48 protein-coding genes are annotated in these 57,313 nt (G+C 64.0%); 21 read left to right on the top strand and 27 right to left on the bottom strand.

Annotation, left to right across the window (positions count from 1 at the left end; translation table 11 throughout):
• Positions 1-359 precede the first annotated feature (359 nt).
• The 3 genes from ABE493_RS12750 to ABE493_RS12740 form a co-directional block, all read right to left on the bottom strand.
• Positions 360-788, bottom strand: coding sequence for a VOC family protein (locus ABE493_RS12750; protein ID WP_346499291.1), 429 nt, complete (start codon positions 786-788; stop codon positions 360-362).
• Positions 789-874: 86 nt separating this feature from the next.
• A complete protein-coding gene (locus tag ABE493_RS12745; protein ID WP_346499290.1) occupies positions 875-2,764 on the bottom strand; it encodes an ATP-binding cassette domain-containing protein in 1,890 nt (629 codons plus the stop codon).
• Positions 2,765-2,798: 34 nt separating this feature from the next.
• Positions 2,799-3,704, bottom strand: coding sequence for a LysR family transcriptional regulator (locus ABE493_RS12740; RefSeq protein WP_346499289.1), 906 nt, complete (start codon positions 3,702-3,704; stop codon positions 2,799-2,801).
• 127 nt (positions 3,705-3,831) lie between these two features.
• Here ABE493_RS12740 and ABE493_RS12735 point away from each other — a divergent pair, with 127 nt between their 5' ends.
• Entirely contained in the window at positions 3,832-4,857 is a 1,026-nt protein-coding gene (locus tag ABE493_RS12735; RefSeq protein ID WP_346499288.1) for a YeiH family protein, read from the top strand.
• Between the two features lie 304 nt (positions 4,858-5,161).
• Here the strand turns inward: ABE493_RS12735 and lysS are convergent, their stop codons facing one another.
• Positions 5,162-6,682 carry a lysine--tRNA ligase gene (gene lysS, locus ABE493_RS12730; protein ID WP_346499287.1) on the bottom strand — a complete coding sequence of 507 codons (1,521 nt, stop codon included), beginning with the start codon at positions 6,680-6,682 and terminating at the stop codon, positions 5,162-5,164.
• A 98-nt stretch (positions 6,683-6,780) separates the two neighbouring features.
• A protein-coding gene (gene prfB / locus ABE493_RS12725; protein ID WP_346499286.1) for a peptide chain release factor 2 occupies positions 6,781-7,906 on the bottom strand; the annotation gives its coding sequence in 2 pieces (ribosomal slippage) (positions 6,781-7,830 and positions 7,832-7,906; 1,125 coding nt in all).
• Between the two features lie 172 nt (positions 7,907-8,078).
• On the opposite strand from prfB, the gene ABE493_RS12720 reads away from it, so the two are divergent.
• Both ABE493_RS12720 and ABE493_RS12715 read left to right on the top strand, forming a co-directional pair.
• Positions 8,079-9,233 carry an ABC transporter substrate-binding protein gene (locus tag ABE493_RS12720; RefSeq protein ID WP_346499285.1) on the top strand — a complete coding sequence of 385 codons (1,155 nt, stop codon included), beginning with the start codon at positions 8,079-8,081 and terminating at the stop codon, positions 9,231-9,233.
• Between the two features lie 110 nt (positions 9,234-9,343).
• Positions 9,344-10,690 (top strand): ABC transporter substrate-binding protein, encoded by a 1,347-nt coding sequence (locus tag ABE493_RS12715; protein WP_346499284.1) that lies wholly within the window; start codon positions 9,344-9,346, stop codon positions 10,688-10,690.
• A gap of 345 nt (positions 10,691-11,035) precedes the next feature.
• Here the strand turns inward: ABE493_RS12715 and ABE493_RS12710 are convergent, their stop codons facing one another.
• Both ABE493_RS12710 and ABE493_RS12705 read right to left on the bottom strand, forming a co-directional pair.
• Positions 11,036-13,897, bottom strand: a complete 2,862-nt coding sequence (locus ABE493_RS12710; protein ID WP_430980772.1) for a VIT domain-containing protein — start codon at positions 13,895-13,897, stop codon at positions 11,036-11,038.
• Positions 13,898-14,080: 183 nt separating this feature from the next.
• Positions 14,081-14,986 (bottom strand): LytTR family DNA-binding domain-containing protein, encoded by a 906-nt coding sequence (locus ABE493_RS12705; RefSeq protein ID WP_346499283.1) that lies wholly within the window; start codon positions 14,984-14,986, stop codon positions 14,081-14,083.
• 155 nt (positions 14,987-15,141) lie between these two features.
• Here ABE493_RS12705 and ABE493_RS12700 point away from each other — a divergent pair, with 155 nt between their 5' ends.
• Positions 15,142-16,329 (top strand): acyltransferase family protein, encoded by a 1,188-nt coding sequence (locus tag ABE493_RS12700; RefSeq protein ID WP_346499282.1) that lies wholly within the window; start codon positions 15,142-15,144, stop codon positions 16,327-16,329.
• 76 nt (positions 16,330-16,405) lie between these two features.
• Here the strand turns inward: ABE493_RS12700 and ABE493_RS12695 are convergent, their stop codons facing one another.
• Together ABE493_RS12695 and ABE493_RS12690 are read right to left on the bottom strand one after the other, a co-directional pair.
• On the bottom strand, positions 16,406-17,533 hold the full coding sequence (locus tag ABE493_RS12695) for a fatty acid desaturase family protein (RefSeq protein WP_346499281.1): 1,128 nt from the start codon (positions 17,531-17,533) through the stop codon (positions 16,406-16,408).
• 3 nt (positions 17,534-17,536) lie between these two features.
• Positions 17,537-18,598, bottom strand: a complete 1,062-nt coding sequence (locus ABE493_RS12690) for a ferredoxin reductase (RefSeq protein WP_346499280.1) — start codon at positions 18,596-18,598, stop codon at positions 17,537-17,539.
• 92 nt (positions 18,599-18,690) lie between these two features.
• On the opposite strand from ABE493_RS12690, the gene fabR reads away from it, so the two are divergent.
• Positions 18,691-19,353, top strand: a complete 663-nt coding sequence (gene fabR / locus ABE493_RS12685) for an HTH-type transcriptional repressor FabR (RefSeq protein WP_346499279.1) — start codon at positions 18,691-18,693, stop codon at positions 19,351-19,353.
• Positions 19,354-19,506: 153 nt separating this feature from the next.
• Here the strand turns inward: fabR and ABE493_RS12680 are convergent, their stop codons facing one another.
• Positions 19,507-20,613, bottom strand: a complete 1,107-nt coding sequence (locus ABE493_RS12680; protein WP_346499278.1) for a DUF1615 domain-containing protein — start codon at positions 20,611-20,613, stop codon at positions 19,507-19,509.
• Positions 20,614-20,732: 119 nt separating this feature from the next.
• Between ABE493_RS12680 and ABE493_RS12675 the strand changes: the two genes are divergently transcribed.
• The 3 genes from ABE493_RS12675 (at position 20,733) to ABE493_RS12665 (ending at position 23,098) form a co-directional block, all read left to right on the top strand.
• Positions 20,733-21,704, top strand: a complete 972-nt coding sequence (locus tag ABE493_RS12675; protein WP_346499277.1) for a hypothetical protein — start codon at positions 20,733-20,735, stop codon at positions 21,702-21,704.
• A gap of 247 nt (positions 21,705-21,951) precedes the next feature.
• A complete protein-coding gene (locus ABE493_RS12670) occupies positions 21,952-22,728 on the top strand; it encodes a HipA family kinase (RefSeq protein ID WP_346499276.1) in 777 nt (258 codons plus the stop codon).
• Entirely contained in the window at positions 22,706-23,098 is a 393-nt protein-coding gene (locus ABE493_RS12665) for a DUF3037 domain-containing protein (protein ID WP_346499275.1), read from the top strand. The genes ABE493_RS12670 and ABE493_RS12665 overlap by 23 nt, the downstream gene beginning before the upstream one ends.
• Positions 23,099-23,290: 192 nt before the next feature.
• On the opposite strand, the gene ABE493_RS12660 is transcribed toward ABE493_RS12665, so the two are convergent.
• From ABE493_RS12660 to rpsF, 13 genes are all read right to left on the bottom strand, one after another.
• Positions 23,291-23,683 (bottom strand): energy transducer TonB, encoded by a 393-nt coding sequence (locus ABE493_RS12660; protein WP_346499274.1) that lies wholly within the window; start codon positions 23,681-23,683, stop codon positions 23,291-23,293.
• Between the two features lie 111 nt (positions 23,684-23,794).
• Entirely contained in the window at positions 23,795-25,414 is a 1,620-nt protein-coding gene (locus ABE493_RS12655) for an acyl-CoA synthetase (RefSeq protein ID WP_346499273.1), read from the bottom strand.
• A 392-nt stretch (positions 25,415-25,806) separates the two neighbouring features.
• Positions 25,807-28,509: a DNA gyrase subunit A gene (gyrA, locus tag ABE493_RS12650; protein WP_346499272.1), complete on the bottom strand. Its 2,703-nt coding sequence runs from the start codon at positions 28,507-28,509 to the stop codon at positions 25,807-25,809.
• A 500-nt stretch (positions 28,510-29,009) separates the two neighbouring features.
• A complete protein-coding gene (gene mtnA / locus ABE493_RS12645; protein WP_346499271.1) occupies positions 29,010-30,074 on the bottom strand; it encodes an S-methyl-5-thioribose-1-phosphate isomerase in 1,065 nt (354 codons plus the stop codon).
• Positions 30,075-30,121: 47 nt separating this feature from the next.
• Entirely contained in the window at positions 30,122-30,805 is a 684-nt protein-coding gene (locus ABE493_RS12640) for a DUF3011 domain-containing protein (RefSeq protein ID WP_346499269.1), read from the bottom strand.
• Between the two features lie 123 nt (positions 30,806-30,928).
• On the bottom strand, positions 30,929-31,876 hold the full coding sequence (gene epmA, locus ABE493_RS12635; protein ID WP_346499267.1) for an EF-P lysine aminoacylase EpmA: 948 nt from the start codon (positions 31,874-31,876) through the stop codon (positions 30,929-30,931).
• Entirely contained in the window at positions 31,873-32,349 is a 477-nt protein-coding gene (locus ABE493_RS12630) for a GNAT family N-acetyltransferase (protein ID WP_346499266.1), read from the bottom strand. Before ABE493_RS12630 ends, epmA begins: the two co-directional genes overlap by 4 nt.
• Positions 32,346-34,823: an NAD-dependent DNA ligase LigA gene (gene ligA / locus ABE493_RS12625; protein ID WP_346499265.1), complete on the bottom strand. Its 2,478-nt coding sequence runs from the start codon at positions 34,821-34,823 to the stop codon at positions 32,346-32,348. The genes ABE493_RS12630 and ligA overlap by 4 nt, the downstream gene beginning before the upstream one ends.
• A gap of 186 nt (positions 34,824-35,009) precedes the next feature.
• On the bottom strand, positions 35,010-35,744 hold the full coding sequence (gene zipA / locus ABE493_RS12620; protein WP_346499264.1) for a cell division protein ZipA: 735 nt from the start codon (positions 35,742-35,744) through the stop codon (positions 35,010-35,012).
• A 48-nt stretch (positions 35,745-35,792) separates the two neighbouring features.
• A complete protein-coding gene (gene smc / locus ABE493_RS12615; RefSeq protein WP_346499263.1) occupies positions 35,793-39,296 on the bottom strand; it encodes a chromosome segregation protein SMC in 3,504 nt (1,167 codons plus the stop codon).
• A 228-nt stretch (positions 39,297-39,524) separates the two neighbouring features.
• Positions 39,525-39,974, bottom strand: a complete 450-nt coding sequence (rplI, locus tag ABE493_RS12610) for a 50S ribosomal protein L9 (protein ID WP_346499262.1) — start codon at positions 39,972-39,974, stop codon at positions 39,525-39,527.
• A 174-nt stretch (positions 39,975-40,148) separates the two neighbouring features.
• Complete coding sequence (rpsR, locus tag ABE493_RS12605; protein WP_002804494.1) at positions 40,149-40,379, bottom strand: 30S ribosomal protein S18; 231 nt, start codon at positions 40,377-40,379, stop codon at positions 40,149-40,151.
• A gap of 11 nt (positions 40,380-40,390) precedes the next feature.
• Positions 40,391-40,822: a 30S ribosomal protein S6 gene (gene rpsF / locus ABE493_RS12600; protein WP_346499261.1), complete on the bottom strand. Its 432-nt coding sequence runs from the start codon at positions 40,820-40,822 to the stop codon at positions 40,391-40,393.
• A 249-nt stretch (positions 40,823-41,071) separates the two neighbouring features.
• Here rpsF and ABE493_RS12595 point away from each other — a divergent pair, with 249 nt between their 5' ends.
• Positions 41,072-42,286: an MFS transporter gene (locus ABE493_RS12595; protein WP_346499260.1), complete on the top strand. Its 1,215-nt coding sequence runs from the start codon at positions 41,072-41,074 to the stop codon at positions 42,284-42,286.
• 236 nt (positions 42,287-42,522) lie between these two features.
• Here the strand turns inward: ABE493_RS12595 and ABE493_RS12590 are convergent, their stop codons facing one another.
• On the bottom strand, positions 42,523-42,861 hold the full coding sequence (locus ABE493_RS12590) for a HesB/IscA family protein (protein ID WP_346499259.1): 339 nt from the start codon (positions 42,859-42,861) through the stop codon (positions 42,523-42,525).
• Positions 42,862-43,010: 149 nt separating this feature from the next.
• On the opposite strand from ABE493_RS12590, the gene asnS reads away from it, so the two are divergent.
• From asnS to ABE493_RS12530, 12 genes are all read left to right on the top strand, one after another.
• On the top strand, positions 43,011-44,405 hold the full coding sequence (asnS, locus tag ABE493_RS12585) for an asparagine--tRNA ligase (RefSeq protein ID WP_346499258.1): 1,395 nt from the start codon (positions 43,011-43,013) through the stop codon (positions 44,403-44,405).
• A gap of 112 nt (positions 44,406-44,517) precedes the next feature.
• Positions 44,518-44,823 carry a hypothetical protein gene (locus ABE493_RS12580; protein WP_346499257.1) on the top strand — a complete coding sequence of 102 codons (306 nt, stop codon included), beginning with the start codon at positions 44,518-44,520 and terminating at the stop codon, positions 44,821-44,823.
• Positions 44,820-45,131 (top strand): hypothetical protein, encoded by a 312-nt coding sequence (locus ABE493_RS12575; protein WP_346499256.1) that lies wholly within the window; start codon positions 44,820-44,822, stop codon positions 45,129-45,131. Before ABE493_RS12580 ends, ABE493_RS12575 begins: the two co-directional genes overlap by 4 nt.
• Before the next feature lie 7 nt (positions 45,132-45,138).
• On the top strand, positions 45,139-45,783 hold the full coding sequence (locus ABE493_RS12570; protein ID WP_346499255.1) for an FMN-binding negative transcriptional regulator: 645 nt from the start codon (positions 45,139-45,141) through the stop codon (positions 45,781-45,783).
• An 81-nt stretch (positions 45,784-45,864) separates the two neighbouring features.
• Positions 45,865-46,527: a carbonate dehydratase gene (can, locus tag ABE493_RS12565; protein WP_346499254.1), complete on the top strand. Its 663-nt coding sequence runs from the start codon at positions 45,865-45,867 to the stop codon at positions 46,525-46,527.
• A 388-nt stretch (positions 46,528-46,915) separates the two neighbouring features.
• The gene (locus ABE493_RS12560; protein ID WP_346499253.1) at positions 46,916-47,443 is read left to right on the top strand and encodes a 3-hydroxyanthranilate 3,4-dioxygenase; all 528 of its coding nucleotides are present in this window, start codon (positions 46,916-46,918) and stop codon (positions 47,441-47,443) included.
• A 50-nt stretch (positions 47,444-47,493) separates the two neighbouring features.
• On the top strand, positions 47,494-48,768 hold the full coding sequence (gene kynU, locus ABE493_RS12555; protein ID WP_346499252.1) for a kynureninase: 1,275 nt from the start codon (positions 47,494-47,496) through the stop codon (positions 48,766-48,768).
• A gap of 18 nt (positions 48,769-48,786) precedes the next feature.
• Positions 48,787-50,157 (top strand): FAD-dependent oxidoreductase, encoded by a 1,371-nt coding sequence (locus ABE493_RS12550; RefSeq protein ID WP_346499251.1) that lies wholly within the window; start codon positions 48,787-48,789, stop codon positions 50,155-50,157.
• Positions 50,157-51,596 carry an exodeoxyribonuclease I gene (gene sbcB, locus ABE493_RS12545; protein WP_346499250.1) on the top strand — a complete coding sequence of 480 codons (1,440 nt, stop codon included), beginning with the start codon at positions 50,157-50,159 and terminating at the stop codon, positions 51,594-51,596. The genes ABE493_RS12550 and sbcB overlap by 1 nt, the downstream gene beginning before the upstream one ends.
• On the top strand, positions 51,593-52,279 hold the full coding sequence (locus tag ABE493_RS12540) for a DUF2461 domain-containing protein (protein WP_346499249.1): 687 nt from the start codon (positions 51,593-51,595) through the stop codon (positions 52,277-52,279). Before sbcB ends, ABE493_RS12540 begins: the two co-directional genes overlap by 4 nt.
• A 71-nt stretch (positions 52,280-52,350) precedes the next feature.
• A complete protein-coding gene (locus ABE493_RS12535; RefSeq protein WP_346499247.1) occupies positions 52,351-52,824 on the top strand; it encodes a hypothetical protein in 474 nt (157 codons plus the stop codon).
• Positions 52,825-52,843: 19 nt separating this feature from the next.
• Positions 52,844-53,398, top strand: coding sequence for a DUF2939 domain-containing protein (locus ABE493_RS12530; protein ID WP_346499246.1), 555 nt, complete (start codon positions 52,844-52,846; stop codon positions 53,396-53,398).
• 15 nt (positions 53,399-53,413) lie between these two features.
• Here the strand turns inward: ABE493_RS12530 and ABE493_RS12525 are convergent, their stop codons facing one another.
• From ABE493_RS12525 to ABE493_RS12515, 3 genes are all read right to left on the bottom strand, one after another.
• Positions 53,414-54,787 (bottom strand): NAD(P)/FAD-dependent oxidoreductase, encoded by a 1,374-nt coding sequence (locus ABE493_RS12525; RefSeq protein WP_346499245.1) that lies wholly within the window; start codon positions 54,785-54,787, stop codon positions 53,414-53,416.
• Between the two features lie 471 nt (positions 54,788-55,258).
• On the bottom strand, positions 55,259-56,203 hold the full coding sequence (locus ABE493_RS12520) for a 5'-nucleotidase (RefSeq protein WP_062166142.1): 945 nt from the start codon (positions 56,201-56,203) through the stop codon (positions 55,259-55,261).
• Positions 56,204-56,302: 99 nt separating this feature from the next.
• Complete coding sequence (locus tag ABE493_RS12515) at positions 56,303-57,067, bottom strand: NAD kinase (RefSeq protein ID WP_346499244.1); 765 nt, start codon at positions 57,065-57,067, stop codon at positions 56,303-56,305.
• Positions 57,068-57,313: the final 246 nt, after the last annotated feature.

Genomic DNA, 57,313 nt, shown 5'->3' with positions numbered 1-57,313 from the left:
GCAATGCGCTGCATGCCCTCGACGTACTGAGCCCTCCCTTTGGCGAAGCCAAGGGGAGGGTTGGGAGGGGTGCTTTTGACCTTCGCGCAGAATCCGCCGCGTTCGAAGCGCCAGCGCTACAGCGAAAAGCCCCCCTCCCCAGCCCTCCCCTGCACCTGCGGTGCAAGGGAGGGAGCAAAGCTGCATGCCCTCGACGTACTGAGCCCTCCCTTTGGCGAAGCCAAGGGGAGGGTTGGGAGGGGTGCTTTTGAACTCTGCGCAGAATCCGCCGCGTTCGAAGCGCCAGCGCTACAGCGAAAAGCACCCCTTCCCAACCCTCCCCTGCACCTGCGGTGCAAGGGAGGGAGCAGAACCGTGCTTCAGCCTGCGGCCACCGACGCCGGGCCCTTCAACTCGATGGTGTTTCCATCGGGGTCGCGGAAATACAGCGACAGTCCATCGCCTTCCGCGCCAAAATTGACCTCGGCTGCTGCCGATGGCGTTGCGCCATGCTGGGACAGATACGCAAGCAAGGCCGCTTCATCGAAGGGCTCGATGCGCAGGCATAGATGATCAACGTTGCGCGCTTCCAGCCCCGGCCCGGCACCACCGCGCGCGCCCAAGCTGCCATCAAGGCTGATCAGGTCGATCATCGACGCGCCCGCACGCAGATGCACCAGGCCAAGATGGTCGCGTCGCCGCACCACCTCGCAGCCCAGCACCGTTGAATAGAAAGCTACGCTGCGCTCCAGGTCACGGACCCGGAACACCACATGATCGATACGCTCAACCTCAAACGGTCTTTTCATCCTCACCTCGCAGCATCCATGGACACCATCCTGCCGTCCTCGGCGAGGACGGCAGGTGAAGCAAGGCGTAGACCGTCAGAACAGGCTCAGGCGTCCAGTTCCTGCCAGCGTGCGTAGGCAGCATCCAGCTCGGCCTGCACCTTGGTCAGCTTCTGCGTATGCGCAGTGACTTCGGCACTGGTACGCGTATAGAACGAGGGATCGTTCATTGCCGCGGTCAGGCCTTCCACGTCCAGCTCCAGCTGTTCGATCTTGGCCGGCAGCTGCTCCAGCTCGCGCGCGTCCTTGAAGCTGAGCTTGCGCTTGGGTGCGGCCTCGGCAACCGGAGCGGCCGGTGCGGCAGCAGGTGCCGCCGTCGCCGAAGCCTTGGCCACCGCCATTGCGGTCTGGGTCGGTGCCGGGCGCTGGCGCAGCGAGTCGCTGTAGCCGCCGATGTAATCGCCCACCTTGCCCTCGCCTTCCAGCACCAGCGTGGAGGTCACCACGTTGTCGAGGAAGTCACGGTCATGGCTGACCAACAACAAGGTGCCGGTGTAGTCGCCCAGCAGCTCTTCCAGCAGCTCCAGGGTTTCCACGTCCAGGTCGTTGGTCGGTTCATCCATCACCAGCAGGTTGGACGGCTGGGCGAACAGCTTGGCCAGCAGCAGGCGGTTGCGCTCACCACCGGACAGGCGGGTGATCGGCGCGCGCGCGCGTTCCGGGGTGAACAGGAAGTCCTGCAGGTAAGCGTGCACGTGCTTGCGCTTGCCATTGATGTCGATGAAGTCCGCGCCTTCGGCCACGTTCTCGATCGCACTCCAGTCTTCGCGCAGGGTGGCGCGGTACTGGTCGAAGTAGGCAATCTGCAGGTTGGTGCCCTGCCGCACTTCGCCGCTGTCCGGCTGCAGTTCGCCCAACAGCAGTTTGAGCAAGGTGGTCTTGCCGCTGCCGTTGGGGCCGATCAGGCCGATGCGGTCGCCGCGCAGAATGACGGTCTCGAAATCCTTGATCATCACCCGCTCGCCAAAGGCGAAGTTGATGTTCTTGATGTCGATGACCTTCTTGCCGGAGTTCTCCGCACCGGAGGCTTCCAGCTTGACGTTGCCGCTCAGCTCACGGCGCTGTACGCGCTCGTTGCGCATCGCCTTGAGGCGGCGCACGCGGCCTTCGTCGCGGGTACGGCGGGCCTTGATGCCCTGCCGGATCCACACTTCTTCCTGTGCCAGCAGCTTGTCGAAACGGGCGTTTTCCTGCGCCTGCGCGTTGAGGCGTTCTTCGCGGCGGCGCTCGTAGTTTTCCCAGTCGCCCGGCCAGCTGGTGACCTGGCCGCGATCGATTTCAACAATGCGGGTAGCCAGCGCACGCAGGAAACGGCGGTCATGGGTGACGAACACCACGCAGCCGTTCCAGCCCTTGAGGAAGGTTTCCAGCCAATCGATGGCTTCGATATCCAGGTGGTTGGTCGGCTCGTCGAGCAGCAGCACGTCCGGGCCGGCGACCAGCGCACGCGCCAGCAGCACGCGGCGCTTCATGCCGCCGGACAGGCGGCCGAATTCGGCATCGCCATCCAGGTCGAGCTTGGTCAGGGTTTCCTCGACGCGCTGGTCCAGGCCCCAGCCATCGGCGGCATCGATCTTGGCCTGCACATTGCCCATTGCCTCGCCATCGAAGACTTCGGCGTGGCTCAGGCGATGGAATTCGGCCAGCCAATGGCCGAGTTCGCCCAGGCCATCGGCGACCACGTCGAACACGCTGCCGGCAGCGCCATGCGGCACCTCCTGCTCGAGCCGGGTGACGCGCACGCCCTGCTGCACGCGCACCTCGCCGTCATCGGGCTTGAGCTCGCCGGCCATCAGCTTCATGAGAGTGGATTTGCCGGCGCCGTTGCGGCCGATCAGGGCGATACGCTCGCCAGTCTCGATCGACAGTTCGGCTTTTTCCAGCAACAACGGGCCGCCGACGCTGTAGTCGACGTTCTGCAAGGTAATCAAAGGCATGGGCGTATTGTACGGGCTATGACGGTGGCCGCGCTCAATCGTCGCTAAACACATCCGCCGGCAGCCCCAGCAGCTGGCGCAGACTGGCCGGAATCCGCTTGCCCGGATGGCGTACCACCCACAGCTGGCGCTGCAGCGGCGGCAATGGCGTTGCCAGCACGCGCAGCTTGCCCAGGGTCACCAGATCGGCCACCGCATGCCGCGACAGGCAGGCCAAGCCGAGCCCGGCGACCGCGCCCTGCTTGATCGCCTCGGTGCCGCCCAGCTGCAGCACCTCGGCAAACCCATGCAGATGCGGCAGCAGGGCCTGCTCGGCGGCTTCGCGGGTACCTGAGCCCGGCTCGCGCAACAGCCAGCGGGCCTGCCGCAGCATCGCAAGATCGGCGCCGTTGCTGAACTGTGATGCCAGCGGGTGGCGCTGGCCAAACACGATCACCAGTTCATCCTGCCGCCACTGCGCAACCTCCAGGCCCGGCTCGTGACTGGGCCCTTCGATCAGGCCCACATCCACCTCCAGCCGTTGCACCGCAGTGGTGACCTCGCGGGTGTTGCCGATGACCAGTTCGACCTGGGCGTGCGGATTCAGGTCCTGCAGGTCGGCAATCCGCGCTGGCATCAGGTAATTGCCGATGGTGGTACTGGCGCCCACCTGCCAGCGCACCGCCGCGCCGGTCTGGCTGTCGGCACGGAACCGGCGCTCAATGTCATTCACTCCCGCCAACAAGGCTCGGGCCTGCGGCAGCAGGGCACGGCCATGGCCGTTGAGTACCAGGCGGCGGCCGATACGGTCGAACAGCGCCAACCCCAGCAGGCTTTCCAGCTCGCCCAGCGCCGCACTCACCGCCGATTGCGACAAACCCAGCAGCTCGCCCGCTGCGGTGGTGGTCCCGGCCTCGGCGATCCCCGAGAAGATCTGCAGTTGGCGCAGCGAGAGATGCATGACCTATCCAATAAACTGGTTGATTCAACCAATATTATCCGTTTTACAGGTAATAACCGCGGGTGCAGCATGGGCTATCTTCTGATAACCCAACGTTATGAATACCTCGACTCAACGGCTGACGCCCATGCCTCTCGCCCGCCTCCCCGGCCTGCTGCTGACGGCCACCATCGCCGGCCTGGCAATCTGGCTGGGCACCCTGCCGTGGATGCAGGAGCACGGCATCAGCGCACTGACCCTGGCCATCGTCATCGGTATCGTGCTGGGCAATACCGTTTACCGCAGCATGGCCGCACATGCCGATGCCGGCGTCGGATTTTCCAAGGCCACGCTGCTGCGTGCGGGCATCATTCTCTATGGCCTGCGCCTGACCTTGCAGGATATCGGCCAGGTCGGCCTTGCCGGCGTGCTGATTGATGCCCTGGTGCTGTGCTCGACGTTTGGCCTGGCCTGGTGGCTGGGCACCCGGCTGCTGGGCATGGACCGCAACGCGGCGCTATTGATCGGCGCAGGCAGTTCGATCTGCGGCGCCGCTGCGGTGATGGCCGCCGAGCCGGTGATCAAGGGCCGCGCCGAGCAGGTTGCGGTCGCCGTGGCCACGGTGGTCGTATTCGGCACGGTTGCGATGTTCCTGTATCCCCTGCTTTACCAGTGGGGCGTGTCCGCCGGCTGGATGCCACTGGATGAGACGGCGTTCGGCGTTTTCACCGGCTCCACCGTGCATGAAGTCGCGCAGGTGGTGGCTGCCGGCCGTGCAGTCAGTGAACCTGCCGCCGATGCCGCCGTCATCACCAAGATGGTGCGGGTGATGATGCTGGCGCCGTTCCTGGTGGGTCTGTCAGCACTGCTGGCGCGCGGCCAGAACAGCGGCAGTGGCGAGCGTTCGAAGATCACTATTCCGTGGTTCGCGTTTGGCTTCATTGCCATGGTGGGTTTCAACTCGCTGCAGTTGCTGCCGGCTGAGATGGTGAAGGTGCTGGTGGACCTGGACACTGTGCTGCTGGCGATGGCGATGGCGGCGCTGGGCCTGACCACGCATGCCTCGGCGCTGCGGCAGGCCGGTGCCAAGCCGATGTTGTTGGCCTTGCTGTTGTTTGTCTGGCTGGTGGCTGGCGGCATGTTGATCAATCTGGGGGTGCGGGCTGTGCTGTAGTTGAGTGCAGCCGTGTAGGGCTGAGGCATTAGCGGGAGGGCCTCTGCCGAGCATGGCTCGGCACTACGCTTTCCGCGCGGAAGGGGCAGGTTGCTTCGATTTGTGGCGTTTTAGCCCCTCTCCCGTATGCGGGAGAGGGGTTGGGGTGAGGGCAGCTTTTCGCTGGTAAAGCCCCTGCCGAGCATGGCTCGGCACTACAGGGCCCTTGCCGAGCATGGCTCGGCACTACATTGCACAAAGCAAAAGGCCTTCCCGGTTAGGGGAAGGCCTTTGTTCTTTCAGTTCGCAGCCGAACAGCGCGGGATCAGGCTTCCGGGCGCATGTACGGGAACAGCAGCACGTCGCGGATCGAGGCGCGGCCGGTCAGCATCATCACCAGACGGTCGATGCCAATGCCCAGGCCGCCAGTCGGCGCCATGCCGTATTCCAGCGCGCGGATGTAGTCGGCGTCGTAATGCATGGCTTCGTCGTCGCCACCGTCCTTGGCCTCTACCTGGGCCTGGAAGCGTGCGGCCTGGTCTTCCGGGTCGTTCAACTCGGAGAAGCCGTTGGCCAGCTCCTTACCGTTGACGAACAGCTCGAAGCGATCGGTGTAACCAGCGTCGTTGTCGCTGGCGCGGGCCAGCGGCGAGACTTCGACCGGGTGATCGGTGATGAAGGTCGGCTGGATCAAGGTGTGCTCGACCGTGGCCTCGAAGATTTCCAGCAGCAGCTTGCCCCAGCCGTAACTCGGCTTGACGCGGATCTTCAGGCGCTCGCAATGGCGCAGCAGCGCATCACGATCGGTGCAGTCAGCCGCACTGATTTCCGGGTTGTGGTGACGCACGGCTTCGTCCATGCGCCAGCGACGGAATGCTGGAGCCAGGTCGATCTGCACGCCGTCCCATTCAACGACGGTAGTGCCCAGCACGTTCTGCGCGACATCGCGGATCACGCCTTCGGTCAGGTCCATCACTTCGTTGTACGTGGCGTAGGCCTCGTACAGCTCCATCATGGTGAATTCCGGGTTGTGGCGGGTGCTGACGCCTTCGTTGCGGAAGTTGCGGTTGATTTCGTAGACGCGCTCCAGGCCGCCAACCACCAGGCGCTTCAGGTAAAGCTCCGGTGCCACGCGCAGGTACAGCTGCATGTCCAGCGCGTTGTGGTGGGTGGTGAACGGCTTGGCCGTGGCGCCGCCGGGGATGTAATGCATCATCGGCGTTTCAACTTCGAGGAAGTCGCGGTTGTCCAGCCATGCACGCATCGCGCGGATGATCTTGGAGCGCTTGATGAAGACCTCGCGCGACTCCGGGGTGACAATCAGGTCGACGTAGCGCTGGCGGTAACGCTGCTCCACGTCAGCCAGACCATGCCACTTGTCCGGCAGCGGGCGCAGCGACTTGGTCAACAGGCGGATGCTGCTGGCCTTGACCGACAGTTCGCCGGTCTTGGTGCGGGTCAGGCCGCCTTCGACAGCGATGATGTCGCCCACGTCCCAGCCCTTGAACGCGGCATAGATGTCGCCCAGCGCGGTGGCCTGCAGGAACAGCTGGATGCGGCCGCTCTCGTCCTGGATCTGGGCGAAGCTGGCCTTGCCCATGATGCGCTTGGCCATCAGCCGGCCGGCCATCTTCACCGTGCGGCCGGTGGCTTCCAGCGCTTCGCTGGTCCAGGTCTCGGCATCGGCGTATTCGGCCTGCAGCTTGCCGGCGAAATCCTCGCGGCGGAAATCATTCGGGTAGGCAATACCCTGCCCGCGCAGCGCCGTGAGTTTCGCGCGGCGCTCGGCGATGAGGCTGTTCTCGTCGACGGGGAGCTGCTGCGTTTCAGGGGTCTGGTCGGTCATGGCTTTCATTCAATTTGGGGGAGATGACAAGGTGCGGCCGCAGTGGCCTGCAACCGCACCGTACAACAAGGGAATGGCCCGTGCAGGGCCATTCCGGATCAAGCGTCGATGCGCTTGGCGCCGGCCTGCAGGCCGGACTTGAGGCTGGCCTCGATGAACTCGTCGAGGTCGCCGTCCAGCACCTTCTGCGTGTCGGTCCGTTCAACGCCGGTGCGCAGGTCCTTGATACGGCTCTGGTCGAGCACGTAATTGCGGATCTGGCTGCCCCAGCCGATGTCGGACTTGGTCGCTTCCAGCGCGTCACGCTCGGTGTTGCGCTTCTGCACTTCCAGCTCATAGAGCTTGGCGGCCAGCATCTTCATCGCGGTGTCGCGGTTCTGGTGCTGGCTGCGGCCGATCTGGCAGGCAACCACGGTGTTGGTCGGGATGTGGGTGATACGCACCGCCGACTCGGTCTTGTTGACGTGCTGACCACCGGCACCGGAGGAACGGTACACGTCGGTGCGCAGGTCGGCCGGGTTGATGTCGATTTCGATGTTGTCATCGACTTCCGGCGACACGAATACCGAGGTGAAGCTGGTGTGGCGGCGGTTGTCCGAATCGAACGGCGACTTGCGCACCAGCCGGTGCACGCCGATTTCGGTCTTCAGCCAGCCATAGGCGAACTCGCCCTCGACACGGAAGGTGGCCGACTTGATGCCGGCAACGTCGCCGCCGGACACTTCCATCAGCTCGGTCTTCCAGCCACGCGCTTCACACCAGCGCAGGTACATGCGCAGCATGATTTCCGCCCAATCCTGGGCTTCGGTACCACCGGCACCGGCCTGGATGTCGACGAAGGCGTTGCAGCTGTCCATCTCGCCGGAGAACATGCGCTGGAACTCGAGCTTCTCGATGTGCGCCTGGAACTTGTCCAGGTCGGCCACCACCGCCAGCGCGGTGTCTTCGTCCTGCTCGCTTTCGGCAAGCTCAAGCAATTCGGTGGCTTCGGACAGGCCGTCCAGTACATCGGCAATGCCGGTGACGGTCTTGTCCAGCATCGAGCGTTCACGGCCCAGCGTCTGGGCGTACTCGGGCTTGTTCCAGATATCCGGGTTTTCGAGTTCGCGGGTTACTTCTTCCAGACGTTCTTTCTTGACGTCGTAGTCAAAGATACCCCCTGAGCGATACCACGCGATCAGTCAGATCGGTGATTCGCTGGCGGATGGGATTGAGTTCGATCATGGTCGGTCTAATAAGGCAGACAAGCCGCCAATTCTAGCATCCAGCTGGCCCGGCATCGCCCAGCCGGCAGCGGAATCTGTTCTCGCTGAATAGACACAACTTAACGTTAGAATCTCACCCTGACCCGCCAGGGCGGGAAAAGGAGACATTTCTCACTATGAAGGACCTAAGCTTGAACGCTAGCCACGCCCGCTTGTTTGCTGCTATCGCCATGACCTTGGCACTCACCGCCTGCCAGAAGCTGGGGGGCATTACGGCCGCCGGCGGCGACAAGGCCCAGAACCTGACGGTGGGTGAAACGGTCTCCGGTGAAATCACCTCGTCCAGCACCCTGAATTACAACGACGGCAGCCGTCACCAGGGTTACAAAGTAACCATGAAGAGCGGCGAAGCCGTCTCGCTGGAACTGGGCGGCTCGCTCAGCGGCCAGCTGGCGGTATTCGACGGCCAGAACATGATTGCCAATGCTTCCTCCAGCTCCTCGGGTGAAGGCGACTCCGCCGGCTCGGTCAATCTGGCCTTCCGCGCGCCCAAGGACGGCAGCTACCTGATCGCGGTCAACAGCGCCAGCGCCGATGCCTTCGGCCCGTTCAAGCTCAAGGCCGCCAAGGTGGTGCCGTACGACGGCAAGCCGCTGGGCGCCGACAGCGAGGCAACCGACTGGTTGATGGGTGACAAGCAGGAATACAAGCTCAAGATCGACAAGGCCGGGCTGTACGCCATCACCTTGGAATCCAGTGCATTCGACGCCTACCTGCACCTGAACGGCCGCAACGTCGAGCTGGAAGACGATGACAACGGCGGCAACCTCAATGCCCGCATCCGCACCTACCTGGAGCCGGGTGAGTACACCATCGCGGCCTCCTCGGTGAACGGCAATACCGGCTCGTTCAAGCTCAACGTCAAGTTGACCCCGACCGAAAACGGCCTGGTCACCCGCGACGGCACCGCCCTGACCATTGGCCAGACCGCGCAGTCGATGATGGATTCGCGCGGCCGCCGCACCTTCGTGCTCAACCTGGATGCACCCAAGCACATCCAGTTCGACGCCATCGCCGACGGCTTTGACTCGGTGCTGAAGATCACCGGCCCGGGCGTTGACGAAGAGAACGACGATGGCGGCAACGGCACCAATGCCCAGCTGACCCTGGACCTGCGCGCTGGCCGCTACATTGTTGCGGTCACCAGCCTGGGCAGCCAGCAGGGCGTGTTCGAGCTGGAAACCACCGACCTGGGTGGTGGCGATGTCGCCGCGCCGGCCAACAGCAACCGCAAGGATGCTGCCGAAGAAGCCGCCGCTGACGCTGCTGCTGCCGTCATCAACTAAGCCACACCGCCTATCGCGCCAGCCGGCGTGATGGGTCCACGGCCACGATGCCCGCCCCCGCAGGCGTCGTGGCCGCTTTTTACCCCTGCTTCCAACATCAAGGAGTTCAAGTGAAGCGATTTGCAGCCGGACTGCTGTCCCTTGCCATTGCCGCCGCCGTTCATGCCCCCGCGCATGCCGCCGGCCCTGCCCGCGCACTCGCCATCGATGGCGATGTCACTGGCGAAATCACCTCTTCCAGCCCGGTCAACTACAGCGACGGCACCCGCAGCCAGCTGTTCTCGTTGCAGCTTGGCGCCGGCCAGGCGGTCTCGCTGACCCTGGACGGCGCGCTCAATGGCGCGCTGGCCGTGTTCAACCGTGACGTGCTGGTATCGCGCACCGAAGGCAACCGCGAAGGCAGCACCACGCTGAGCATGCGCGCCGACAAGCCCGGCCAGTACCTGGTGGCCGTCAGCGGCGCCGACGCCCGCGCCTTCGGCCCGTTCCAGCTCTCGGTCGAACCCATCGTCGCCTATGACGGCAAGCCGCTGACCGCTGGCCGCCGCGTCACCGATTGGCTGCGCAACGGCGACAAGACCTTCGTCCTGCAGGTCGACAAGCCGGGCCTGTACACCATCAACCTGGAATCGACCGAGTTCGATGCCCGCCTGGAACTGAGCGGCAACGGCCTCAACCTGGAAGACGATGACGGCGGCAGCAACCTCAACTCGCGCCTGGTCGCCCCGCTGCAGCCGGGCCGCTACACGCTGACGGCCGGTGGCCTGGGCGAGGCCTCCGGGGCGTTCTACCTGGGCGTGGAACAGTCCGACTTCCCCGAAGGCCTGGTCTTCAACGACGGCACCACCCTGCCGCTGGAAGGCACGGTCAGCGGCTTCATCGGCGCCGACGATACCCGCAGCTTCGTGCTGAAGCTGCCGGAACGCCGCCGCGTGCAGTTCGATGCCAGTGGCAAGGACATGGACACCATGCTTACCGTGCAGGGCGGCGACATCACCCTGAGCGATGATGATGGCGGTGGTGGGGTCAACTCGCGCATCAGCCAGGTGCTGGATGCGGGCGAGTACAACGTATCGGTGCGTTCGGTGAACAGCCGTGGCGGCGTGTTCCAGCTGGTCACCGCCACCGCAGCCGCGCCTGATGGCCCGACCCGTCCCGAGCTCAAACTCGGCCGCGAAGTCAGCGGCCAGCTGCGCCCCGGCAACCGCGACCTGTACACCCTTGAGATTCCGCGCAAGGGCAAGTACGTGATCAGCATGACCGCCGGTTCGTCCAGCCTGGACGGCATGATCACGGTGATGCGCAACGGTGAAGAAGTCGCCCAGCAGGATGACAGCGACGACAGCCTGGATCCGAACCTGGAAATCGAGCTGGATGCCGGCCGCTACATCGTGCTCGCGCACAGCTTCGACTCCAACGCCAGCGGCAGCTACCGCCTGCTTGCCCGCCGCAAGTAAGCAGCCGTAACCAAAAGCCCGGTGCCAGAGATCTGGCATCGGGCTTTTTTTGTGGGAGCGGCGTCAGCCGCGAAGTCGGCGCAGTTCCAAATCATGTTGACTGTGCTTTGGCGGTATCTGTGGGCTTCGCGGCTGCCGCCGCTCCTACAAACAGACGGCAGACCGGTTCGCAATCCTCGCAGCGCTGTCCCAGACCCGATGCCAGATCCCTGGCATCGGGCTTTTTTTGTGGGAGCGGCGTCAGCCGCGAAGCTGACGTTGCCAATCCCTCGTGCTGATGCCTTGTTTGCTTCGCGGCTTACGCCGCTCCCACAAACAACAAACAGCGGATTGCTACAAACAGCCTCAGCGCACTTCGAACTCGCCTACCAACACGGTGTCGGTGGCATCGTGCAGGCGCATGGTTACCGCCTTGTCCTGCTGCTGCGGCGTGCCCCAATGGGTACTCAGGCGCAGCATCAACGTTGCCGGGCCGGTGACCAGCTGCTGACGGCTGCCGAAGTAATTGGCCTCCACCTTGTAGATGCCGGGCTTGGCATCGCGCAGCGAGAACTGCTCCGGGCCGTAGCCGCCGGTGAAATCCTGCGACATCTGCCCACCTTGATAAGTCAGGCGATTGGCGTAGTAGGCGCGCTCACCATCGGGATCGGTGACCCACAGGTCCATGTCGCTGTTGTCGACATCCCAGGCCAGCACCACCCGCAGATCCAGCGGCATCGCCTTGCGCAGGCGCGGATCAACCTGCTTCGCATCCAGCGCCGAGCCACCGCGCGCCAGCAGATTGGTCAGCTCGTCGAGCGCGATCAAGGCAACGCCATCGAAGCGCCCATCCCATTGCCGCTGCACCACCTGATAGAGCGGATCAATCGCCTGCTGCGGGCGCCCTGCCGCCTCCAGCGCCAAGCCAAGGTCGCGGAAGCTCTGCGGCTCGTCATCGGCCATCGCCAGTACCTGCTCGAACACCGGCACCGCCAGCCCCGGCTGATCGGCCTGCATCAGGCGATAACCGAGCACCCGCAACAGATGGCGGTTGTCCAGTTCCATTTCGGCCAGGTTGGACAGCACCCGCAGCGCCAGTTCGCGCTGGCCGGCAGCCAGCAGCATATCGGCCACATCCAGGAAGAACGCACTGCTGTCGGCATTGGCGTCACGTTCGTCCAGATACCAGGCGTACAACTCGCCGGCAGGTGCCTTGCGCAGGCGCTGGGCTATTGGCGAGTCCGGCTCCCATGCGGCCAGCTTGATCTGTACCGCACCGGAGTTGACCGGCTCGTCGACGCCCGCCGCCGCAACAGCGCTATCGGCGACCCTGAACTGATCGGAGACCGCTGCCTCAGCCACCATTGCAGCCGCCGGGGCGGGTGCCGGTGGTGGCGCCATCGCCATTACCGGCGACGGGGGCGGCGCACTTGCACGCCGCGCCGTCTGGTTCGTCGTCTTTGCAACTTTCAACGCCGAGTCCTTCGGCCAACGCTTCGACCACCAGCTCTGCCGCTGCTGCCACTGTTCGGCCACCTGATCCAGATGGGTCCGTCGCGCCTCATCGCGGTCGGCGACCTGACGGGCGAAACGACGGTCATATTCAGCACGCAACCCAGCCGGCGGCCGGATCGCGTAACGCAGGTAATCCTCGATCGTATCCAGCACAAGCAGCGAACTGCCTTCACTGACCATGCCGAACTGCTGCGACAGCAACTGCATGGCCTCGCGATTGCCGCGCGGGTCCGCCGCCAGCTGCTGCAAGCGCGCCTGCGCCCACAGCCCTGCGACCAAACCGCCATCGGTATTGGCGGGACCGACACTCAGCTCCTGCCATTGCCCGCCATTGACGCGTACCCGCAACGCCGCTGGCGCAGCGTCAGTCCGCGCAGACAACCACAGCCAGCCCTGTTCCAGACTGCGACGATCAACCACCACATCGTGCAGGCCCGGGGCGGGTGCAACGTCCACCGTCGGCGGCACGGCCAACAAGCGACGAGCCGCCGCGCCCACCTCATCGGATTCCAGCTGCACCAGCGCGCCGCCACTGGCCTCGCTCCAGCCACGCAGGCGTGCCGTGTCGGCACCGGCCACGGCGCTGCTGATGGCAAACAGGCGCTGATCTGCCGCCAATGCCGGCAGCGTTGCTGGCCCCCAATTGCTCAAGCCATCACTGAACAACAGGTACTCGCCAAGCTCCGCCCTGGGCATCCACGCCGCCAGCGCGCTGGCGCCATCGTTGGGTGCCTGTTCCAGCACACGCCGCAAGGCGCTCCAATCACCCTTGCGAATGCTGAAACGACGCTCCGCTTCCGCTTTGTCGCGCAGAACCGTCAGCACCACGCTGCCCTCGCCCATCGCTGCGAAATAACGGTCCAGCAGCGCGAACTCACGTGCACGGTTGCGCGTGCCCGCCGAGCCGGAGGCGTCCCACAGCAGGCCGATCCGTGACGGCAGGCGGCGCAGAGCAGGCGCTGCCACCGGCAGCTGCGCCAGCAGATAGTGTTGGCCGTCGTAACGGGCAGCCTGCAAAGACGACTGCAACCGGGCAGGCAGCTGCCATTGCAGCTGTGCCGGCAATTGCCGGCCACTACCCTGCCAATCCAGGCCACCGGCCATCAAGCGGAAAGGCGCCTGGCCCAGCTTGTCGGCACCGGCCGCACGCAGTCGCAGGCTTACCTCGCCTGCCGTAGATGCGAACTGCAAGGGCAGCCGCCACTGCCAGCCCTGGCCGGTAAGCGGCATCGCTTCACGGATGGTCAGCTGTACCCGCCGGCTGCCACCTGCCGGCAAGGGATAGATGCGCAGCCGGAATTGGTTGCCGGCGGTCTGTTCCAGCAGCGCCGGGTCCTGGCCCTGCCGGGTGATCGCCTCGAACACCTGCCGGCCGCGTTCCTTCGGCACCGGCACCGCGTCCCGCAGTTGCCCGTCGATATCCAGGGCGAAGCCGCTGATCTGTTGGCCATCGGCCAGCGGAAACTGCAGCTCCCCCTCCATCACCCGCCGGTTGGGATTGTGGAAAACCAGCTCTATCCGGGTCTGGGCAATACCCGCCTGTACCTCGCCATCGATGCTCGCCTGTCGCAGCTCGATTGGCTGCTCGGCCTCGGAGACCGCAATAAGTACCGGCGGCCGGAGGATCTGCCTGCCCTGCTGCGCAACCGCTGGCGCCATTGCGCCCAGCAACATGCCCACCATCCAACACCGCCGCCAGTCAACCAGGCTCATCGCAGTACTCCGTCCAAGGGTTGGGACATCAAACGCGCCACCAGCCAAAACTGGGTTGGCGGTACGGCCCAGCAGCCAACCCGCCCCTGTGGTGGCAGTCCGCCTGGCACAAGCCCCTTCCCCTTGCCCGGCGCATTGTGCCGGGTTTCGACGACGGACAACCCCAGCCGCGCCGGCGCCCGCTCAGGCCTGGAGCGAGAGCTCCCCGTCCTCGCTCAGGCGCGACTTGAGCAGCGGCAGATAGCGCCGACTGCAGGCAACCGTCTTGCCGTCGGCCATATGCAGCAAGGCCTCGCCACCCTCAAGCGGTTCGATCGATACCAGATGCGCGAGGTTGATCAGCCAACTGCGGTGGACACGGATGAAGCAGGTGGCATCCAGCTTCAGCTCCAGCGCGGCCATGGTGATGCGCAGCGGATAGTCGTGGCCGCGCAAATGCAGATTGACGTAGTTGCCGGCGGCCTGCGCCCATTCGATGTCTGCCGTTGCGATCAGGAAGTCGCGGCCCAGCTTGCGTACCAGCAACCGCTCTGGGTGCTCGATCGGCTCCACCGGCGGGCCGGCGTCAGGCGCGGCCAGCAATTGCGCTTCGCCCTGCAGGCGCCTGCGCAGGAAACGGTAGCCGTCGATGCAGAACAGGATCGCCGCGTAGGTCCGCACATCCTTGAGGTATTCGTACACCAGCTCATCAAGCCAGGAGCCGATGTGATAACGCTCCCCTACAGCGGCATAGGCAAGCATTCTCAGTGCAAACATGGCCAGCACATGCAGCAGCGAGATCGGCACACTGGCCAATAGATACCAGGGCAGGCGCCGCCGCCAGTTGTCCAGATGCAGGGGCCAGCGACGGCTGAACCAGACGATCGCCGGTACCAGCAACAACAACCACACCAGCCCGCTGGAGAACTCCCAGACCCACGGCTCCCACCATTGCATGGAGGCGGCACCGGAGCGGTTGGCATCCATCCATGTGGTGATCGCGTTGCCACTGCAGTTGATCAACACCAGCAGCAACCAGAACAGCAACTCCAGGCTCCGCCGCCAGGCAGCGGAGCGAATCAACAGCGTGGGCGATGTGGCTTGGCTCATCGGCGCATTCTAGACGGCCTCGCCGCTGCAGCCCTCGCTCGCCATCCCCTGATCGCCTCCATTCGTCCCTGGACACCCGCAGGCCGGCCCTTCCGCTCCACGCCAGCTGCCCATCCCGGCTTGAATGGCGGTCTTCTCCATGCCTTGGACACGTAATGCACAGGCGCCACGATCTGGATTGGCTGCGGGTAATCGCCTTTGGTCTGTTGGTGCTCTACCACGTGGGCATGTACTACGTGAGCTGGGACTGGCACGTCAAAAGCCCGGCAGCGAGCATCACCCTGGAACCACTGATGCTGCTGACCTCGCCGTGGCGGATGTCATTGCTGTTTCTGATTTCCGGCGTCGCCACCGCTTTCATGTTTGAACACCGGCCTGACGGCCTGCTGCGACGCCGTTCCCGGCAGCTGTTGCTGCCCCTGCTGTTCGGAATGGCGGTGATCGTGCCACCGCAGGCCTATTACCAGGTGGTCGAACAACTGCCCGGCGGTTACAACGAATCGTACTGGGCGTTTTACGGCAAGTACCTCAGCGGCTACCACGGCTTCTGCGACAGCGATGGTTGCCTGCGCCTGCCCACCTGGAACCATCTCTGGTTCCTGCCGTATCTCTGGGCCTATACCGTACTGGCGTGGCTGCTGTGGCGGCTGCTGCCGGCAACTGCCCTGCACCGCCTGCGGCAGTGGGCCAGCACGGCCCTGCACGGCCGGGGCGCACTGCTTGTGCCGGTGCTGGTTCTGGCGGCCGCGCGCCTGCTGCTGGTCAACCGCTTCGAGCAGACCCATGCCCTGGTCGACGACTGGTACAACCACGCCCAGTACGGCAGCGTCTTTCTGATCGGGTTCCTGGCCGCGTTCAGCACTGGATTCTGGGCATCGCTGCAGCGCCTGCGCTGGCTGTCACTGGCCTTGGCCGGGCTTGGTTACGCCGCACTGATCCATGTCTGGTACTTCTCCGGCTACAACGATGCGCAACCGCCGCCGCTGGAGTTGCGGCTGGCACTGCGCATTGTCTGGGCGGTGGACCAATGGTGCGCGATCGCAGCACTGTTGGGCTTTGCCTACCGTTGGCGCAGCGCCGACAGCCCGCTGCTGCGCTACCTCACCCTGGCGGTGTTCCCGCTCTACATCCTGCACCAGAGCGTGATCGTGGTGCTGGCACACAAGCTCAAGCCCTTGCAGCTCGAACCCGGCATCGAGGCGCTGATACTGATCACCGCGACGTTTGCCTTGTGTCTGGCTGCCTATGCATTGATACGGCGCTGCGCGCCATTGCGGCCGCTGTTCGGATTGCCAGCGGCGGCACAGCCCGCCCGCACGGCAGCACGCCCGGTCAGCGACTAGCGACTAGTGCTGGGGCTGGCCTTGCTGCAGATGTGAACCGCAACCGGAACTTCCGGCTGCGGCGTACTGGCCGCGCTCAGCCGGCTTCGGCTTGCTGCTGGGCTACCAGCGGCCGCTCTGGCGCCGGCTTGCTGGGGAAGGCATGGCGCAGGATGCGCCACATCACCTGGCCGAACTGGCGCGGCAGCGAACCGGTGTTGTAGTGCTGGCCGTAGCGCGCGCAGATACCCTTCACCTCCACCGCCATCGCCGCATAGCGGTTGGCCGGGATATCCGGATAGAAGTGGTGCTCGATCTGATGGCTGAGGTTGCCGGTCATCACGTCCATCCACTTGCCGCCGGTCAGGTTGGACGAGCCACGCAGCTGGCGCAGATACCAATGGCCACGGCCTTCGTTGCGAATGGATTCTTTGGGGAAAGTCTCGGCATCGGCGGTGAAGTGACCGCAGAAGATCACTACATACGTCCACACATTGCGGATGATGTTGGCTGCCACATTGCCCAGCAGCACCGGCAGGAAGAACGGGCCAGCCAATGCCGGGAACAGCACGTAGTCCTTGAGAATCTGCAGCATTGCCTTTCGGCCGACCGGCCGCGCCTGCTTCCACAGCTGCTTGAGGGTCATCTTGCCAACCAGCACGCGGCCGATGCGCAGATCCTGTATGGCGATGCCCCACTCGAACAGCAGCGCGAACACCACCGCGACGAAGGGCTGGGCAAGGAAGAACGGGTGCCAGCGCTGCTCCGGGAAGATCCGCAACAGGCCGTAGCCGATGTCGTCATCCAGGCCGCGCACATTGGTATAGGTGTGGTGGCGGAAGTTGTGGGTCTTGCGCCAATTTTCAGAGGTGCCGGCAATATCCCATTCGTAGGTCTTGCCCTGCAGCTGCGGGTCGCCCATCCAGTCGTACTGGCCATGGATGATGTTGTGCGCCAGTTCCATGTTCTCCAGGATCTTGGACAGGCCAAGCAACAGCACGCCGGCAATCCATGCCGGCACCAGCACGCTGTGCACGAACGCCCCCAAGAACAGCAGTGCCCGCCCGGCAACACCGGTCCAGCGCACCGCAGCGACAATCCGCCGGATGTAGCGGGCATCACTGGCGCCTAGCAAGGCCTGGTGCCTTGCGCGCACGCCATCGAGTTCATCGCCAAAGGCCTGCAGTTCGGCAGGCGACAGCACGCGGTTGTGCACGGAGGACATGACTTACAACTCCAGGGTCAGATCGGTACTGGCGCTGTTGACGCACAGTTTGAGCGGAACGGAAGGCTCGCTGTCGTAATCGCCGGTCAGCGTATGCCGGGTGATGCCCGAGGTTTTCCCGCAGACGCAGGTATTGCAGATGCCCATGCGGCAGCCACTGGCCGGCTGGATGCCAGCCGCTTCCAGCGCCGGCAACAAGGCCACACCGCGCGCTACGGTCAGCGTGCGGCCGCTCTTGAGCAGCTGCACCTGCACACTGCCCTGCTCCACCTCGGCCAGTTGCGGGCTGCTGAATGCCTCGCTGTCGAATTGCGCAACCTGGGCCTGCAGGCGCGTACGCGCAGCATCGACAAAGCCGCCCGGGCCGCAGGCCAGCACATGCGCGCCGGCCAGCTCGCCGATATCGGAAAGATCGTAGTTGTCTATCCGCGCAGCCGGCGCAACGGCATCAGCGGTCACTGCCAGATGCAGGCGGAACGCAGGATGCTGCGCAGCGATGGCAAGGAACTCGTCGACAAAGCACAGCTGCTCGCGCTGACGCGCCCAGTAGATCAGGTCGACCGGCGTGCTCATGCCCTGACTGGCAAGCTGGCGCAGCAAGGCGCGCATCGGGGTAATGCCACTGCCTGCCGCCAGCAGCACCAGCCTTGGGAGCGGGCCTACCGGCAGCTGCATTTCGCCAAAGGCTTGGCCCAGCGTGAAGATGTCACCGATGGCCGCATCGTCAGCCAGATGCTGACTGAGCTTGCCACCGGCAATGCGCTTGACGGTGATTGCAAGGCGCCCGTTCTCCAGCAGGGTCGGGCTGTAACTGCGGGTAGTCAGGCGGCCGTCCAGCTCTACGGCCAGATTGACGTGCTGCCCCGCCTGCAGCCCACGGAAATGCCGGTTGGGCTGCAACTCAAGGGTTACCGCATCGGCGCTGGCACTGTGCCGCGCCAGCAGGCGCGCCAACGGCCGCCGCAGCGTCCACAGCGGATGCACCCGGGTAGCCCAGAAATCAAAGAAACCTTCACTCAGCCACGGGATCGGTGGTGGCGCGGTATTGCGGTAGACGGCACTCATGGCTGCACTATACGGCCGAGCATACAGCTGTGTATACACTTGTATATTCGCTGTACAGGCTATGATTCACGGACCTGACCGGCCAGAGCCTCATGACAGCACGCGACCAGCCCCTGCCCGCACACGATGACCTGCACCCCGCGCGCAAGGCCTCCATCTCGCGTGACGACCTGCTGGCCGCTGCGTTGTCGTTGATCGGCCCGCACCGCAGCGTGTCCACGCTCAGCCTGCGCGAGGTGGCGCGCGAAGCCGGCATCGCGCCCAATTCGTTCTATCGCCAGTTCCGTGACATGGACGAACTGACGGTGGCGCTGATCGATCTGGCCGGCCGTTCATTGCGCACCATCATCGGCCAGGCACGGCTGCGCGCAGCCGACAGCAACCGTGGCGTGATCCGGCTGTCGGTGGAAACCTTCATGGAGCAACTGCGCGCCGATGACCGTCTGATGCATGTGCTGCTGCGCGAAGGCACGGCCGGCTCGGATGCGTTCAAGCAGGCGGTGGACCGCGAGCTGGGCTATTTCGAAGAAGAACTGAAAGCCGACCTGGTGCGCTTGGCCGCGCTGGATGGCGCAACCCTGCATGAGCCGGCACTGGCCGCCAAGGCGATTACCCGCCTGGTGTTCGCCATGGGCGGCAGCGCGATCGACCTGCCCGAAGAGCGCGACCCGGAGTTGATCGAGGAAATGTCGCAGATGATCCGCATGATCATCACCGGCGCACGCGCGCTGGCACGGCATCCGGTCAGGGACTGAAGCTGCAGGCTGTTGTAGGAGCGGCGTGAGCCGCGAAGCTGGTGATCCGACCGATCACTCGGTATTCCTGCAACTTCATTGGCATTAGCTTCGCGGCTTACGCCGCTCCCACAATGGCCTATCGGTGACGGTTCTGCCGAGCATGGATCGGCACTACCGTTGCAGGCATTGGCGGTAGCGCGTGTCCACGCGGTTGGCGAACCATTCGGTGGTCAGTTCTCGGGTGATCTTGGGGCTGTCCAGGCGGATACCCGGTATAACCGCGCGTGGCAGCGCCGTGCCTGCACGCGCATCAGCCAACGCAAACACCTGCGAATGCAGGGCGCTGTCACTGAACTCCAAACGGTCGGCCTGCGCAAGCGCGCGGCGGATCTGACGCTCATCCAAGCCCAACTGCGGCGCGAGACTGCGCACCGCGCGCTCGGTCTGGCTTGGCTTGTCGATTGGCGCATCCGGCACCAGTAGATCGCCATCCAATGCCAGCGGCGCCCCGGTCAAGCGGACAACCGCGGCCTGGAATGCGGCGTTGCGGCTGGCATAGCGGCCTGCGTTGTAATCGGCGAAACGATGCACCTTCTGCGTGTACGGCGTCTGGTATCCGAGCAGGTGAGCGGTTCCGAAATACACACCACCGCGACGGGTAAAAACTTCATCACGAATGCTGCGCGTCACCGGATACGGGTAGTCCTGCGCGTTGGCCTGCGCAAACGCGATGCCGACCTGCATCGCGCCGCCGGTCTGCACGGGATTCTTGCCGGCAAACAGGCGTTGCCCCATCGGTACGCGGCCGATGATTTCCTCGTAAAGTTCACTGAGGTCACGCTCACTGCGTACCCGCGCCAGCCGCTCCGCATAACTGCGGCCATCGCTGGCTTTCATTTTCAAACCTGTGTCCACCAGCAGTTTGGGCACATGCAACGCGGCAGCGCGGCGGTCTATCTCGCCCCTGGCAATACGCGGCAGATCCGGCACCTCCGGATTGGCACGGTAACCGGATTCCTGCTCGATCACCGCCAGCACCGCGCAGATGTTTTCCGGGTTGGCGGGCAGGTGCTGCGCAGCCAGCGCCGTCTGGATATCGGCCGCCCAGCCGGCGCGCTCACCCACCCGGGTCGGAATGCGGCGCTCGATATCTGCCCGCACCACATCCGCAGCAGGGCCGACAGGTGCAGTGGGCACGCTGGCGCAGCCGACCAACAGCGCGAAACCTGCGCCAGCCATCAACAGACGCTGCCACACCATCATTCCTGTACCACCCATGCCCGTACCCCGCACCGTCTCACCGATGCGCGACCCTAGCGCGTCCGCGCTTGCCACGAAAGCACGACCGCCGTTCAGCGTGGCACACTGCGCGCACGAACTACCGGAGCTGCAACGGAATGCCAACGCCCCGCCCTCGCCGCCATCGGCTGCTGAGCTGCATCGTCGCCTGCCTGTTGTTGACGGCCTGCGGCGAGAAAACCGAACAACAACAGCTGGACGCTCTGCGCGACAGCTTCACCTACAAGCGCTACCGGCAGGTCTCGCACAAGGGATTGCCCGCCGCCTATGCTACCTGGGCGCTGAGCAGCCAATTGACCAATGGGAAGCCGGTACCGCCACTCACGCAGGGCAACGAATGCCTGGCGCACGTCCTGCTCGGCTACAGCGCACTGACCGCGAACCGCGGCACCCTGGCCATCGCCGAGGCCGACATCGTTGATGCCCTGCCGGCCTGCCGCGACCTGGATCAGGTCAGTGCGGCACTGCGCTCGGTAGCATTCCAGCGCCTTGAGTGGCCGCAACTGGCGCGCGGACAAAGTGAACTGGCAACCTACGGCGGCCCGCGCAGCAGTGCCGTCAATGCCGAGCAGGCGCTGGTGCAAGCCCTCGTCATCCATGCCGTGCTCGGCTACGCCGCGCTGGCGGACAAGGACGCGGCGCGCGCCCAGGTACACGTGGAAGCCATCGCGCTGATTTTGGAACTGCCGTGGCTGATCGAGCTAAGCAACGCCGGACTGGCAATCCAGCAGGGCGATCTGCGGCAGGGCCTGGTGGCACTGAAGCGGCTGTCCAATGATCCGCACGTCCCGGCCGAGGTGCGCGACTATCTGCAGCAGGTGATCGGCGAGATCGAAGCCGAGACCGGCAGCGTCGACTCTTCCCTTTGGGCTGCCCGCGTGTTCGCGATGATCGTGTGGCGCGAAGCACGCCTGCATGGCCCGCAGAGCATGCGCAGTCTTATCGGTTTCGTCGACCAGCAGAACGGCAAGCTTGGGCAGATGACCGAAGAGGGCAAGGGCATGCTCGCCGGTTGGTGGGACAGCGCCCGCAACCTGCTGCGCAGTGAAAATCCACCCGCCAGGGATTGAACCCAGCCACCCTTGCTATTGCACCACTTTCGACTGGAGCCTCGGTAGTGGCCTGCATGTCCGGCGCAGCCTGAGTGCACACGGAGAAAATCCGCCGCCGGCAACGGCTTGAACAACGCCGGCCGCCTGTCATCCGACCGGCGGGCCGTTGTACCGCGCCGACTGCGTTCTCAACTGCCAGCCGGCCCACGCCCCGGGCTCGGCTTTGGGTTAGGCTGGCCGCCCAGCCCAAACCGGTTCAATACACTTGAAAACGGTCCACGCCACCCGCTATATCACCCCGCTGCGAGAAGGTGGTTCACTGCCAGCAGTGATCGAGGCCGATGACGATGGCATGTATGTCATCAAGTTCCGTGGCGCAGGCCAAGGCCCCAAGGCCTTGATCGCCGAGCTGGTGGTCGGCCGGCTTGCTCAGGTGCTTGGGTTGCCAATGCCGGACATCGCACTAGTCGAACTGGACCGTGAGTTCGCCCGCACCGAACCGGATCCCGAGATCCAGGATCTGATCCGCGCCAGCGAAGGCATCAACCTTGGCAGTGACTACCTGCCAGGCGCGCTCAATTACGACCCGGCCGCGATGCAGCCCGATGCCGAGCTGGCCTCGCGCATCGCCTGGTTTGATGCCTACACCAGCAATGTGGACCGCACCGCGCGCAACCCGAACCTGATGGTCTGGCACCGCAAGCTCTACCTGATCGACCACGGCGCCGCGCTGTATTTCCACCACGATTGGGAGAGCGCCGGCGAAGCCTGTGGCAAACCCTTTGTGCTGATCCGTGATCACGTGCTGCTGCCATTCGCCAGCCGCATCGCCGAGGCTGACGCAGCCCTGGCCCCCTTGCTGACCGATGCGGTCATCGACGGTATCGTCGCGCAGATCCCTGAAAGCTGGCTGCAGAGCGAGCCCAGCTTCAGCGATGTCGATGCCTATCGTTCGGCGTATGCCAGCTATCTGAAGCGCCGCCTGCAGTTGCGCGATTCCTTCGTACAGGAGGCGGTCCGTGCCCACGCTGCATACCTATGACTACGCTGTCATCCGCGTTGTACCGCGGGTGGAGCGCGAGGAATTCATCAACGTTGGCGTGATCGTCTCCTGCCCCAGCGCCGCTTACCTGCAGGCTGCCATCGAAATCGATGCCGCACGCCTGCAGGCGTTTGCACCGCAACTGGACCAGGCCGCCGTGCAGCCATGGCTGGATGCCATCGTCGCGATCTGCCAGGGAGAGCCCGGCGCAGGCCCCATCGCACAGCTGCCACCACGCGCACGCTTCCACTTCCTCACCGCCAAGCGCAGCTCGGTGGTGCAGACCTCGGTCACCCACGTAGGCCGCACCAGCAACCCGGCCGGCCTGGTCGAGCACCTGCTCGAGCGCATGGTGCGCACGCCGCGCTGAGCCGTCGCCAGCCAATAGACGTCCGTAGAGCGGAGCCATGCTCCGCTGCGGCCTTACCGGCAGTGCCGAGCCATGCTCGGCAGAGGCTTGACTGGCAATGCCCTTGCCGAGCATGGCTCGGCACTACAGGGATGCACACGACAGAATAAAGCCGGGCAACTCTCGGCTTTGTTCATCCTTTCGGTGCGAGATCTAACGTGCCGGACTGTCCCAATGCGTTGACAACTGACTGCGAACCGGTTGCCGCGCTGAGTTGCTCTCGGTGGGATCAAAACGCATGGCCTTCACTGCATTGAGTGCCCATTCGGAGCTGGCTCCAGTCGGTTTCGCCTCTATCACCTCGACATCCTTGGTTCGACCACGTTTGGTTACCGTGTAGGCAACGGTAACTTCCTCCGCAAACGCTACCTTGCCATGGTTTGCCGGCATCCGGGGATGGAACTCCCCTCCACCGGGAGTCCAGAGCTTCAGGGCTTCGGAGGGAGCGAGCTGCAACGGCTCAGCATTCCCTGCAATGACCGACGGACTGACAGTAACCGCGACAACAAGCAGCATCAAACCCGTCATCTTTGAGAGCATGATCATTCCCTGAATGAGCCTAAGGTTGTTGCACTCTAGTAGCGGGCGCAGGCTGCTGCAAGTTGCACCGCCATATGCAGGCAGCAGCTTTCGTGGACAGCCAGAGTGGCTGCAGTATCAGTCCAGATCGGCCAGCTCCTTCGCCGCATCACGCAAGGTGAACTTCTGCACCTTGCCGGTGGCCGTGCGCGGCAAGGGGCCGAATACGAAGCGCCGCGGTACCTTGAAGCCCGCCAGATGCTGGCGGCAATGGGCGAGCGCATCTTCGCTGGCCAGTTCCAGGGTTTCCTTCAACTCGATGAAGGCACAAGGCGTTTCGCCCCACTTCGGATCCGGCTTGGCCACTACCGCCGCCGCCAGCACGGCGGGATGGCGGCACAGCACATCTTCCAGCTCAAGCGAGGAGATGTTTTCGCCGCCGGAAATGATCACATCCTTGGAGCGATCACGGATCTTGACCGCACCATTGGCATAGACCACCGCCAGATCACCGGTATGGAACCAGCCACCCGCAAATGCCTCGGCCGTGGCACGCGGATTCTTCAGGTAACCCTGCATGGTGATGTTGCCGCGGAACATGATCTCGCCAACGCTCTCGCCGTCCCAAGGCACCGGTTGCAGAGTCTCGGGATCCAGCACCTGCATGTCCTCCTGCAGCAGACAGGCCACGCCTTGGCGGCTGTTGAGTTCGGCGCGCTCGGCAATAGGCAGCTGCGCCCAATCGGGCTGCGGCTGGCAGATCGAGGCCGGGCCATACACTTCGGTCAGCCCATAGACGTGGGTGATTTCCACGCCCATACGCTCCATTTCTTCGAGCACCGCGGCCGGTGGCGCGGCACCGGCGACCTGGCCCTTGACGCCGACCAAGCCCTGCTTGCTGTCCTCTGGCGCGGCAGCAAGTGCCGCATGAATCACCGGCGCACCACAGTAATGGCTGACCGCGTGCTCACGCATCAACTCCAGCACCTGCTTGCGATCGAAGCGGCGCAGGCAGACTTGGGTGCCGGCTACTGCCGCCATCGTCCACGGGAAACACCAGCCGTTGCAGTGAAACATCGGCAGCGTCCACAGATACACGGGGTGTTGTGGCATGCCCCAGTCGATGATGTTGGCCACCGCATTCAAGTAGGCGCCGCGATGGTGATAAACCACGCCCTTCGGATCACCGGTGGTGCCCGAGGTGTAGTTCAGGGTGATCGCATCCCATTCGTCGGCCGGCAATTCGAATGCGAACTCCGGGTCGCCGGATGCAAGCAAGGCCTCGTACTCGATCTGGCCGAGAAACGCGCCTTCCTCGATCTCCACATCATCGACATCGATGACCTGTGGCGGGTGCGCGCACAGCGCCAGCGCCCGCTCCATCAAAGGCGCGAATTCCCGGTCACTGAATACGATTCTGGCTTCGCCGTGATCGAGCATGAAAGCCAGGGTCTGTGCATCCAACCGCGTGTTGAGCGTATTCAACACCGCGCCAAGCATCGCCGGGCCGTAGTGCAGCTCGATCATCGCCGGGGTATTTGGCAGCAGCGCCGCAACGGTATCGCCCTTGCCAATGCCCATGCGCTTTAACGCCGATGCCAACCGGCGGCAACGCTGGTAAACCTGCGCCCAATCCAGACGGCGTTCACCGTGGATGACAGCCAGCCGTTGCGGATGCACGGTGGCTGCTTTGCGCAGAAAACTCAGTGGCGACAATGCGGTGTAGTTGGCCTGGTTGCGACCAAGATCCTGGTACATCTGGGGCCTCTCCCTCTCCAAGGATGTTACCGGTAGAGAGTCGGTCAGCCGGGAGGGAATGTCGCTGCGACATTAGTCGCAGGGGCTTTATTTGGATTGGGTTGCTTGGGTTCGCTTGTTTGGGATCGCTAGTCAGGAGCTTCCCCTCACCCCAACCCCTCTCCTGCACGCGGGAGAGGGGCTCAGTCCGCTTCGTCGGGCGGTGTAACTAGCCCCTCTCCCGGAAGCGGGAGATGGGTTCGGATCGCTTCGTCTCGCGGTGCACTAGCCCCTCTCCCGCGTGCGGGAGAGGGGTTGGGGTGAGGGCAGGCTTTCAGCGCATGAACTCAAAACCCCAGACAAAAAAAGCGCCGGCATGCCGGCGCTTTTCCATAACTGAAACCCTGAGGAAATCAGGCCTCCGGAACTGCCGGGGTCTGCACTTCCACAGCAGCGGCGCCATCGCCCTCCAGTACCTCATCCTCCGCCTCAAGCGATGCATCCAGGCGTTCAACCGCCTGCAGCTTCTCGCCCTTGGACAGACGGATCAGGGTAACGCCCTGGGTGTTGCGGCCGACGCGGGAGATTTCCGAACCGCGCGTGCGCACCAGGGTGCCGCCGTCGGAGATCAACAACACCTCATCGCCAGTACCCAGCAATACCGCGCTGACCAGCTTGCCGTTGCGTTCGCTGGTCTGGATGCCGATCACGCCCTGCGTGCCACGCCCCTTGCGCGGATAGTCCGCCAGCGGTGTGCGCTTGCCGTAGCCGTTCTCGGTCGCGGTGAGGATGTACTGCACGCCAGCATCGTCGGCAACATCGATGATCTCGCCGCTGTCCGCTGCCACTTCCTCAACAACAGTGTTCTCGTCTTCGTTCTCGTCTTCGACGCCACCGGCACTTTCGGCAACGATCAGGCTGACAACCTGCTCACCCTTGGGCATCTTGATGCCGCGCACACCGGTAGCAGTACGGCCCATCGAGCGGACCTTGTCTTCACCGAAACGCACGGTCTTGCCGTTGGAGGCGAACAGCACGATGTCACGCTCACCATCGGTCAGGCCAACGCCGACCAGCGCGTCGCCGTCATCCAGGTTGATGGCGATCTTGCCGCGTGCCAGACGGAACGCGAACTCGCTGAGCGGGGTCTTCTTGACCGTGCCGTTGCGGGTGGCGAAGAACACGAAGTGGTTTTCGTCGTATTCGCGCACCGGCAGCACGGCCTGCACACGCTCGCCGTTTTCCAGCGCGATCCAGTTGATGATCGGCCGGCCGCGGGCATTGGACCCGGCTTCCGGCAGCTGATGCACCGGCAGCCAGAACACCTTGCCCGAGCTGGTGAAGGTCAACAACGTGTCATGCGTATTGACCAGCCACAACTGCTCGATGAAATCCTCGTCCTTGGTCGCAGCGGCACTGCGGCCACGGCCACCACGACGCTGTGCGCGGTAGGCACTGACCGGCTGGCGCTTGACGTAACCGGCGCGCGACAGCGTCACCACCACGTCTTCCGGCGCGATCAGGTCGAGGATGTCCAGATCTTCTTCGCTGTGGCGGATTTCAGTACGACGTGCATCGCCGAACTCGGCACGCACGCTTTCCAGTTCCTCGCGAATGACCTGCAGCAGCACATCCGGGTTTTCCAGAATGCGGATCAGGCCTGCGATGACTTCCAGCAGCTGCTTGTACTCTTCGGTCAGCCTGTCCTGCTCCAGCCCGGTCAGGCGGTGCAGGCGCATTTCCAGAATCTGCGTGGCCTGCACTTCGCTGAGCTGGTAATGGCCGTCGACCAGGCCAATAGCCTTGGGCAGGTCTTCCGGGCGCGACGCCTCGGCACCGGCGGCACCCAGCAGCGCACCCACCAGACCCGGCTCCCATACCTTGGAGAGCATGCGCTCCTTGGCTTCAGCCGGGTTGGCCGAGGTCTTGATCAACTCGATCATTTCATCGATGTTGGCCAAGGCAACCGTCAGGCCTTCCAACACGTGCGCACGCGCACGCGCCTTGCGCAGTTCAAAGATGGTGCGACGGGTGACAACCTCACGGCGGTGGCGGATGAACGCCTCCAGCATTTCCTTGAGGTTCAACAGCTTCGGCCGGCCATCGACCAGCGCCACCATGTTGATGCCGAACACCGACTCCATCTGGGTCTGCTGGTACAGGTTGTTGAGCACAACCTCGGCCGACTCGCCACGCTTGATTTCGATGTAGATGCGCATGCCGTCCTTGTCGGACTCATCGCGCAGCTCGCTGATGCCTTCGAGCTTCTTTTCCTTGACCAGCTCGGCGATCTTTTCGATCAACCGCGCCTTGTTCACCTGGTACGGAATCTCGGTGACGATGATCGATTCACGACCATTGTCAGCCACTTCGATATCAGCCTTGGCACGGATGCGCACACGGCCACGACCGGTGCGGTAGCCGGCGATGATGCCGGCGGTGCCATTGATGATGCCGGCGGTGGGGAAATCCGGGCCCGGGATGTACTCCATCAAGCCGTCGACGTCGATCGACGGATCGTCGATCAGCGCGATGCAGGCATTGATGGATTCAGTGAGATTGTGCGGCGGAATATTGGTCGCCATGCCCACCGCGATACCGGCCGAACCATTGACCAGCAGGTTCGGGAACCGGGTCGGCATGACCGTCGGCTCCAGTTCCTTTTCGTCGTAGTTGGGCTGGAAATCGACAGTTTCCTTGTCGATATCGGCCATCAGTTCATGCGTGAGGCGCGACATGCGTGCCTCGGTGTAACGCATTGCTGCTGCCGAGTCGCCGTCGACCGAACCGAAGTTACCTTGGCCGTCCACCAGCATGTAGCGCAGCGAGAATGGCTGCGCCAAACGCACCAGCGCGTCGTAGACCGACTGATCGCCGTGCGGGTGGTATTTACCGATCACGTCACCGACGATACGCGCCGACTTGAAGTACGCCTTGTTGCTGTGAGCGCCCAGCTCATTCATCGCAAACAGGACGCGGCGATGTACTGGCTTGAGGCCATCGCGAGCATCGGGGAGTGCGCGGCCAACGATCACGCTCATGGCGTAATCGAGATAGCTCTTGCGCATCTCGTCTTCCAGGTTGACCTGGATGATTTCCTTGGCGTTTTCTGCCATTCGGGTTCCGTTGTCAGGTAGCGATCCTGTCCGACGACAGCACCTTGACGGGCCACCTTGCCGGAAACTCGGATCAACCTGCGGAGTTTATCACAAAGGGCGGTTTTTCGCCGCCAATTAAGGGCGTTTTACCGGAAGAAATCAGGAACTTAGGGTTGGCCGACAGGTAGAGCCGGGCCGTGCTCGGCTGGGGCATTCCCGGGAAGGCCTCTGCCGAGCATGGTTCGGCACTACGCTGCACCTGTAGAGCAGAGCCATGCTGCGCTGGGTCTGGCCAATGCGGCTTGTGGGAGCGGCGTCAGCCGCGAAGCCACCTGGCCATCAGATCCCGGCAACACAGGTTTCAAGCACCACCAGCTTCGCGGCTTACGCCGCTCCTACACGCAGCCGCGGCGGGTCGATGCGGGGCTGGGAAGCCCTTGCCGAGCATGGCTCGGCACTACCTGCTGCGCTGGCTGATTTGGCGGGTAAGCCGCTGCCGAGGATGGCTCGGCATTACCTCAGTCCGCGAAGGCGGCGGCCATGGTTGCCAGGTCCGGCTTCAGGATCACGCCGCGCTCGGTGACGATGGCGTCGATCAGCTCGCCCGGGGTCACGTCGAACACCGGGTTCCAGGCGGCAATGCCCTCGGCGACGGTGCGCGCGCCGCCAACGCCGAACAGTTCGCCCGGGTCACGCTGCTCGATCTCGATCTCGTCGCCATGCGCCGTGCCCATATCCACGGTCGAGGACGGCGCCACCACCATGAACTTGACGCCATGATGGCGGGCGGCGATAGCCAGCTGGTAGGTGCCAATCTTGTTGGCGGTATCACCATTGGCGCAAATGCGATCAGCACCGACGATCACCCACTGCACCGCGCCGGTCTTCATCAGGTGTGCGGCTGCAGAATCGGCGATCAAGGTCGCGTCGATGCCGTCCTGCTGCAGCTCCCAAACGGTAAGGCGGGCGCCCTGCAACCAGGGCCGGGTCTCGCCGGCAAACACGCGGCCGATCCGTTCCTGCGCGACGCCAGCGCGTATCACGCCCAAAGCGGTGCCGAAGCCTGCGGTGGCCAACGAGCCGGTATTGCAATGGGTCATTACGCCACTGCCCGGCGCGATCAAGGCCGCACCCAAGGCACCCATATGGCGATTGGCAGCCAGGTCCTCATCGGAGATTGCCTGCGCTTCCAGCCCTGCCACCTGCTTCCAGTCCGCACCGGCCACCGCCAAGGCACGGCGCATGCGCGCCAGCGCCCAAGCCAGGTTGACCGCGGTAGGACGCGAGGCGTTGAGCCGCTCCAGCGCCGGCGCCAGCAGCTGCAATGCGGCAGCACCGTCGGCGGCCTGCAGCTCGCGCGCAGCCAGCACCACGCCCCACGCGGCCGCGATACCGATGGCCGGCGCACCGCGCACGGTCAAGGCATGGATGGCTTCTGCGACCGCGTCGCTGTCGTGGCACAGCACGTGCTCGACGATAAACGGCAGCTTGCGCTGATCCAGCAGCTCCAAGGCATCGCCGGTCCAGCGGATCGGACGGATATGGTCGTAACGGGCGTAGTCAATGGCAGGGGTATCGTTCATGCGCCCATTGTAATCGGCAGCGCAAAGCGCGGATCAAGCCACCCGTATCAATCGGCGGAAAATTCGCCGCGGCAGCCCTTGTCCACCCAGATGCCATTGCGGTCCCAGCCCCAGCTGTCGCCCTCGCGGCAAGCGGCGCTGGACAACTGTTCGACCAGGGTGACCCGACGCGTGACGCTGACACCACATTCGCGGCGCAGCTCGCCCTTGGACTCGCAGATCACCTTGCGCGGTATGTCGACAAAGCCCGAGCCATCCTCGGCACCGACTTCGAACTGCCCCTGGCAGCCCCGGCTGACCCAGATTTCCCTGTTGCTATAGCCCCAGCTGCGTCCTTCCCTGCACGGCAGCACCGACTGCTGCCGCAACAGCCGCACCGGCGCGCCACGCAGCACAACCGGGCAGACCTCCATCCGCCCCCTGGACTCACAGCGCACCACCCGCCGGGTGGTACGGGTAACCGGCCGCGGACGGGCGAACTCGGCCCGGCAGCCCTGGCTCACCCACACCGCGCCCTCTTCCGTGCCCCAACTGGTCTCACGAATGCAGTCGCGCTTGGAAAGTTGCCTGACCAGCTGAACTCCGCCGCTGGTATCGATGGGACAAAACGCCCGCTGCTGGTCTTCCGATTCGCAACGCACAACCTGCCTGTCCGCCGCTTTGTTCGCAGACTCCTGGGCCGACAGCAACGCCGGCGCCAGCAACAGCAGCAAGCCGCAAACCCGCTTCATCAGACACACCCCACTTGGGTCATGATGGCTTCCGGTAGTGAACACACTGCCTGATCCGCTGTTAGCAACGCATCATCATCGTCAAGCCGATCCTACAGGTCCATGAGCAAAGATGGGCCCGGCTCAAGCGTTGGCGAAATCAAATGCCAATACGTCGGCGATGCGCGTGGTACCCGCCAGCGCCATCAGCAGGCGGTCCACGCCTACCGCGACGCCGGCACAGGCAGGCAGCGATGGCAGGGCCGCCAGCAAGGCCTCATCCAACGGCGGCTGTTCAGCCCCGCGCGCGGCGCGCACAGCCAGATCGCGCTCGAAGCGTTGCCGCTGCTCCTGTGCGTCGTTCAGCTCATGATAGCCATTGGCCAGCTCAACCGCGCCGAGGTAAAGCTCAAAGCGTTCAGCCACCGGCGGCGTGCCGGGACGAATTTTTGCCAGCGCCGCCTGGCTGGCCGGCCAGTCGTGGATCACGGTGATGGTGCCCGCATCGAACTGGGCTTGGATGCGGTGGGTCATCAGCAGATCCAACCAGTCATCGCGGGTCAAACCGTCCGCCGCAATTTCCACCTCACCCAGCCCCGCACGCAACTCCGCCTCATCGGCCTCGAACGGATCCAGCGCCACCGCCTCGATGAACAGATCGCGATAGCTGACGATGCGTACCGCTGCCGGGGGGCGCTCAACCAGCGCCAGCGCCGCCTGCACCAGGGCAATGGTCTCGTCGATCAAACGATGATGATCCCAACCCACCCGGTACCACTCCAGCATCGTGAATTCTGGATTGTGGCGGCCGCCGGCCTCACCGTTGCGGAACACCCGGCCAAGTTCGTAGCAATCGCCTACGCCGGCCGCCAACAGGCGCTTGAGCGGATATTCCGGCGAGGTGCGCAGCCAGCGTTGTGCCGGGCCGGCATCGACATGACCGCTGAAGCGGGTATGGAAGCCTTCAATGTTCGGCTCGGTATTGCCGGCCGCCGACATGATCGGCGTTTCAACTTCCAATACATCGCGCTCGGCGAAAAACTGCCGGATCAGGGCATTCAAACGTGCGCGCTGACGCAGGGCTGCGATCACGAGTGCAGGCGCCCGGCGGTCCCGTTCAATGACAGGGTCAGGATGTCGCGCTCATCGTCGCGATAGCCCGCTCCCAGGTACAGGGCCTTGGCTTTGGCATTATGGTGATTCACTTCCAGACGGATCACCGCCGCGCCCTGCCCCGCTGCCCAGTCGCGGGCCAGCGCCAAGGCCTGCCGGCCCCAACCGCGACCGCGCGCAGCCGGCCCCAGATACAACTCATCCAACAACACAAACCGACCACCCTGCTCGACGCTGAAGCACCAGCCCAAGGTGATGTAGCCCACAACCTGCTCATCGGCCAGCAGCAACAACGCGGCGCCGCAACTCGGCTCATCCAGCAAGGTATGCAGCCCCGGCTCAACCCGTTCGGCGATGTAGGGGATCTGATCTTCCACGTAGAAATCGCGCACCATCGCGATCAACTGAGGGAAGTCTGCCGATTGCGCAACGCGCACCTGTATTTCACTCATTCCTGTTCTCCATTGTCGGCGAGGAAGGCAAGCAGACGCGCTTCGTCCCAGACCTCCACACCGAGCTCGTTTGCCTTGTCCAACTTGGAACCGGCTTCAGTGCCGGCCACCACGAAACTGGTCTTCTTCGACACGCTGCCTGAAACCTTGGCGCCCAATGCCTCCAGCCTGGCCTTGGCCTCGTCGCGGCTCATCTGCGCCAGGGTGCCGGTCAACACCACGGTCTTGCCATCAAGCACACCGGTGGCCTGTTGCTGCTGCAACGGCGTGATCTCAAGCAGGCGCTCCAGTGCAGCACCGGCTTCGCTGAACAACTGCGCGTTGGCATCGACGTTCAACCATGCCACCAGAGCATTGGCCGTTTCTGCCGGCAGGCCGGCGGTCATGAAGTTGTGCGCTTCCTCGTCCAGGATCGCTGCGGTAGAGCGGAACGCTTCAGCCAGCTGACGCGCGCGCACCGGCGTGACCTTGGGGATTTCCAGATCGGCCAGCAGCGTTGCCAGATTCAGATCCGTGCGCAGCTTGGCATTGGGCGCATGCGTATCGCTGATCTGCACACCGCGAGCGAGCAGTGCGTCGATGGCCTGCTGATTGCCCGGCTGGGCCATGAAGTGGCCTATCGAACGAGCCACTTCGCCGCCGATGTCCGGCACGCGCTTGAACAGCGGCCAGGGCAGATGGCGGATCAAGTCGAGGTCACCAAACCAGGACGACAATGCCTTGGCGGTGCTTTCGCCCACATGCTCGATGCCCAGCGCGAACAGTAGCCGCTCCAGCGTGGTGTTGCGGCTGGCAGCAATCGCCGCGATCAGGTTGTCGGCCCACTTGGTGGCGATTTTCCTGGTGTTCCACTGGAAACTTGCCGGCACCGACAAGGCCTGTGCCCGCCACGCCGCGTCATCCGCATCCAGCTTGAGGATGCGGTTCAGCGTGTCGCCACTGCCTTCCGGTTGCAGATGCAGGCCGAGCTGCGAGGCCAAGCCTTCCGGCGAATCGGAATCCAAAGCAAGCTTCAACACCAGCAATTGATCGCGGTTGAGTGCATACAGATCGGCGACGCCGCGCACGATGCCCGCATCCACCAGCACTTCGATGTACTTGTCGCCCAGCCCGTCGATATCCATCGCCTTGCGCGAAGCGAAGTGGGCAATGGCTTCCTTGCGCTGCGCCGGGCAGCTCAGTTCGCCGGAGCAGCGCCAGGCCGCCTCGCCTTCCTCGCGCACGATCTCCGAACCACACACCGGGCAGGTGCGCGGCATCTGCCACGGCGTCGTCCCTTCAGGGCGACGCTCAACGATGACGCTGACCACTTCCGGGATCACATCGCCGGCACGGCGCACGATCACCGCATCGCCCACGCGTACGTCCAGGCGCGCGATCTGATCGGCGTTGTGCAAGGTGGCATTGGTGACCACCACGCCGGCCACATGCACCGGCTTCAGCCGAGCAACCGGGGTGGCCGCGCCGGTGCGGCCGATCTGGATCTCGATGGCTTCGACCGTGGTGGTTTGCTCCTGCGCCGGGAATTTATGCGCGATCGCCCAGCGCGGGGCGCGCGCGACGAAGCCCATTTCCTGCTGGCCTTCGCGGTCGTCGAGTTTGTAGACCACGCCGTCGATGTCGTAGGCCAGGCTGTCGCGGCGTTCGCCGATATCGCGGTAATACGCCAGCAGACCTTCAGCGCCCTGTACCACCTTGCACAGGTCGCTGACCGGAAAGCCCCATTGCGCCAGCTGTGCAAGCGTAGCCGAATGGGTCTCGGGCAGCTCGCCACCGGCGACCTCACCCAGGCCGTAGGCATAGAAACTCAGGGGCCGCTGCGCACTGATCTTCGGATCGAGCTGGCGCAGAGAACCGGCCGCGCCATTGCGCGGATTGGCCAGCACCTTGCCGCCATGCAGGCGTGCCTGCTCGTTGTAACGTTCGAAATCCGCGCGCGGCATGTAAACCTCGCCACGCACTTCCAGCACGTCCGGCCAGCCCTTGCCCTGCAGCTGCTGCGGGATGACCTTGATCTGGCGCAGGTTGGCACTGACGTCTTCGCCGGTGGCACCATCGCCACGGGTTGCGCCCTGCACGAACACGCCATGCTCATAGCGCAGATTGATGGCCAGGCCATCGAGCTTGGGTTCGGCGGAGAAGAACAGTTCGCGGCGACGCAGGCGCTCATCGATGCGACGCACGAAGTCATGCACCTCGGCATCGCTGAAGGCATTGCCCAGCGACAGCATCGGCACCGCATGCACTACTTCGGGAAAACGCGAGGACGGCTTGCCGCCAACCTGATGACTGGGCGAGTCGGCGCTGTCCAGTTCCGGATGCGCCGCTTCCAACGCTTCCAGCTCACGCATCAACCGGTCGTACTCGGCGTCCGGGATGATCTGTTCGTCGTGCTCGTGATAGGCGCGCGAGGCGGCGGCAAGCTGGCGGCGGAGTTCGCTGATGCGCTGGGTGACGGCGGTGTTCTGGTTCATGCGGTGATTTTACCTGCGCGCGGTGTTGGCGCGGTAAAAGAGGCATTGCCAACGCGTCCATGTTTGCTGCGAACAGCACCCCTCCCCGGCCCTCCCCTTGCCTACGGCAAAGGGAGGGGGCAAAGCTCAGCCCCCTCCCTTGCGCGCAGCGTAGGGGAGGGTTGGGGAGGGGTAGCTTTTAGAGCCCTACCAGCGCGGCGACTTGGTCAGCGGCGGCGCTTGGTGCTGGCGGTCATAGGCACGCAGATCGTCGCGGATATGTGCGATGCGCTGGCGACCCAGGGCGTTGCGGCTGTCATCCAGCACCACGCCATCCAGCAGTTCGCCCATGCGCTGCACGGTCGGCAGCATCTTTTCCCAGGCATCGAGCGCGGTCATCGGCGCCGGCAGGGTCAGGAAGAAGGCGATGGCCGGGGTTTCCATGTCGCGGATATTGGCCATATCAAAACTGCCCGGCTTCATGATGCTGGCCATCGAGAAGATCGGGCCGCGCTCCGAATGCCCTTCCACCAGCCGGTGGAACACATTCATGTAGCCGAACACCAGGCCGGTCTTCTCCGCTGCCACCACGATGTCCTCGCCACGCAGCACCTGCCCGGAACGGGCGGCCACATACAGCGAGACGATCTTGTCGAAATCCTGGCTTGGCCGCTTGCCCAGTTCGCTGAGATTGCCGGCGTCGACGTCCGGCAGACCCAGCTCAGGTTGCGTCCCCTCTTCGCCCTGCGCCGTGCCCTCATCAACTTCAGCAACACCCTCGCCGCTGCCCAGCACCGGCTCACGGCGCGACCGCTCGGCGTCGGCAGGTTCCTTGCGCTTGCCTTGCGCCAGCCGCTTGGGCCGGCTGAAAAAGAAGATGGCTGCTACCAGCAAGACGCCGGCCAGCAGAATTCCGATACGCAACAGTGCCGTGTCAGACATGCGTTGCAGTCTCCGGGTTAATCGTTCAGGTGGCTAAAGGATGGCACGTCAGGCGGCGCCCGCCAATCGGGCAGCCTCTTCAAGATCAACACTGACCAGGCGACTGACGCCCGGCTCACGCATGGTGACGCCCGACAACTGGTGCGCTGCCTCCATCGTCGCCTTGTTGTGGCTGACGAACAGGAACTGCACTTTCTCACTCATTTCCTTGACCATATTGGCCAGGCGGCCGACGTTGGCCTCGTCCAGCGGTGCGTCCACCTCGTCCAACAGGCAGAACGGGGCCGGGTTGAGCTGGAAGATGGCGAACACCAGCGCCACCGCGGTCATCGCCTTCTCACCGCCGGACAGCAGCGAGATATTGGACACGCGCTTGCCCGGCGGCCGCGCCATGATGGTCACGCCGGTGTCGAGCAGGTCTTCGCCGGTCAGTTCCAGATAGGCGTGGCCACCACCGAACAGGCGCGGATACAAGGCCTGTACACCGGCATTGACCCGGTCGAAGGTGTCCTTGAAACGGCCACGGGTTTCGCGGTCGATCTTGCGGATGGCGTCTTCCAGGGTTTCCAACGCGGTGTTGAGATCGGTGTTCTGCGCTTCCAGATACTCCGAGCGCTGCGAAGCCTCGCCGTATTCGTGGATCGCCGCCAGGTTGACCGGCTCCAGCCGGCGCATGCGACCGTCGATCTGATGCACCGCCGATTCCCAATCCGACAGGCGGGCGTCCTCGGGCAAGCTGTTGATGACGTCCTGCAGCACGAAGCCGGCTTTTTCCACCGCAGCGGACAACTGATCGGCGCTGAGCACCAGCGCCTGCTGGTCCAGCTTGCGCTGGGAAATGCGTTCGCGCTGCGCCAAGGCCTGTTCGTCGCGCTGATGGCGGGTCTGCTCCAGGCCACGCAGCTCGTGATCAATGCCATCCAACAGCGTGCGCGCTTCGGCCAGCACGCGATCCACGCGTACGCGCTCGGCCAATGCGTTCTGATGCTCCGCTTCCAGCGTATGTACCGGTGTATCGCCCTCGTCCAGCTGCGAGTGCAACTCGCCCAGCCGTGAATCGAGCTGGCCGCGCTGGCTGCCCATACGCTCCAGCGCGTGGCTCAGCGAGCTGATCTGGGTACGCTGCGATTCCAGCGTCAAGGCCAGCGCATGCATGCTGTCGCGCACATTGCGCGCGGCATCGCGGGCCTGATCGCGGGCCTCGCTCATCTGCATGCGTTCACTTTCCAGCGCATGCCGGGCCGATTCCAGATCGCCCATGCTGGAAACCGCTTCATCCAGCCGCATACGCGCCTCGGTGGACTGCTCGCGGCTGACTTCCAGCGTCTCCAGCAACTGCGCCAGTTCGGTTTCGATACGCTCGATGCGCGTGCGCGTGGATTCCAACTTGCCTTGCTGGCTCTGCAACTGCCCAGCCAACTCGGACGCACCACGATGCGCCTGATACAGCGACCGCTGCACCTCTTCGCGCTGCTGCTCGCCCGCCAACAGCTGCTCGCGCAACGCAGCCAGCTGCGTCTCCAGCGTGCTTTCGCGCTCCTGCAAGGTCTCGATCTGCTCACGCAGGGTGACGATCTCGCGCTCGCGCAGCAGCGCGCCCTGCTCGGCCGCACCGGAGCGCGAAAAGCGCACCCAGCCCTGCCCCAGGCGTTCACCGCTGCGGGTGATCACCGAGTCACCGTCGCCAAGCGTGCGCTGCAGCTGCTGCGCCTGGAGCAGATCCTCGGCGCCATGCAGATGCGCCAGCAGGCGGCGGATGGCCAACGGCCCCTGCACTTTCGCCGCCAGCGAGGTCGGCGCGAACTCCGCCTTGCCCTCGGCATCGGCGACCAGTGCGATACGCCCTTCACCCAACTCGCCAAGTGCATCGACCAGGGCTTCGGGTGCATCCACCAGTACACCTTCGATCAACTGCCCCAGTGCGCTTTCAACCGCGTTTTCCCAACCGCGTTCAACGCTGATGCGCTCGCCCACACGCGCCGCCGAATCCAGCCCGCGCGCCTTCAACCATGCGGCGGCAGCGCCTTGCTCCTGGCCAAGCGCCGCCTGCTGCAGCGTCTCCAGCGAGGACAACCGGCCACGCGCGGACTGCGCCTGCTTGCGCACCTCGGCAAGCTCGGTCTGCCCGGCGCGCTGCTGTTCCTGCAATGCAGCCACCGATTGCTTGCGCACTTCGACCTGGGCGTTCAAGGTCTCCAGCGCGGTCTTCTGGGTTTCGTGCTCCAGCTGCAACTGCTCGAAGGCCTCGGCAAGCGCGTCCAGGTCCAGCCCTGCGCGCTCGGCCTGCAGGGCTTCGCGGCGGCGATCAGCCTCCAGGATCTGCTTGTCCAGGTAATCCACGCGGGTGCGTTCAACCTCGCCCGAGCGCGTTGCCTCGGAAGTGTTGCGGTTGTGCGCTTCCCAACGCTGCTGCCAGTCGGCCAGCTTGGCCTCGGCCTCGCGCAGCGCTTCCTGGCGGATTTCATTGTCTTCCTGCAGCTGCTCCAACTGCGGTTCGGCGTTTTCGACCGACTCGCGCAGCACGATCAACTTCGCTTCGTCACCGCTGATGTGCTGGCCAAGTTCGGACAGCGCCTGCCGGGTTTCATCGCGCGCCTTGTGCAGGCGCTGCGCCAGTTCCCGCTGGTGGTGGATCTGCTGCTCAAGCCGGGCCAGGGTGCTGCCAACCTGGTAGACGTCGGCCTGCGCCTTGTTCAAATTCTCGGCCGCTTCTTCGCGACGCACGCGGCCGGTTTCAATGCGGGTTTCGGCATCACGCTGCTCGGCGATCAGCTGCTGCAACTTGGTTTCTTCGCGTGCCAGCGCTTCGCGCAGGCCGCTCAGGCGCCCGTCCAGGCCGCGGTATTCCAGCGCCTTCCACTCCGCGTCCTTGACCCGCCGTTCTTCCTGCAACGCTTGGTACTGCTCGGCCTGCCGCGCCTGCCGCTTGAGGTGTTCAAGCTGCTTGCCGATCTCCTCGCGCAGGTCGTTGAGCCGGTCCAGGTTTTCACGCGTGTGGCGGATGCGGGTTTCGGTTTCCTTGCGGCGCTCCTTGTACTTGGAGATGCCGGCGGCTTCTTCCAGGTACACACGCAGGTCTTCCGGGCGCGCCTCGATGATCTGGCTGATCATGCCCTGCTCGATGATCGAGTAGCTGCGCGGGCCAAGCCCGGTGCCGAGGAACAGATCGGTGATATCGCGGCGGCGGCACTTGGTGCCGTTCAAGTAATAGTTGCTGCTGCCGTCACGACTGACCGTGCGCTTGACCGAAATCTCGTTGAACGAGGCGTACTCGCCGGAGATGGTGTGATCGGCATTGTCGAAGATCAGCTCAACCGTGGCCTGCGATACCGGCTTGCGGCCGGCAGAGCCGGAGAAGATCACGTCGGTCAGCGAATCGCCACGCAGGCGGCTGGCCGAGCTTTCGCCCATGACCCAGCGCACCGCATCGATGATGTTGGACTTGCCACAGCCATTCGGACCGACGACGCCGGTCATATTGGTCGGCAGGTGCAACGTCGTAGGATCGACGAACGACTTGAAACCGGAGAGCTTGATCGTGGATAGACGCATGGAATCTGACTGTTGGCGGATACCGGCAGCTGCTGCCGACACCCGGAATGAGGTTCCGGAGGTTCTGTTCCCGAGCTCAAGTCATTGATATCCCGAAGAATTCAAAAGACAAAGCGCGGCACTGGCACCCGAGTATAGCGACACCCATGGCCGCCAGCGGTCACCAGCGGCCGGCCAAAAGAAACGGGCGCCTTGCGGCGCCCGTTCTTTACAGCCAGTCCGGCAGAATCAAGCGTCGGATTCGACGATGACCTTGACGGTGGCTTCCACGTCGGCGTGCAGCTTGACGATGACGTCGAACTCGCCAACGTTGCGGAAAGCGCCTTCGCCCAGGATCACTTCGCTCTTGTTCAGCTCCAGGCCGGCAGCGGTGAAGGCTTCAGCGATATCGCGCGGGCCAACCGAACCGTACAGCTTGCCTTCGGTCGAAGCGTGCGCAGCGATGGTGACGCTGGCGCCTTCGAACTTGGCAGCGCGGGCTTCAGCACCGTTGTGCGAGGCCTGGGCCTTGGCTTCGTACTCAGCACGCTTGGCTTCGAACTCGGCGATGTTGGTCGCGGTGGCCGGAACGGCCTTGCCCTGCGGCACGAGGAAGTTACGGCCGTAGCCCGGCTTCACATCAACCAGGTCGCCCAGGCCGCCGAGGTTGGTCACTTTCTGGATAAGAATCAGCTTCATGGTGTAGCTCCGTTATTCGTTAGCGGCGCCAATGGCACCGCAACGCTTGCTGTCCGAATAGGACGGGTTTGAGGCAGGAAACGAGTGAAGAGAAGTGAGAAACGAGGAAAGGCTAAGCGCCCTTCTCTCAGTTCTCACTTCTCGCGGCGCATGCGCCACCACTCACTTCCGCACTCAGACGTCGTGGTTGTCCGTGTACGGGATCAGGGCCAGGAAACGGGCGCGCTTGACGGCCGTTGCCAGCTGGCGCTGGTACTTGGACTTGGTGCCGGTGACGCGGCTCGGAACGATCTTGCCGTTCTCGGTCAGGTACTGGCGCAGGGTGTTGAGATCCTTGTAATCGATCTCTTTCACGCCTTCAGCGGTGAACTTGCAGAACTTACGACGGCGGAAGAACTTGGACATGAAAGTGCTCCTTATTCAGCAGAAGCGGCGTCTTCGCCGGCTTCGTCATTGGTGGAAGTGGCACCTTCTTCGTCGTCACGACGACGGCGCTCGCCACGCTCGGGCTTGTCACCCTTCTCGTCCTTGCTCTTCATGATCAGCGACTGCTCGGTGTCAGCCTCGTCACGCTTGATGACCAGGTTGCGCAGCACGGCGTCGTTGAAACGGAAGCTCTCGGTCAGTTCGTTCAGAACTGCCTGGTCGGCTTCGATGTTCAGCAGAACATAGTGGGCCTTGACCAGGTTCTGGATCGGGTAAGCCAGCTGACGACGGCCCCAATCTTCCAGACGGTGGATGGTGCCGTTGCCGGCTTCGACCAGCGCCTTGTAGCGCTCGATCATGGCGGGGACCTGTTCGCTCTGATCCGGGTGGACCAGGAACACGACTTCGTAATGACGACTCATGTTTTTATACCTTTCGGATATAGCCCTGACGGGCTGGACAGCCCCCCGCAGTGAACGCAGTGGGGCAAGGGCTCCTGCACGAAGCGCGCAGGAAGCCGGGCATTATCCACCGCAAAAGGGCCAGAAGCAAGCCAGACCCCCCTGCGTGCAACACAGCATCCGCAACTGGCCCGGCCTTCACACGGGGAATTGCTGCGACGCAACAGTACACTATGTAACCGCTTCCACGCCCCGCCGCCCGGACCCGACGTGAATTCAACCGCTTCATTGGCAGCCCTGCTGTCGCCACGCCAACGCACCTTGATCCTGCTCGCCCTCTCACTGGGTGGCTTCGCCATCGGCACCAGCGAGTTCGCCAGCATGGGCCTGATGCTGGAAATCAGCCGTGGCCTGGCCATCACCGAAGCCCAGGTCGGCCACCTGATCAGCGCCTACGCCATCGGCGTGGTGGTGGGCGCCCCCTTGCTGGCCTTTGCCGGCTCCAGCCTGCAGCGACGCACCCTGTTGTTATGGCTGATGGGCTTCTATGCCATCGGCAACCTGGCCAGCGCACTGGCGCCCGGCTACCACAGCATGCTGCTGGCCCGCTTCGTCGCCGGCCTGCCCCATGGCGCCTACTTTGGCGTGGCAATGCTGGTTGCCGCCTCGATCAGCCCGCCGGAACAGCGCGGCGCTGCGGTTTCCAAGGTATTGCTTGGCCTGTCGATCGCAATCCTGCTGGGCAACCCGCTGACCACCTGGCTGGGCCAGCAGTTCAACTGGCGCAGCGCCTTTGTGCTGGTGAGCCTGCTGGCACTGGCAACGGTGACGATGGTCGCGCGGCAGCTGCCAGCGGACCCGGACGAGGTCCGCACCTCGCCAATGCGCGAACTGCGCGCCTTCAACACCACCCAGGTCTGGCTGGCACTGGCGATCGGCGCGATCGGCTTTGCCGGCATGTTCTGCGTGTTCACCTATTTGGCCCCCACCCTGGTCAACGTTACCGGCATCAATGAGCGCTGGATGCCGGTGGCCGTTGGCCTGTTCGGCGTGGGCGCGATCATCGGCAACATCGCTGGCGGCAAGCTGGTGGACCGATTGCAGTTCCGCGCCGCCGGCGTATTGCTGGCATGGTCCATCGTGGTGCTGTTGCTGTTCCCGCTGGCCGCACACTCGGTCTGGACGGTGGTACCGGCGATCATTGCCGTTGGCACCATGGGCGCACTGGCCGTCGCCCTGCAGACCCGGCTGATGGATGCCGCCGGCGAGGCACAGACCCTGGCCGCCGCCTCCAACCACGCTGCCTTCAACACCGCCAATGCACTGGGCCCGTGGCTGGGCGGCATGGCGATTGGCGCCGGCTTTGGCCACGCTTCTACCGGTTATGTAGGCGCGGCGACCGCAGCCGTAGGCTTGTTGTTGTGGGGTATCGCGGTGATGTTGCAGCGCCGCCAGCACGCAGCCGGGCAATTGGCCGCCGACTGACCGGTAGTGCCGAGCCATGCTCGGCAGAGGCCTCATGCACAATCCCGCACATCGCCGGGAACGCTCCAGCCGAGCCCGCCAACTGACCGGTAGTGCCGAGCCATGCTCGGCAGAAGCCTTATGCACTACCTCGGACATCGCAGGTAACGCCGCAGCCGAGCATGGCTCGGCTCTACAGGGGCACTCGCCCCCGTGCTTCGCGGCTTACGCCGCTCCTACAGGCCCGCCGGCTTGCCTCAGCGGTGCATATCGTCGGTGGTGAAGCTCTCGCCGCAGCCGCATTCGGCCGCTGCGTTGGGATTTTTGAACGTAAAGGTCTCGCTCAGCCCCTGCTTGCCGTAGTCGATCTCGGTGCCATCCACCAGCGGCAGGCTTTGGGAATCCACGTAGATGCGTACGCCGTCCTGCTCGAACACGGTATCGCCCTCACGCTGATCCTTGGCCAGGTCGGTGATGTGGCCCCAGCCCGAGCAGCCGGTACGGGTCACGCCAAAACGCAGGCCCAACGCGCCCGGGGTGCTGCTGACAAAGCGCTGCACGCGGGAATGGGCGATGGGGGTCAGATGAACAGCCATGGTGGGGCGACTCCAGCAGAATTACGGTCCAATTATAGATGTGGGCGACCCGCCGGACTGCAAGCGTAGATAAATGCTCGCCTGCCCGGGCGTTGAGCCGCTAAAATCTCGCATTCACAGATCGAGTCGATCAACAGAGGATTCAAGTCATGACGGTGGTCAGCGTTGCACACGCCCTTGCCGGGAAGTTCCCGGAAGGCGGAGAAGTCACAGTCCGCGGGTGGGTCCGCACGGTGCGCGGCTCGGCTGGACTGGCCTTCGTCAATGTCAGCGATGGCTCGTGCTTTGCCCCGATCCAGGTCGTGGCCACCGACAAGCTGTCCAATTTCGACGAGGTCAAGAACCTGACCCCGAGCTGCTCGGTGATTGCCACCGGCACCCTGGTCAAGTCGCAGGGCAAGGGCCAGAGCTTCGAGATCCAGGCTGAGAAGCTCGAGGTGGTGGGCTGGGTCGAAGACCCGCTGACCTACCCGATCCAGCCCAAGCCGATGTCGCCGGAGTTCCTGCGCGAAGTGGCGCACCTGCGCCCGCGCACCAACCTGTTCGGCGCGGTTACCCGTATCCGCGATTGCCTGTCCAAGGCCGTGCACCGTTATTTCCACGAGAACGGTTTCTATTGGATCAGCACCCCGATCGTCACCACCTCCGATGCCGAAGGCGCCGGCCAGATGTTCCGCGTCTCGACGCTGGACATGGCCAATCTGCCGCGCACCGGCAATGGCGAGATCGATTTCAGCCGCGACTTCTTCGGCAAGGAAACCTTCCTGACCGTGTCCGGCCAGCTCAATGTCGAGGCCTACTGCCTGGCGCTGAGCAAGGTCTACACCTTTGGCCCGACCTTCCGCGCCGAGAACAGCCACACCACCCGCCACCTGGCCGAGTTCTGGATGGTGGAGCCGGAAATCGCCTTCGCCGACCTGGCCGAAGACGCACGCATAGCCGAGGAATTCCTGAAGTACCTGTTCCGTGCCGTGCTCGATGAGCGCGCCGACGACATGGCCTTCATCGCCGAGCGCGTGCAGAAAGACGCCATCACCCGTCTGGAATCCTTCGTCAACGCTCCGTTCGAGCGCATCGAGTACAGCGATGCGATCACCCTGCTGCAGAAATCCGGCAAGAAGTTCGACTACCCGGTCGAATGGGGCCTGGACCTGCAGACCGAGCACGAGCGCTGGTTGACCGAGGAACACGTCGGCCGCCCGGTGGTGGTGACCAACTACCCCGAGCACATCAAGGCCTTCTACATGCGCCTGAACGACGACGGCAAGACCGTTGCGGCGATGGACGTGCTGGCCCCGGGCATCGGCGAGATCATTGGCGGCAGCCAGCGCGAAGAGCGCCTGGATGTGCTGGACGCGCGCATGGCCCAGTTCGGCTTGGATCGGGAACACTACCAGTGGTACCGCGACTTCCGTCGCTACGGTTCGGTGCCGCATGCCGGTTTCGGCCTGGGCTTCGAGCGCCTGGTGGTCTATGTCTGCGGCCTGTCCAACATCCGCGACGCCATTCCGTACCCCCGTGCACCGGGTTCGGCGGAATTCTAAGCAACGGAAGAGAGGAGCAAGAAGTGAGGAACGAGAAAACAACAAAGTCGCACCGCGTGAGCGGCAAACGCTGTCCCTCGCTTCTCACTTCCATTGATTCACTTCTGCAACCATGACGCTCTTCTTCGCATTGTGTTTCGTAGGGGTGGCCATCGCCGGCCTCAGTGCCTTCCTGATTTTCTGGCCGTTGACGCTGGTACATATCCGCGACCGGCACCCGGCGCTGGCAGCCGAGTTCGGCGCCGGCGCCTTTCTCAAACCGGAAAGCCTGCGCTGGTTGTTGGGGCGCGGTTTTAGTGGCATCGCCGACCGCTCGCTGTCCGGCCTGGCCACGCCTGCACGCATCGCCTTGCTGGTGACGTTCGGCGGGCTGGGCATGGCACTGCTGTTGTGGCTTTTTTCGCAGGTAATGAAATGACTGATTTCGACAACATCCCCGACCAGTGGTGGCTGGCACAACTGGGCGGCACCTTGATCTGGGCGCGCCTGCGGGTCCGCGCAGGCGGCACCGCCGAAGTGCTGGACAGCGACGGCAACACGCTGAGCTATGACAGCGAAGACACCGCCCGCGCGCAGCTGTTCGACGCCGAGTTCGTCGCCTTTGACGGCCTGGACGAAGAAGACGCCCTGCACCGCGGCTTCTCGCTGCACGAAATAACGCCGCCGCAAGGCGACGATGAGGCGCTGCGCGAGCGCATGGTGCAGTTGCTCGGCACCAGGGTCTAACAGCTTCGTGTTCGCCCAGCGCGTCTTCGTGGAGAACGACCTGCTCTGGCTGGATCGCCTGCTGGCACGCGATCCGTTCGTGACCCTGTTGACCACCGGCAGCGATGGCCTGCCCGAACTGACCCGGCTGCCGGTGCTGTACCGGCGCCAAGGCGACCAGGTCGAACTGGTCGGCCATTGGGCTCGGGCCAATCCGCAGTCGCAGCATCGCGGCCGCGCCAAAGTACTGATTGACGGGCCACAGGGCTACGTGTCGGCAAGCTGGTATCCGGACAAGGAAAGCGCCGCGCGCGTCCCCACCTGGAATTACGCCGCCGCCGAGCTGGTCGGCGAACTGCAGGTGTTCGATGATGCGCCGGCATTGGCGCAGCTGCTGTCGGATACCAGCGCTCACTTCGAAGCCAGCGTTGGCCAGGAGTGGGTTTTTGACGCAAGCCTGGACGATCACGGCCCCTCACTGCGCGCCATCGTAGGCTTCCGCCTGCAGGTGCAGCAGATCCAGATCAAACTGAAACTGAGCCAGAACCACCCGCAGGCGAATCAGCTGGCGGTGATCGGAGCCTTGCAGGCCCTGGACACGCCCGACGCCCTTGAACTGGCGCAGTGGATGCAGCTGTATCGCAATGAGCACGGCGACCAGCACGATGACTGAGCCGCGCCCCGTTTCCCGCGACGTTGCCATGCACGCGCTTGGCAACGCCCTCACCCTCCAGATCGCAAGGGAAGCTTCACCATGAAAGACATCCACAACCTGCTGCAGAAGAACCGCGAGTGGGCGGACCGGATCGAAAAGGAAGATCCGGAATTCTTCCACCAGCTGGCCAAGCAGCAGAACCCGGAGTACCTGTGGATCGGCTGTTCCGATTCCCGTGTACCCGCCAACCAGATCATCGGCATGGCACCGGGCGAAATCTTCGTCCATCGCAACATCGCCAACGTGGTGGTGCACACCGACCTGAACTGCCTGAGCGTCATCCAGTACGCGGTGGACCAGCTCAAGATCAAGCACATCCTGATCGTCGGCCACTACGGCTGCGGCGGCGTGCATGCGGCACTGAACCACGTGCGCGTAGGCCTGGCCGACAACTGGCTGCGCCATGTCGGAGACGTGGCACAGAAGCACGACGACATCCTCTCGCAGATCGACGACCCCGACCTGCGCCACGCGCGCCTGTGCGAATTGAACGTGATCGAGCAGGTGGTCAACGCCTGCCGCTCGACCATCGTCCAGGACGCCTGGGCCCGCGGCCAGAAGCTGATGGTGCACGGCTGGGTCTACAGCCTGCGCGACGGCCGCGTCAGCGAGATGGGTATTGATGTGGGCGCACCGGAAGAGCTGCAGCCTGCGTATGAGAAGGCGTTGTCCTTTGTGCCGCGGAAGGGCAAAAGGCACTGAGCTTGAAAGCCCCTGCCGAAGCCAGCTTCCCCAATCCCGGCCGAAGCTAGGCTTCCTCCCCTCTCCCGCTTGCTGGAGAGGGGCTGGGGGTGAGGGCCTACCGCCCCAGCCAAGTCAAAACCCTGCCCTCATCCGCCCTTCGGGCACCTTCTCCCGCCAGCGGGAGAAGGGACAAGGCAAAAGCTGAAGCTAAGGCAAAAGCCCAAGCAAAAGCCCAAGCCCGAGCCCGAGCCCGAGCCCGAGCAAAAGCCGAAGCCAAAGCCAAAGCCAAGCAAGAGCAGACGCAACCTCAAGCGCAACAGCAACTACAACAACAACTGCAAGCGCAACAGCCACACCCCACCCAACACCCAGCAACACCCCAGCCCCGTTACCCAACAGGCCCCACATGCTCCCTCTACCCCTGAACCTGCTCGGCTGGATCGAAGAACACCGCCATCTCCTGAAGCCGCCGGTCGGCAACAAGATGATCGAGAACGGCGACTTCATCGTGATGGTGGTTGCTGGCCCCAACAGCCGCAACGACTATCACTGGGACGAAGGCCCGGAATGGTTCTACCAGCTCGAAGGCGAAATGGTGCTGCGCGTGCAGGAAGATGGGGCCGTGCGTGACATTCCAATCCGGGCCGGGGAGATCTTCCTGCTGCCGCCGCGGGTGCCGCATTCGCCGCAGCGCATGCCCGGCTCGATCGGCCTGGTCGTCGAGCGCAAGCGCCTGGACCATGAGCTCGATGGCTTCATGTGGTTCTGCCAGCAGTGCAACCACAAAATCTACGAAGAGTTCTTCCACCTGAAGAACATCGAAACCGACCTACCCAAGGTGTTCGACCGTTTCCATACCTCGCTGGCACACCGTACCTGCCAACATTGCGGTGCTGTACACCCGCTGCCCCAACCGGCAACGCCGGAGGTCTGAGCGGCCGGGCGCGGTTACACTGCGGGTACATCCTCGACGTGTCCGCACCGATGAACGAAACGCTGTCACCTGCCCATGCCACCGCGCTTGATGCCGCCGATCCAATACGCCATCTGCGCAGCCAGTTCCTGATCCCTCAGCATCAGGGTAGCGATCAGACTTACTTCGTTGGCAACTCGCTGGGCCTGCAGCCACGCGGTGCGCAGGCCATGGTGCAGGAAGTGATGGATCAATGGGCGCGCATCGCGGTGGAAGGCCACTTCACTGGCCCGACGCAGTGGTTGAGCTATCACCGCCTGGTCCGCGATTCGCTGGCCGGCGTGGTCGGTGCGCTGCCGCACGAAGTGGTCGCCATGAACACACTGAGCGTGAACCTGCACCTGATGATGGTCAGCTTCTATCGCCCGACCAGCGAACGCCCGGCGATCCTGATGGAAGCCGGCGCCTTCCCCACCGATCGCCATGCGGTGGAAGCGCAGATCCGCTTCCACGGCTTCAACCCGGCCACCGACCTGATCGAAGTGCAGCCGGACGAAGCCAACGGCACCATTTCGATGCAGGCCATCGAACGCGCCATCAGCGAGCACGGCAAGCGCGTGGCCCTGGTACTGTGGCCGGGCGTGCAGTACCGCAGCGGCCAGGTATTCGACCTGGACGCCATCACCCGCCTGGCCCGCGCACAGGGCGCCAACGTAGGTTTCGATCTCGCCCACTCGGTCGGCAACGTGCCGTTGAACCTGCATGACATCGCCCCGGATTTCGCGGTGTGGTGCCACTACAAATACCTCAATGCCGGTCCCGGTGCGGTCGCCGGCGCCTTCGTGCACGAGCGCCATTCCCGCGACAGCACGCTGCCGCGCTTTGCCGGCTGGTGGGGCCATGAGCAGGCTACCCGCTTCCAGATGGCCCCGGAGTTCGTGCCGGAACTGGGCGCCGAAGGCTGGCAGCTGAGCAATCCGCCGGTGCTCGGGCTGGCTCCGTTGCGTGCATCACTGGCGCTGTACGACGAAGCCGGCATGGACGCGCTGCGCACGAAGTCATTGAAGATCACCGGCTATCTGGAAACCATGGTGCGTGCGCGCCTGGATCATGTGCTGCAGATCATCACCCCGTCCGATCCCGAACGCCGTGGCTGCCAGCTTTCGCTGCGCGTGGCCGGTGGTCGCGCGCAGGGCCGTTCGCTGTTCGAGTACCTGCAATCGGTGGGCGTGCTCGGCGACTGGCGCGAGCCCGACGTGATCCGCATCTCGCCCACGCCGATGTACAACCGCTACAGCGATGTCTACCGCTTCGTCGATGAAGTGGAAACCTGGGCTGGCGTCTGACCAACGGAATCCTGTGACTTGAATACCCCCACCCCACGCAGCCTCACCCTGATCGGCGCCGGCCTGGCCGGCTCCCTGCTCGCCATCCTGCTGTCACGGCAGGGCTGGAAGATCACCGTTTACGAACGCCGCGGCGATCCGCGCATTGCCGATTACGAGTCCGGCCGCTCGATCAATCTGGCATTGGCCGAACGCGGCCGCAACGCCCTGCGCCAGGCCGGTGTCGAAGACGAGGTGATGGCCAAGGCCGTCATGATGCGCGGACGCATGGTGCATCCACGCGAAGGGGCGCCTGATCTACAGCGCTATGGCCGCGATGACAGTGAAGTGATCTGGTCGGTGCACCGCAAGGATCTCAACACCACGCTGCTGCAATTGGCCGAGCAGGCGGGTGCGAAGATCCATTTCCATCGCCGCCTCCACACCGTGGACTTCGATGCCGGCTACGCCCGTTTCATCGACGACCGCGATGACCAGCCACACGATATCCATTTCAACACGCCGCTGATCGGTGCCGATGGTGCCGGCTCGGCGCTGCGTGCAGCAATGAGCCGCAAGCGCCCGCTCGGCGAGCGCACGGAGTTCCTCGACCATTCCTACAAGGAACTCGAGATTCCGCCAGCTGCCGACGGCAGCTTCCAGATCGAAGCAAATGCGCTGCACATCTGGCCGCGTGGCAATTACATGTGCATCGCCCTGCCCAATGACGAAGGCACGTTCACCGTGACTTTGTTCCTGCCGAATGAAGGTGAGCCCAGCTTCGCCACGGTACGCAACGGCGCCGAAGCGGAAGCATTGTTCCGGCGCGACTTCGCCGATACCTTGCCGCTGATTCCCGACCTGCGCGCGGATTGGGACCAGCACCCGCCCGGCTTGCTGGGCACGCTGTACCTGGACCGCTGGCACCAGTGCGGCAAGGCCGTCCTGATCGGCGACGCCGCACACGCGATGGTGCCCTTCCACGGCCAGGGCATGAACTGCGCCTTCGAGGACTGCGTGGTACTGGCCCGCTGCCTGGCCGACAACGCCACCACCGAACAGGCCTTTGCCGCGTTTGAAGCCGAACGCAAACCCAATGCCGCGGCCATCCAGCAGATGGCCTTGGACAACTACCTGGAGATGCGCGACCGCGTCGCCGACCCGGCCTATCTGTTGCAGCGCGAGCTGGAACAGGAGCTGCAGGCGCGCTGGCCGACCCGCTTCGTGCCGCATTACACGATGGTGACCTTCCTGCACACGCCCTATGCAGTAGCGCTGCACCGCACCCGCCTGCAGCAGACCATCCTGGCCAACGCCACCGCCGGCCTTGATTCGCTGGATGGCATCGATTGGGCGGCACTGGAACAGATCGTCCATGCACAGCTGCCGGTACTGGAAGGAGCCCACTGATGGCCGAGAGTTTTCTGTTCTACGACCTGGAAACCTTTGGCCAGGATCCACGCCGCACCCGCATTGCCCAGTTCGCCGCCGTGCGTACCGACGCCGAGCTGAAGGTCATCGAGGAACCGGTCAGTTTCTACGTCAAACCCGCTGACGACCTACTGCCCTCGCCCATCGCGACGCTGATCACCGGCATCACCCCGCAGCACGCCTTGGCCGAGGGCGTCAGTGAGGCCGAGGCCTTTGCCCGCATCAACGAGATGATGAGCAAGCCCAAGACCTGCACGCTGGGCTACAACACGCTGCGCTTCGACGATGAGTTCGTGCGCTACGGCCTGTTCCGCAATTTCCACGATCCGTACGAACGCGAGTGGCGCAGCGGCAACTCGCGCTGGGATCTGCTCGACATGCTGCGCCTGGTGCACGCCCTGCGCCCGGACGGCATCAACTGGCCCAAGCGCGAAGATGGCGCCACCTCGTTCAAGCTTGAACACCTGGCGCTGGCCAACGACGTGCGCGAAGGTGATGCGCACGAGGCCTTGTCAGACGTCTACGCCACCATCGGCATGGCGCGGCGCTTCCGTCAGGCGCAACCGCGCATGTGGGAATACGCGCTGCGCCTGCGCGACAAACGCTACGTCAGCAGCCTGCTCGACGTGGTGGCGATGACACCGGTGCTGCACATTTCGATGCGCTACCCGGCCAGCCGCCTGTGCGCCGCACCGGTATTGCCGCTGGCGCGCCACCCGCACATCAACAACCGGGTCATCGTGTTTGATCTTGAGGGCGACATCGAGCCCTTGCTTGAGTTGTCGGTCGAAGAGATCACCGCGCGCCTGTATACCCGCGCCGCCGATCTGCCCGAAGGCCAGCAGCGGATTCCGTTGAAAGAAGTGCATCTCAACAAGGTGCCGGCGCTGGTCGCATGGAACCACCTGCGCGATGCCGATTTCGAACGCCTGCAGATCGACCCTGCAGCCATTGAAGCCAAGGCCGAGAAACTGCGCGAACTCGGCCCGCAACTGGCCGAGAAGGCGCGCCAGGTGTTCGCCCGCGAGCGCGTCAACGATGGCCCCATCGATGCCGATGCCTCGCTCTACGACGGCTTCCTCGCCGAGGGCGACAAGGGCCTGCTCAGCAAGGTGCGCACCGCGCCGCCGGAGGCACTGGCAGAACTGGAAGGGCGCTTCCGCGATCCGCGCCTGCCCGAACTGCTGTTCCGCTACCGTGCCCGCAACTACCCGCAGACGCTGGACGCGACCGCACGCTCACGCTGGGATGCGTATCGTCAGCAGCGTTTCAGCACACCTGGCCTGGCCGAACAGACCTTACCGGAACATGTCGCGCAGATCGCCGCGCTGCGCGAGGAACACAAGGACAACCCGGCATCCCTGGCCCTGCTCGATGCCCTGGACCAGTGGCACCACACCCTGCAGGACACACCATGACCCAGTATTTCAGCGACGCCAGCTTCAAGTTCCTGCGCGGGCTGGCCCGCCACAACGACAAGACCTGGTTTGCCGAGCACAAGCAGCAGTACGAAGACCACGTGCGGCAACCGTTCCTGCGCCTGATCACCGACCTGCAGCCGGACCTGAGCCAGGTCAGCACGCATTTCCAGGCCGACCCGCGCACCGTTGGCGGCTCGCTGTTCCGCATCTACCGCGACTCGCGCTTTTCCCACGACAAAGCCCCGTACAAGACCTGGCAAGGCGCGCGGCTGTTCCACGAACGCCGCAAGCAGGTGCCGGCGCCGTCGTATTACATCCATCTGGCGCCGGGCGAGAGCTTTGTCGGCGCCGGCATCTGGCACCCGGAGCCGGACGTGCAGCGTCGCCTGCGCCAGTTCATCCTCGACAACCCCGGCAGCTGGAAGGCCGCCGCGCATGCGCCGGCCACGCGCAAGCGCTACGAGTTCGAGAGCAGCGAGAAGCTGGTGCGGCCGCCGCGCGGTTTCCCCGCCGATTTCGAGTTCATCGACGACCTCAAGCACCGCAACTGGGTGCTGTGGCGCTCGCTCGATGACGAGATGATGACCGGCCCGCGCCTGCGCCAGACCCTGGCCAAGGACCTGGCCGCACTCGGCCCGTTCGTCGACTACCTGTGCGCTGCGCTGGATCTGGAATTCTGATTAGCATCGGCTTCACGCAAACCAACAAGGTTTGCGGCACGCTTGGCGGCAACCTCCGACAGGACGCCGCCATGACCAGCATCCACCTTCAAGTCTGGATCGATGCCCCGCTGGCAACCGTCCATGCCGGGTTGGCCAATGCCGAAGGACTGGGGCAATGGTGGATACCGCACCAGCAGTCGGTCATCGATGGCGACATGGTGCTCAGCCACAACCCCGGCTCCGGCCATGGCGTGGTGGCCATGAAGATCCTCGAGAGCAGCCCCAGCGGCTGCGTGCGCTGGGAAGTCATCAGCAGGCACCCACCGCAGAGCCCGGCCTCGGCCTGGACCGGCACCGAGATCCGCTTCGACCTGTCGCGCCGGGCAAGCCCCGGCAGCTGGCGCGGCCTGCCACATGAAGGCGAGCCGATGACCGTGCTGGAGTTTCATCATCTGGGCTGGGATGGCGACAGTGAGTACCTGGGTTTCTGCAGCCAGGCCTGGGCCGAGACCCTGGTCATGCTGCGCCGCTGGGCTGAAGCACGCAGCTCCGCGCACCCCTGATATCAAGGACAGCAACGCAATGAAGAAATGGATACTCGCCGCCGTCATCACCGTCGCGGTATTGCTGGCCGCCTATGTGGTCGGCGGCCCGTACCTGGCCATCCGTGGCATCAGCCAGGCCATTGAACAGCGCGACACCGGCAAGCTGGCGCGCCATGTCGACTTCGCCGCCGTACGCGTCAACATGAAGGCCCAGCTCAACGACTACGTTGTGCGCAAGGCCGGCGCGGACATGCAGTCCAGCCTGTTCGGCCAGGTAGCGCTGGGCGTGGCCGGCAACCTGGCCGGTGCTGGCGTCGACACCTTTGTCACCCCGTTGGGCATCGCTGCCATCCTGCAGGGCGACAGCCTGTGGAAGCGCGCCATCGGTGACACCGTCGGTGGCGATACCTGGGCGCCACCCTCGCCGGCCAAGCCGTTGGCCAATACCACCGGCCACTACGAATCGCTGTCGCGCTTCACCGCCACCACCCATCTGGAAGACGGCCGCGAAGTGGTATTCGTACTGAGCCGCCAAGGGCTGCGCTGGCGGCTGACCAACATCCTGCTGCCACTGGGACAGGCGCCGGGTTGACCGGCGCCTGCCGGATCAGGCAATCAGCCGTTCCGGTGCTTCGACCTCGCTGTCAGCTAGGAAGGCCTCAAGCGAATCATCCATCGCCTGCATCCACGGCGTGTGATGCAACGGCGCCAAGGTGCCGGTCAACACCGAACGGTAGCTGTAATTGCGATAGCCGAGGATGTCGTCCTTCTTGTCGTGCTTCCACTGCTTGAACAGCGTGGCCACAGCCTCGACGTTGAAGTCCGGATAGTCGGTGGCGTCGAGCAGGTCGCGCACGTATTCGGTCTGGAAATCGATGTCCTGTTCGGCCGAGGTCGTTGCTTCCTCGCGTGCCAGCCAGGCTTCGCTGTCAGCCCGCATCGCATCGCCTGAAGGCAGGGCGATCTTGCCAAGAATCACATCACGCGCGTACCAGGCCTGCGCATCGAACATGTTGAAGGTGTAGTACTGGTCCTGCATGCCCAGGTAGATCAGCTTCGGGTTGTCGATCCAGAACACACCCTTGTACAGATCGCCGGGGTACAGGCGGTTGCGGGTGCGCAGCGTCAATGCATCCGGCAGGAACGGGAAGTGATGCTGGTAGCCGGTGCACAGCACGATCGCATCCACCTGCTTTGAACTGCCATCGATGAAGTGCGCGGTGGTGCCTTCCACACGCTGCAGCAGGGGCTTTTCCTCGAATGCTGCGGGCCAGTCATAGCCGGTGGGTGCGCTGCGGTAGCTGAAGGTTACCGACCTGGCGCCGTACTTGTAGCACTGCGTGCCGATATCCTCGGCCGAGTAGCTGGCACCGACCAGCAGCAGGTCCTTGTCGGCGAACTCGCAGGCATCGCGGAAATCATGCGCATGCAGCACACGGCCCGGGAAACGATCCACGCCTTCGAAGAAGGGCGCGTTCGGCGTAGAAAAATGGCCGGTGGCGACAATCACCCGATCAAACTCTTCGCTGACCAGCTCGTCCTTTTTAAGGTCACGTACGGTGACGGTGAAACGCTGGGTTTCTTCCGAATAGTCGACCCATTGCACTGCCATGTTGAAGCGGATCTGGTCGCGCACACCGCTCTTTTCGATGCGGCCCATGATGTAGTCGCGCAACACGGCACGCGGCGGATAGGAGGCGATCGGGCGGCCAAAATGCTCTTCAAAACTATAGTCGGCAAACTCCAGCGCTTCCTTCGGTCCGTTCGACCAGAGGTAGCGGTACATGCTGCCATGCACCGGTTCGCCGTAAGCATCCAGCCCGGTACGCCATGTGTAGTTCCACATCCCGCCGAGATCGGATTGCTTTTCGAAGCAGACGATCTCTGGCACTTCAGCTCCACCACGGCGGGCGGACTCAAAGGCACGAAGTTGCGCCAGGCCACTGGGGCCGGCTCCAAGAATGGCGATACGCATGGTCATACGGGTTGTTTCTCCTGTGTAGCTGCCAACGCGCGGACGCGACGGCACTGCGCAAGGGCGCGTGATGCACCGTGCAGGAGAGACAATGCGTCCAGTCCCGCGCGGCGCGCGAAACACCCGGCCGCCACGCAGGGCAGCGTTGAAGGGAATGGCAGGTACGTGACGCTACCGGTCGGGGACGGGCCCCGCCCCTGGATCACCGGGTGGGTGCAGTGCGGGAGGGATCTGCTGCATTCGTGCAGATCAGGGCGCGGCAGGATTGCCGCTGGTTCAGGTAGGAACCCGCGAAAGCGTCTTCATCCTAGCATGCGCTGGATGCATGGCTGCAAGCCTGCTGGCTTTTGTAGGAGCGGCGTCAGCCGCGAAGCTGGCGAAAGGACCAGATACATGTTGTCTGCAATTGCAGACAACGCCCGCCGGAAATATCGGTGGTTTCGCGGCTGACGCCGCTCCTACAAAAGGCAGGTTGGATCAATCCGGATTCGCCACACCATGCGGCACATGCCCGGCAGCTACGTGCTGACGCGCGCTGTCGATGTTGTGCTGTGAGTCGTCAAAGAAAATATCGGCACCGAAGGCTTCCAGGAACGGGCCTTTGTGGCGGCCGCCGAGGAACAAGGCTTCGTCAAGACGCACGCCCCACTCGCGCAGCGTGCGGATCACGCGCTCATGCGCGGGCGCCGAACGTGCCGTCACCAGCGCGGTGCGGATCGGTGCGGCTTCGCCGGCCGGGAACGCTGCCTGCAAGGCATGCAGTGCTGACAGGAAGTTGCGGAATGGACCACCGCTGAGTGGCTCATGCGCGCGCTCACGCTCATGCCGACCAAAAGCCTCGACGCCCTGCTCGCGCGAGATACGCTCGCTTTCGTCCCCGAAAATCACCGCATCACCGTCGAAGGCAATGCGCAGCTGGGTTTTTGAACGACCGGTGTCGGTGGCGGCTGCCGATGCCGCAGCAACTTCCTGCGCGCTCTGCGGCAGGATGGTGGCGGCAGCGATGCCGTTTACCAGGGCGCGCCGCACCGAATCAGGATTGGCCGACAGGAACAGGTCCGTGCCAAACGGTTTGACGTATGGCCAGGTCGGCTCGCCGGCGGTGAAGGTAGCGCGCACGATATCCAACTTGTAATGCTGGATGGAATTGAAGATACGCAGGCCGGTGTCGGCCGAGTTGCGCGACAACAGGATCACTTCCACACGCGGGGTTTCCACCGGCGCCCCATCATTGAGCGCCAGCAGCTTGCGCACTACCGGAAAGGCGACACCGGGCTTGAGCACATCGTCTTCGTGCGCCCGCTGGTAGGCGGCATAAGCCTCCAGACCTTCGCGTTCGAACAAGGCATGGCCTTCTTCAAGATCGAACAATGCGCGCGAAGTAACCGCGACGGTGAGAAGCCGGGGAGTGTTGTCACCCATGGACGATGAACCCAATGCGATCAAGGAACGGGGCCCAGTCTACCTGCAAGCGCCGCCACCGCACCCAAACGGCGCATTGCCGAGCGCACCGGCCTGCCCTCACACCATGAACTGCTCACTGAGGATGCGCTCTTCGAGGTTGTGTTCGGGGTCGAACAGCAGGGTCACCTGACGCTCCCGCGACTCGCGGATGGTCACTTCCACCACGTCGCGGGTTTCGTGTGAATCGGCGGTGACACTGACCGGGCGCTTGTAGGGATCGAGCACGCGGAAGCGCACTTCGGTCTCAGCCTTGAGGATGGCCCCCCGCCAGCGGCGCGGACGGTAAGGCGCCAAGGGCGTCAGGGCGATGGTATTGGAGCCCAGCGGCAGGATCGGGCCGTGCGCAGAGTAGTTGTACGCCGTGCTGCCGGCAGGAGTGGACACCAGCACGCCGTCGCAGATCAGCTCTTCCACGCGCTGCTGGCCATTGAGATCGATGCCGATATGCGCAGCCTGGCGGGTCTGCCGCAGCATCGACACATCGTTGTAGGCCAGCGAGCCGGTGGTGGTACCCGACTCGGTCAGCGCGATCATTTCCAGCGGGCGCAGGTGCGCCGGTTCGGCCAGAGCCAGGCGTTGGATCAGGTCGTCTTCGCGATGATGGTTCATCAGGAAGCCGACGGTGCCCAGTTTCATGCCGAATACCGGCTTGCCTTTGCTGCCATGGCGATGCAGGGTCTGCAGCATGAAGCCATCACCACCCAGAGGGCAGATCACGTCGGCCTCGTCTGGGTCATGGTCGCCATAACGGGCAGCCAAGGCGACACGGGCCTGCTGGGCGGACTCGACGGCACTGGCAAGGAATGCGATTCGGGGGGACACGGTAGCGTCTTCGGTTCGGCCTGGAGGGCGAGGATAACCTGCTGGTGGTAAAGCGACAGCCCCCTCTTCTCTCAACCCCTCTTCCGAAAAGGGAGAGGGGCTTGTAGTGCCGAGCCATGCTCGGCAGAAGCGTTTGCGGTAAAGCCTCAAAAGCTCCCCTCACCCCAACCCCTCTCCCGCAAGCGGGAGAGGGGCTTGTAGTGCCGAGCCATGCTCGGCAGAAGCTTTCCCGGCAGTGCCTAAAAG

It is taken from the genome of Stenotrophomonas terrae, assembly GCF_039674165.1.
Classification (GTDB): domain Bacteria; phylum Pseudomonadota; class Gammaproteobacteria; order Xanthomonadales; family Xanthomonadaceae; genus Stenotrophomonas; species Stenotrophomonas terrae_A.
The sequence above is the reverse complement of the archived record's forward strand: the minus strand, read 5'-3'. Positions and strand labels throughout refer to the sequence as shown.

What these genes read in the sequence shown, in the direction of transcription:
- kynU (WP_346499252.1), top strand. Translation starts at nt 47,494, where the DNA reads ATGAACGAAACGCTGTCACCTGCCCATGCCACCGCGCTTGATGCCGCC.
- ABE493_RS12740 (WP_346499289.1), bottom strand. Translation starts at nt 3,704, where the DNA reads ATGCATCTCTCGCTGCGCCAACTGCAGATCTTCTCGGGGATCGCCGAG.
- ABE493_RS12675 (WP_346499277.1), top strand. Translation starts at nt 20,733, where the DNA reads ATGCCAACGCCCCGCCCTCGCCGCCATCGGCTGCTGAGCTGCATCGTC.
- asnS (WP_346499258.1), top strand. Translation starts at nt 43,011, where the DNA reads ATGACGGTGGTCAGCGTTGCACACGCCCTTGCCGGGAAGTTCCCGGAA.
- ABE493_RS12630 (WP_346499266.1), bottom strand. Translation starts at nt 32,349, where the DNA reads ATGAGTGAAATACAGGTGCGCGTTGCGCAATCGGCAGACTTCCCTCAG.
- ABE493_RS12580 (WP_346499257.1), top strand. Translation starts at nt 44,518, where the DNA reads ATGACGCTCTTCTTCGCATTGTGTTTCGTAGGGGTGGCCATCGCCGGC.
- ABE493_RS12655 (WP_346499273.1), bottom strand. Translation starts at nt 25,414, where the DNA reads ATGTACCAGGATCTTGGTCGCAACCAGGCCAACTACACCGCATTGTCG.
- lysS (WP_346499287.1), bottom strand. Translation starts at nt 6,682, where the DNA reads ATGACCGACCAGACCCCTGAAACGCAGCAGCTCCCCGTCGACGAGAAC.
- rplI (WP_346499262.1), bottom strand. Translation starts at nt 39,974, where the DNA reads ATGAAGCTGATTCTTATCCAGAAAGTGACCAACCTCGGCGGCCTGGGC.
- ligA (WP_346499265.1), bottom strand. Translation starts at nt 34,823, where the DNA reads ATGAACCAGAACACCGCCGTCACCCAGCGCATCAGCGAACTCCGCCGC.
- ABE493_RS12690 (WP_346499280.1), bottom strand. Translation starts at nt 18,598, where the DNA reads ATGAGTGCCGTCTACCGCAATACCGCGCCACCACCGATCCCGTGGCTG.
- rpsR (WP_002804494.1), bottom strand. Translation starts at nt 40,379, where the DNA reads ATGTCCAAGTTCTTCCGCCGTCGTAAGTTCTGCAAGTTCACCGCTGAA.
- ABE493_RS12535 (WP_346499247.1), top strand. Translation starts at nt 52,351, where the DNA reads ATGACCAGCATCCACCTTCAAGTCTGGATCGATGCCCCGCTGGCAACC.
- ABE493_RS12700 (WP_346499282.1), top strand. Translation starts at nt 15,142, where the DNA reads ATGCACAGGCGCCACGATCTGGATTGGCTGCGGGTAATCGCCTTTGGT.
- rpsF (WP_346499261.1), bottom strand. Translation starts at nt 40,822, where the DNA reads ATGAGTCGTCATTACGAAGTCGTGTTCCTGGTCCACCCGGATCAGAGC.
- ABE493_RS12695 (WP_346499281.1), bottom strand. Translation starts at nt 17,533, where the DNA reads ATGTCCTCCGTGCACAACCGCGTGCTGTCGCCTGCCGAACTGCAGGCC.
- ABE493_RS12705 (WP_346499283.1), bottom strand. Translation starts at nt 14,986, where the DNA reads ATGAGCCAAGCCACATCGCCCACGCTGTTGATTCGCTCCGCTGCCTGG.
- ABE493_RS12525 (WP_346499245.1), bottom strand. Translation starts at nt 54,787, where the DNA reads ATGACCATGCGTATCGCCATTCTTGGAGCCGGCCCCAGTGGCCTGGCG.
- sbcB (WP_346499250.1), top strand. Translation starts at nt 50,157, where the DNA reads ATGGCCGAGAGTTTTCTGTTCTACGACCTGGAAACCTTTGGCCAGGAT.
- ABE493_RS12750 (WP_346499291.1), bottom strand. Translation starts at nt 788, where the DNA reads ATGAAAAGACCGTTTGAGGTTGAGCGTATCGATCATGTGGTGTTCCGG.
- ABE493_RS12590 (WP_346499259.1), bottom strand. Translation starts at nt 42,861, where the DNA reads ATGGCTGTTCATCTGACCCCCATCGCCCATTCCCGCGTGCAGCGCTTT.
- ABE493_RS12680 (WP_346499278.1), bottom strand. Translation starts at nt 20,613, where the DNA reads ATGGGTGGTACAGGAATGATGGTGTGGCAGCGTCTGTTGATGGCTGGC.
- ABE493_RS12540 (WP_346499249.1), top strand. Translation starts at nt 51,593, where the DNA reads ATGACCCAGTATTTCAGCGACGCCAGCTTCAAGTTCCTGCGCGGGCTG.
- fabR (WP_346499279.1), top strand. Translation starts at nt 18,691, where the DNA reads ATGACAGCACGCGACCAGCCCCTGCCCGCACACGATGACCTGCACCCC.
- ABE493_RS12530 (WP_346499246.1), top strand. Translation starts at nt 52,844, where the DNA reads ATGAAGAAATGGATACTCGCCGCCGTCATCACCGTCGCGGTATTGCTG.
- ABE493_RS12735 (WP_346499288.1), top strand. Translation starts at nt 3,832, where the DNA reads ATGCCTCTCGCCCGCCTCCCCGGCCTGCTGCTGACGGCCACCATCGCC.
- can (WP_346499254.1), top strand. Translation starts at nt 45,865, where the DNA reads ATGAAAGACATCCACAACCTGCTGCAGAAGAACCGCGAGTGGGCGGAC.
- zipA (WP_346499264.1), bottom strand. Translation starts at nt 35,744, where the DNA reads ATGTCTGACACGGCACTGTTGCGTATCGGAATTCTGCTGGCCGGCGTC.
- ABE493_RS12745 (WP_346499290.1), bottom strand. Translation starts at nt 2,764, where the DNA reads ATGCCTTTGATTACCTTGCAGAACGTCGACTACAGCGTCGGCGGCCCG.
- ABE493_RS12660 (WP_346499274.1), bottom strand. Translation starts at nt 23,683, where the DNA reads ATGATCATGCTCTCAAAGATGACGGGTTTGATGCTGCTTGTTGTCGCG.
- ABE493_RS12575 (WP_346499256.1), top strand. Translation starts at nt 44,820, where the DNA reads ATGACTGATTTCGACAACATCCCCGACCAGTGGTGGCTGGCACAACTG.
- mtnA (WP_346499271.1), bottom strand. Translation starts at nt 30,074, where the DNA reads ATGAACGATACCCCTGCCATTGACTACGCCCGTTACGACCATATCCGT.
- ABE493_RS12640 (WP_346499269.1), bottom strand. Translation starts at nt 30,805, where the DNA reads ATGAAGCGGGTTTGCGGCTTGCTGCTGTTGCTGGCGCCGGCGTTGCTG.
- gyrA (WP_346499272.1), bottom strand. Translation starts at nt 28,509, where the DNA reads ATGGCAGAAAACGCCAAGGAAATCATCCAGGTCAACCTGGAAGACGAG.
- ABE493_RS12560 (WP_346499253.1), top strand. Translation starts at nt 46,916, where the DNA reads ATGCTCCCTCTACCCCTGAACCTGCTCGGCTGGATCGAAGAACACCGC.
- ABE493_RS12710 (WP_430980772.1), bottom strand. Translation starts at nt 13,897, where the DNA reads ATGAGCCTGGTTGACTGGCGGCGGTGTTGGATGGTGGGCATGTTGCTG.
- ABE493_RS12520 (WP_062166142.1), bottom strand. Translation starts at nt 56,203, where the DNA reads ATGGGTGACAACACTCCCCGGCTTCTCACCGTCGCGGTTACTTCGCGC.
- smc (WP_346499263.1), bottom strand. Translation starts at nt 39,296, where the DNA reads ATGCGTCTATCCACGATCAAGCTCTCCGGTTTCAAGTCGTTCGTCGAT.